This is a genomic window from Aquaspirillum serpens DSM 68, from assembly GCF_000420525.1.
GTDB lineage: Bacteria > Pseudomonadota > Gammaproteobacteria > Burkholderiales > Aquaspirillaceae > Aquaspirillum > Aquaspirillum serpens.
This window is the reverse complement of record NZ_ATVC01000009.1, coordinates 1-50676: the sequence shown is the minus strand read 5'-3', so window position 1 is coordinate 50676 and position 50676 is coordinate 1. Positions and strand designations below refer to the sequence as shown.

Genomic DNA, 50676 nt, shown 5'->3' with positions numbered 1-50676 from the left:
TGTTTACCGCTGAATATGATCCAAACGTGCTCAACGTTACCGCCAATCGCCAATTTACCGGCAGCGAAGGTGATGAAATGGGCTATTTGCCGATGGGTTTGGCGTTGAATGTCGATGGTGGCAAAGGGCATGACGTGCTCAAACTGACGACCACACGGGCAGACTATGCACTGGAGCGTAATGGTAATGCCTTGGAAATCACCCGTCTTAACGATGGGGCGATGTTGAGCTTACAAAACGCGGAATCCATTGCCTTCGATAACGGCGACATCCTTCACCTGACTCATAACGGCGTAGAAGCCACACTAGCACGGTTGTTCCAAACCTTCCTCAACCGTGATGCGTCGGTCAGTGAATGGCAACTCGGCAAACAAGCTGCCACCGACTATCAAGCCGGTCGCCTGTCAGCAGATGTGGTTTTTGCGTGGTTCCAAGCCCATAACAGCAGCTTGGCGAAGATGGACAACACCACCTATGTCCAGACCTTGTACCAAAATACCTACGGTCGCCAAGCCAATACCACCGAACTCAACGGCCATTTAGCGGAGTTGCAAAACAACACCCTCGATCGTAACGGCCTCGCTGTCAAACTCGCCGCCAGCAGCGAAGCCATTACCGCGATTGGTACGGTGATGCAGTTTGATGGCTGGGTGTAAATAATTGGCATCCTCCTCGTCCTAAACAGCGAGGAGGATATCAAAGTTGAATCACCAAACACCGAAAGCCCAATCCACGCTAACTTTTGGCGATACCTGCCGCAACTAAACATGAACAAATAACCAATTGATATTTCTCTATTGCAGTGAAAGCTGACACTCTTATGCCTTAGAGAAATTTGTGTAGGGGAGTGTGACGTGGCAAAGGTGTTTTTAGTTGGGGCGGGGCCGGGGGATGTGGAGTTATTGACCATCAAGGCGATGCGCTGCTTACAACAGGCGGAAGTGGTGTTGGTCGATGACTTGGTCAATCCAGATATCCTGCAATTCGCGCCAGCAAACTGCAAAATCATTCCCGTCGGCAAACGCGGTGGCTGTCGTTCAACACCACAAGACTTTATCCAACGACTGATGCTGCGTTATGCCCGCCAAAGGAAAACCGTCGTCCGCCTAAAAGGGGGCGATCCGATGTTGTTTGGACGCGGTGGGGAAGAAGTCGCGTTTTTAGCTCAACATGGTATTGGCTGTGAGGTGGTGAATGGCCTCACGGCGGGTTTGGTCGCAGCGACACAGGCTGATATTCCCCTCACTCATCGCGACCATACCCAAGGCGTGACTTTTATTACCGGCCATCGCCGTGATGGTTCCCAACCCAACTGGCCGGCGCTGGTGGCTGGTGGTACCACCTTGGTGGTGTATATGGGAATGCAAAATATCGGTTTGCTATGTCAAGCATGGCGACAGGCCGGTATGCCAGACAGCATGCCAGCCGCCGTCATTCAACACGCATCGACCCCACAACAACGCATCTTAATCAGCGAACTCTCTCGCTTGGCCGCTGAGGTTGAGGCCGGTGGTTATGGCAGTCCAGCGATTATTGTGTTGGGTGAGGTAGTGAAAGAAAAAACATGGCGTGATACTCTGCCACACCTTGTTTCAGCGGCATGACAGCCTAGGCTCCGCTAACGAAATAAGGGGATGCTATCGACCTTGTTTGGAGACTTGCCTTGACTGCCGCCAACCTACGCTTGTTATTAGTTGAAGATGAACGTGTTCTCGCTGCGGGTTTAGCCACAGCTTTGGAATTGGCTGGCTATGAAGTCAGCCGCAGCCCGACATTAGCCGATGCCCGTCAACGCATTGAGCAAAATCGGGCCCCATACGCCCTAGCGATTATTGATTTAGCATTACCAGATGGAAATGGTTTTGAGCTGGTGCAATTTTTAGCACACTACCCAGACACACCTTGTTTGGTGTTGGGTGATCACGATTCACAGCCACTCAGTTGCCAACACAAAAATATCTTGGCGTATCTGGTGAAGCCGGTAGAAGCACAAGATTTAGTGACAGCAGTGGCCGGTACTTATCAACGTTTACCCCTCGCGACAGCCAGTGCCACAGCCACGACTTTGGCAGGGCAAGCCGGTGGCAATAAACAACATTTAATTGCTGTAGCAGTCGGGATTTTGATGGAACGCCATCATATAACACGGCAACAAGCAGCAGAATGGTTACAACAACAAGCACAACAAAGTCACCTGACTTTGCTACAACAGGCGACTGAAATTGTGGCGGCATGTGAGCGTTTGAACTTACACCCCCATGCCTAACCCCTAAACTACTTAGGCGAAGTGGCAGACATAATGCAACGTTTCTGTCACTTCAATTTGGAAGCTGCTATTAGCTGGCACCGAGAAAGATTCACCGCCCTGATAGCTGCGGGCTTCGCTTTCACCAGCCAAGGTCACACGGCATTGCCCCTGCAACAGCTCCATCACTTCGGCAGCAGCAGTGTTAAATGTTAAGTTTGCCGGCAAAATCACACCGACTGATTTTTTTGTACCATCCGCCAACGTCAGGCTGTGGCTGACACATTTGCCATCAAAATAGACATTCGCCAGTTTATTAACGCTGACGTTTTCAAAGACTTGACTCATCTCTTATTTCCTTTGTGAATAGGCTGTTTTTTAAGCAACTGCAGGTTGTTTCATCAACAATGTCACCAAATCGGCCAAGCGCTGTTTCATTTGCCGGCGGTCAACAATCATATCAATCGCCCCTTTTTGCAACAGAAACTCAGCGCGTTGGAAACCCTCTGGCAATGTTTCGCGTACGGTTTGTTCAATCACTCGTGGGCCAGCAAAACCAATTAACGCCCCCGGCTCAGCCAATACCACATCACCTAAGAAAGCAAACGAGGCCGATACACCACCCATTGTCGGGTCGGTCAGAATCGAAATAAATGGCAGTTGTTTTTCTGATAACAGGTGCAAAGCAGCACTGGTTTTTGCCATTTGCATCAATGAATTTAACCCTTCTTGCATCCGCGCACCACCAGAGGCAGACACACAAACAAAAGGTGCATTGGCTTCAACGGCAGCTTGGACACCGCGCACAAAACGCTCTCCCACCACCGAACCCATCGAACCACCGATAAAACGAAATTCAAATGCAGCAATCACAATCGGATGGGTCAGAATACTGCCTTGCATCACCACCAAAGCATCTTCTTCGCCGGTGTCTTCTTTGGCTGCGACTAAGCGGTCAGGATATTTTTTGCTGTCTTTAAACTTCAAAATATCCATTGGCACCACTTCAGCACCGATTTCACGCCGGCCTTCTTCATCCAATAACACTTCTAAACGTGCGCGTGCCGATAATGGATTGTGATGGTTGCACTTGGGGCAAACATGTTGATTGTTTTCCAAATCGGTGTGATACAACACCGCTTCACAGGCAGAACATTTACTCCACAACCCTTCCGGCACACCGGACTTGTTGGTTTTACTGTCTTTCTTGATTTTCGGTGGCAATAGCTTGTTTAACCAGCTCATGGAGCCTCCACAACACAACCGCCCGCGAGAAGGCGGGCGGGAGCGTTTGTTAAGTAAGTTTTTTTACGAATTAGGCATCCAATGCTGCACGGATACCAGATAAAAATTCGGTGAGATTGTGTGCAGCCTGCGCCCCAGAGCGTTCGATTTCTTCGACCAAACGGCTACCGATGACCACAGCGTCGGCTGCCTCACCAATCGCGCGCGCACTGGCGGCGTCGCGGATGCCAAATCCCACCCCAATCGGGAGTGGAATTAAGGTTTTCAATTCATTAACACGCTGAGCCACCGCTTGTGGATCGAGCGTTGCTGCGCCGGTGACCCCTTTTAACGACACATAATAGACATAACCTTGTGCATGTTTTGCCAAGGCCTGTACGCGTGCCAGTGGGGTCGTTGGTGCCACTAAAAACACCGGTGCCAAGCCTTGTGCCTGTAATGCAGGCGCCAGCTCATCGGCTTCTTCCGGTGGACAATCCACGGTCAACACCCCGTCCACCCCCGCTGCCTGTGCCGCTGCGGCAAATTCAGCATAGCCCATCGCCTCTAATGGGTTGAGATAACCCATCAATACCACAGGCGTGTGTTGGTTATGTTGACGAAACTCAGCCACCAACGCCAATACCTTATTCAAGGTCATGCCACGCTGTAAGGCGCGTTCGCTGGCCCGTTGAATGGTTGGACCATCGGCCATCGGATCGGAAAACGGAATCCCCAATTCAATGATGTCAGCACCTCCGGCCACTAAAGCCTGCATCAGCGGCACCGTTTGTGTCGCATCAGGGTCACCAGCAGTGATGAAGGGGATCAGGGCCTTCCGCCCTTGTAATCCAGCAAAACAACGATCAATACGATTGTCCATTACAGTTCCAACCCCCGCATCCGTGCCACAGTATTGATGTCTTTATCACCACGTCCCGACAGATTGACCAGAATAACCTGATCGGCCGGCAAGGTTGGGGCCAGTTTTTTGGCATAGGCCAAAGCGTGGCTAGACTCTAAGGCGGGGATAATCCCTTCGAATCGACATAAATCATCGAAGGCAGCCAAGGCTTCGCTATCGGTCACTGCCACATATTCAGCGCGGCCAATGTCTTTCAAATAGCTATGCTCAGGGCCAACACCCGGATAATCGAGGCCAGCCGATACCGAATGGGTCTCGGCAATCTGACCATTTTCATCCTGCATCAGATACATCCGTGCACCATGTAAGACACCTGGTCGGCCTGCATTTAATGGGGCGGCATGGCGGCCCGTTTCAACGCCATCACCACCGGCTTCCACCCCAATCAGGCGAACATCCGGATGAGGAATGTAAGGATAGAAAATGCCGATGGCGTTGGAACCACCACCCACACAAGCGACCACGGCATCCGGTTGTCGTCCCAACATGGCAGGCATTTGGGTCAAGCATTCTTCGCCAATCACCGACACAAAATCACGCACGATCATCGGGTAAGGATGTGGGCCAGCCGCCGTCCCTAAGATATAGAATGTCGAATCCACATTGGTCACCCAATCGCGCATGGCTTCGTTCAGCGCGTCTTTTAAAGTGCGCGAGCCCGATTCCACCGGTACCACTGTGGCACCAAGCAGTTTCATGCGGAAGACGTTGGGCGCTTGGCGCTGCACATCTTCTGCCCCCATATACACGATACATTCCATGCCATAACGGGCGGCCACGGTAGCCGTTGCCACGCCGTGTTGACCGGCGCCAGTCTCAGCAATCACCCGTTTTTTACCCATCCGGCGCGCCAACAGTGCCTGACCAATGGCATTGTTAATTTTATGGGCACCAGTGTGATTTAAGTCTTCACGCTTGAGGTAGATTTGTGCACCACCCAAGGCAGCAGACCAGCGCTGGGCATGATAAATCGGGCTAGGACGACCGACATAATGCGCCAGCTCATGGTGAAATTCGGCCATAAAAGCGGGGTCGGCTTTTGCTTTGGCGTATTCGGTTTTTAACTCTTCTAATGCCGTCATCAAGGTTTCGGCAACAAACACGCCGCCGTAACGGCCAAAATGGCCACGTTCATCCGGCAAATCATAAGGGTGCATAACATGCTCCTGCGATAAAAGCCGCCACTTTGGCAGCATCCTTAATGCCCTTGGCTGCTTCCACACCACTGGAGACATCCACAGCAGCAGGTTTCACCTGCGCCACTGCTAAGGCGATATTGTCTGGATCGAGGCCACCGGACAGAATCAACGGCAACGGCAACGATTCAGGAAGTAAAGACCAATCAAAGCGATGTCCCGTTCCCCCCGGCACACCAGGTTGGTAGGCATCGGTTAATAAAGCACGGGCATCGGGGTATAAGGAGGCGTAGTGTAGCAGATTCAGCCCCGCCTGAACGCGTACTGCCTTGAGGTAGGGGCGATGGAATTGACGACAAAAGGCAGCGGATTCATCACCATGAAACTGTAGAACATCAATCGGCACGGCCTCTAGGACGTGATTGACCTCTTCGACAGTGGGATCGACAAACAGCGCCACCACCGTCACAAACGGCGGCAATGCCGCCACCACTGCCTGCGCCTGTGCCACCGTCACCGCACGCGGGCTAGGCGGATAAAATACCAAGCCAATGGCGTCAGCACCCAGTGCGGCACAGGCTTGACCATCTTCAGGACGGGTGATGCCACAGACTTTAACACGTGGACGAAGGGGGGTAAGCGACATCATCATTCCTCAGAGAAACAGGGCGCTGGCAAGGCAAATTCTGCTGGATAGCCAACTGCAGTTAATACCAAACCATCAGGCATAAAAGTTGGCGGGGCAAAGCGGCGGTCTTTGGCGGCTAAGAGCTGCTGCATCCATGACGGCGGATGCGCACCTTTGCCAACATACACCAACGCCCCCACCATATTGCGTACCATGTGATGGAGAAAAGCATTGGCTTGAAATTCAAAGATAATTTTATTGTCTTGCTGCCACAAGGCCGCACGAGTGAGGTGTTTAATCGGCGATTTCGCCTGACATTCTGCCGCGCGAAAGCAAGAGAAATCATGCTCACCCTGCAAATACACTGCCGCCTGTTGCATTGCAGTGAGGTCTAACGGCGCATGAAACCACCCCAGTTGCCCTTGCCCTAAGGCGGGTCGCGTAGGTCGATTGAGCAACACATAACGATAACGCCGAGCAAAAGCCGAGAAACGAGCATGAAAATGGTCGGCGACAGGATGTGCCCATTGCACAGCAATATCCGGTGGCAAAAAGCGATTCACCCCACGCACCCATGCTGACAAAGGGCGCACCACCTCGGTATCAAAATGCACCACCTGCCCACTGGCATGGACACCCGTATCGGTACGTCCCGCAGCAATCACCGCAATCGCTTCGCCGGCAATTTGACTTAAGGCTGTTTGCAAATGATCTTGCACCGTATTGCCGTCTGGTTGGCTTTGCCAGCCATGATACAGACTACCGGCATACTCCACGCCTAGCGCAATTCGCGCCATGCTCACCTTCTTTCTCTATCCAATTTGATACCCACCAAACACCACCAGCCCAAACACCAAAAAAACCAGTCCATCGCGCAGGGCAAAACGCCGCGATTGTAACGTGATTGCAGGGAGATGCGGCAGCGGTTGCTGCCAATTTCGCAAAGCCTCTTGTACCTCTTGCCAGCGCAAGGGTTGACGGCTGAGAAATTCATCCACTTGGTATAAGGTCAACGCCACTTGCAAGGCCAAACGATCGACCTCAATGCGACAACCACGCAGTGGCCATAATAGGGTTCGCAAACCTAATAACACTTCATCCCGCGACAGATACCACAACACACAGCGCGCCACGGCACTCATTAACAGCAGCTGGCCGCTATGACGACTGGCGACAAGCAGACCTTGCCAAGAAGGGGCGTATTGACTTGGCCACGCAGCATCCCCCGGCACTGTCCAGCCAAATGCCACATACGCCACGACCACCAAGGGCAGCAAACGCCGCAGGCCAATCCGCATCGCCGGCCAACTACACCAACACGCTAATAACAACCAGCCTGCGCTCATCAGCAACAACCAAGACAACGCTAACGCTTGCACCCACAGCAACACACCCGCCCACAACAGAAAATAGCTGGCGGGGTGTAGCCATGCTGGTTTAGATATCGGCTTCGACTTCATGGCCGCGTTGTTCCATCCATGACCGGCGGCTGGCCGCTTCGCCTTTGGCCATCAACAAGGTAAACATCTCATTGGTTTGAGCCACCGCCTCCGGCATCACTTGCACCGGCAGTAAACGACGGGTATCAGGGTGCATGGTGGTATCACGCAATTGTTCGGGGTTCATTTCGCCCAAACCCTTAAAGCGGCTAATCGACCAACTGTCTTCTTTAATTTTTTCGCCGCGTAAACGATCGAGAATATGTTTTAGCTCGGCCTCATCAAGGGCATACAGTTTACGGGCAGGGCGCGTTTTCCCTTGCGCGGGTACATCAACGCGGAACAGCGGTGGTTGCGCCACATAAATATGACCTTGGGCAATCAGGCGCGGGAAATGGCGATAGAACAAGGACAATAACAACACTTGAATATGAGAGCCATCGACATCGGCATCGGACAAAATAGCAATTTTTCCGTAACGCAGACCGCTTAAATCCACTGCATCGTGTGGGCCATGTGGGTCAACGCCAATCGCCACCGCAATATCATGCACTTCTTGATTGCGGAACAGTTCTTCGCGCTCCATTTCCCATGTGTTAATCACCTTACCGCGCAACGGCAAGATAGCCTGATATTCTTTATCACGTGCTAATTTGGCTGATCCTCCGGCCGAATCACCTTCCACCAAAAATAATTCATTGCGGCTGATGTCTTCGCTTTCGCAGTCGGTCAATTTCCCCGGTAACACCGCAATGCCCGAGCCTTTTTTCTTTTCGACTTTTTTAACTGCGCGCAAGCGCGCTTGTGCTTGTCGAATCGCCAATTCAGCGATTTTTTTCCCTTCTTCTACCGCCTGATTCAGCCACACTTCAAACGGATCGCGCACCATATTGGCGACTAATTTCACTGCATCACGGTTGTTGAGCTTCTCTTTGGTTTGCCCTTGGAACTGTGGATCAAGCAGACGTGCGGACAAAACAAAACGCACCCGTCCCCACACGTCTTCCGCCTGTAGCTTCACCCCACGCGGCAATAGATTGTGGTGATCAATAAAACTACGCAGGGCATCGAAAATCCCACTGCGTAATCCCGACTCATGGGTACCGCCGGAGGCGGTGGGAATCAGATTGACATAGCTTTCGCCACCGGCGCCTTCTTCAAACCATGCCACCGCCCATGCCGCCCCTTCCCCTTGGGCAAATTGCTCGTCACCCGCCGTCACATAGTTTTCGCCGACAAAAGGGGTCGCAATCGGTTCGTTTTCTCCACACAGCTCTTGCAAATAGCTACTGAGCCCTTTGGGATAACGCCAAGTGGTACGGTCGATGCTGCCATCAGCCTTTTCTTGTGCCAGCGTCACTTCGACACCGGGCAGCAATACCGCTTTGGCTCGTAACAGTCGTTCTAACTCGGTAAGGGCATAGCGTCCCGATTCAAAATAACGGGCATCTGGCCACACGCGCACTTTGGTACCACTGGTTTTTGCCGAACAGTCGCCAATCCGTTGCAGCGGTTCAATCACCTCTCCGCCGGCAAACACCAAGCGATAGACACCGCCTTCGCGCTTGACCTCCACTTCTAAGCGAGTGGATAGGGCATTGGTGACCGAAACCCCCACACCATGCAAGCCCCCAGAGAAGGCATACGCGCCACCATCTTTTTTATTAAATTTGCCGCCAGCGTGCAGGCGAGTAAACACCAACTCCACCACCGGAATCTGTTCTTCTGGATGTAAACCAACGGGGATACCGCGCCCGTCGTCCTCGACGGATAATGAGCCATCGAGGTGCAACATCACGGTCATTCGTTTAGCAAAACCACCCAGCGCTTCATCCGCCGCGTTATCAATCACTTCTTGACAGATATGGGTTGGATCTGTGGTGCGGGTATACATGCCGGGGCGTTCTTTGACCGGTTCTAGTCCTTTTAACACCCGTACCGAAGATTCATCATATTGTGCAGCTGCCATAAACCTACTTTCTTGCCAGAAAATGCAAAAGGCCAGTCTATCCAGACTGACCTATCACGAGGGGGTTCACTTGCCTTGTTCACATCCTCAACAGCGGCAGGTCTTTTTCATTGTTCAGGATGAGGGAGATCGCCAACGATTGACGAAGCATAGCGCGGTTCAAGACCTTTTAAGAGCCGTGACAGTTCGGTCAACGCCATTTCATACACCCCGCGCTTAAACTCAATCACCGAATCGAGAGGCGCCCAATATTGGTTCCAACGCCACGCATCAAATTCGGGGTGGTGTGTTGCGCGCAAACAGACATCCGAATCGCGCCCAACCAGACGCAATAAAAACCAAATTTGTTTTTGACCGCGATAACTGCCGCGCCACTCACGGCGCACCCAATGTGTCGGCACATCGTAGCGTAACCAATCTCGTGTCCGGCCCAAAATCTTGACATGGTGTGGACTTAAACCCACTTCTTCCATCAATTCGCGATACATCGCCGCCTCGGGGCTTTCTCCTGGCTTAATGCCTCCTTGAGGAAATTGCCAAGAATGTTCGCGCACGCGTTTGCCCCAAAAAACCTGATTTTTGGCGTTACATAAGATGATACCGACGTTGGGGCGGTAGCCGTCCCTATCCAGCATGTGTGAACCTTGCAAGCGAAAATATTTGCGGCCGATTGTTTCATACTTCGGCACATGGTGCAAAAGCCGTGGCACAATGGAGGACTTATTGCGCTATCGTCATGATGACATATTGCTTTTATTCTCAAAGAATGATCAGTTGATTGCTTATGACAAAGAAACCCTTAATCGCGTTTGCCTTGGCACTGTGTAGCACTTACAGCTGGGCCGAGATCACGCTTGAACTCACCACCAGCCCACAAGGGGCTCACATCATCGCTCATAACAGCGGTGCCGGTTTTGCTCGGGTACAACTCGAACCCGTCACGGGCGGCCCAGCACAGCCGATTGTTGAAGTGGTACCACCACAGGGCAAAACCGAGCTGGTGTTGATTAAAAACGCGGCGCTATCGGCCTCGATGTTGAAATGGCACGAGGCCATCGGTGATTTTACCGCCCAACATCATCCCGAAGCGCGCTATCTGCGCCCACTCGACCGCGATCCGGTGTGGAATAGCGCGGCAGGGTATGAGTTTGCAACGTTAAAAGACATTCCAGCGCGGGTTGCCCGTGATGGCCGTGTGGTTGAAGTCAAAGCCACGCCATTTGGTGAGTGGATTATCACCTTAGAACATGATGATCGCACCCTCGGCCGCTATCAACCACTGAATATGGACGAACCACCCGAAGCAGGCCATGCCTTTAAAGCAGGGACGGTATTAGGCCGCACCGCACGGACACAATTTACCTTCGCTGCACTACAAGCCACTCGTGATCTCAGCAGTGAAAACAGTGCCTTTAAAGCCTTACAAGTGCAATGGCGAGCGCCGCTGGCTGCCGAGGGTGGCCCAGCCAGTCAAGAAGCCGCCACCGAATTGGCGGAAAAAGCTGCTGTTGCCACCGGCGAAGTCAGCACCGTAGGCAACCAAGCCACCACGCCGCCGCCACCAGCCGATGCCGTCGCCAGCAGCAATAGCAGCAGCCGTCCCGAAGTCCGTAGCAATGCCAGTGCCAGCCGCTGGAAAGAGCTATTGGCTTTAGTCGGTGGTCTAGTCTTTATTATCAGCTTGTTGGGAGGTTGGACATGGTGGAGTGGTCGAAAAAACGCCCGAGCACCGATTGCCGGCGGTCATTTTGAACCCGGCGAATTAGGCCGCCGTCCCCCACCTACCCCGCCTCACGGTCATGGCAATAATGCTGGCGGTGACCCATATAAACAGATTGTGCGTCATTTCAAGGGCGATGAAGCAAAAGTAGAAAGCCTGATTGAAAAAGAAATGCAACACGGTTTAAGCCGACCACAAGCCGTGCAAAAAGTCTTTGAACGCATTAAGCACTAATCGCGCAAGGTAAGGAATTGACATGCCACAGTTACAGTTTGGCGCCATGATTATTGGCGATGAAATTTTGTCGGGAAAAAGACAAGATAAACACCTAACGGCCTTGATTCGGATGTTAGCGGCACGCGGTCTTAAATTGGCATGGGCGGAATATATTGGCGATAACCCCGAGGCGATTACCGCCGCTATTGCCCGCCATCGCCACCCCGATACCGTGTTATTCAGCTTTGGCGGCATTGGCTCCACCCCAGACGACCATACGCGGCAATGTGCGGCAGCAGCCCATCAACAACCGCTGGCAATTCATCCCGAGGGCAAAATCATTGTTGAGGGGCGATTTGGTGCCGAGGCCTATCCGCACCGGATTAACATGGTCAATATCCCCGCCCATGCCACGCTTATTCCTAATCCTGTCAATCAAATGCCGGGGTTTAGCGTAGGGCAACATCACTTTGTCCCGGGATTTCCCAGCATGGCATGGCCGATGATTGAATGGGTATTGGATACGCAATATGCCGCACATTTTCCGACAGAAAAAGAAGTGGAATTTTTATTCCGTGTTTTACACAGTCGCGAAGGCGATATGATTGATGTGATGCAAGATTTTGTTGCATGTTATCCGACACTTGGCTTTTCTAGCTTGCCGAGTTTTGGCGATGCCGACACCCCACCGCATGTCGAATTTGGTATCAGCGGCCCACCGCAACTGGCAGCGCTGGCGGCCAATGAACTGGCCAATACTTTCAAAGCTCAACAGCGACAGGTCGAAGCCATCCGACAACGCTAAAAAAAAACGCCACAGCAAGCTGTGGCGCTTTTTTGATGGCTAGACTGAATTAAGCTTCAGCTACCACGGTCACGCTGATTTCGACGATCACGTCGTGATGCAACGCGATTTCAACGTTGTATTCACCGATAGCCTTGAATGGGCCGTTTGGCAAACGCACGTCAGATTTCTTCACTTCCACGCCAGAAGCCGCAATAGCTTCAGCGATGTCAGCGTTGGTCACAGCACCGAACAGACGGCCATCAACACCGGCTTTCTGAGCGATGGTCACCACTGCGCCATTCAGCTTCTCAGCACGTGCTTGTGCGTCAGCCAAAATAGCAGCTTGTTTGGCTTCCAATTCAGCACGACGTGCTTCGAAAGCTTCTAAGTTAGCGGTGGTAGCGCGTTTTGCTTTACCTTGTGGAATCAAGAAGTTACGAGCGTAACCATCTTTCACTTTAACCACATCGCCCAATTGACCCAAGTTGGCCACTTTTTCCAGCAGAATGATTTGCATAATTCTTCGCTCCTAATCTTAGTGCTGATCGGTGTAAGGCATCAGAGCCAAGAAACGAGCGCGCTTGATAGCGGTAGACAGCTGACGCTGATAGCGAGCTTTGGTGCCGGTGATACGGGCAGGAATAATCTTGCCGTTTTCAGCGATAAAATCTTTCAGCAGGTCAACTGCTTTATAGTCGACCTGTTTGATACCTTCAGCGGTAAAGCGGCAAAATTTGCGACGCTTGAACAATTGGCGAGCCATTGTTTTCACCTTCTAAAATTCAATTCGTTGTATCGAGTTCGATGTGCTGTACATGCAGCACCAGACGCGGATTACGGCGATTTTTTGCTGCTAAGAAGCCGTGGACAGTACAAGCAACCGGCACCGCGCAACGGACTAATTTTTCTGCGATGTCACCTGCAGCAATCATGTCGATTTGGCAGTTAACTTGTCGCGAAAAGCCCGCTTCAGATTGCACTGATTCGTGCAGCAAAACACATTCGACTAAGGGAATTCCTGCGGGGGTGTAACGCAACGCAGGCATTTCCACTAATTGGCCGTAAATCCGAACCTGATTGTCAGAGATCAAGCCTGTGGTGCTTCTTCGGCAGCGGCAGCAGGTGCGCTAGCGTCGAGCAGGTTTTTCGCTTTTTCTTCTTTCATCATTGGGGTCATTGGGGAAGGCTCAGTAACAGCCTCGTCCATTTTGATGGTCAGATGACGCAGAACGGCATCGTTGAATTTGAAAGCGTGTTCGATCTCTTCCAATGTTTCTTTGTCGCACTCGATGTTCATCAGAACATAGTGAGCTTTGTGCAGCTTCTGGATTGGGTAAGCCAGTTGACGACGGCCCCAGTCTTCCAAGCGGTGAATTTTGCCACCTTCGCGACCCAATACCATGCCTTTGTAACGCTCAACCATTGCAGGTACTTGTTCGCTTTGGTCCGGATGGACGATGAAAACGATTTCGTAATGACGCATGAGATCTCCTTTTGGATAACAGCCTTCCGCCATGCGTTTGCGGGAAGGCAAGGGTTGCGTAAAGGCGCGGACTATACGCGAAAAGCCAACATCAAACAAGAAAAAACACAAGATAATAATTGACTTAAAGTTTTAGCGTTTATTTACCTACGTTGAACAAACACAAAGATTGCTAATACAGACTAAAGGTTGTTGTGTTTTCCTCGGTTAGCAGATAATGCGGCCATAATTCCCCTGCTCGGTACCCCATCGCACATGATTGTTGCCCCTCGCTCTCGCCTTTTCTCACTCGCTTGGCGCGTTTTACGCACCATCGCGGTGATGTGGTTGATGAGCGTATTGCTATTGGTGGCGGTCTGGCAAGGCTATGTCTTACCACAACTGCCAAACTGGAAAACCACCCTCACGGCACGACTGAGCCAAGAAACCGGCTATCAGGTACAACTTGGCGAACTCAATGCGCGTTGGCTGGGTTTGCATCCACAAATCGAACTCAGCCGCGTGGTCATCACCCCACCGGATGACCATACCGCACCACTGTTATTCAACCGGCTAACCTTAGTGCCGGCGTGGTCGAGCCTGTGGCAATGGCGGCCCAACTTCGCCAAAATCGTGTTACACCAACCGAGGGTCGATATTCGCCGCGATCGACAGGGACACTTGAGCATCAACGGCATCACCCTTCAACCCAATACCGAAAGCGACGGTCAATTAGGGCGTTGGCTGTTACAGCAAGACCGATTGGAAGTACGCGAAGCGTGGTTGCATTTTCGTGATGAACGAGTTGGTTTAACCCCGATTACCCTCAGTCACGGCAATATCACCCTGCAACGCGGTTGGTTCGGCCATGAATTCACTCTCACCGCCACCCCGCCCCGCGCTTGGTTACATACTTTTCGTGCCCGTTTGCAATGGCAAGGCGAAGACCCACAACAATGGCAGCAATGGCAAGGGGAAATGGAAGTTGAGCTGGCAGGAGCGCGTTTTGCACCGTGGGCGGCCTATCTGAAAGACATTTTGCATCGACAAGAAGGGGAAGCGGCTGTGCAAATGAAATTGCAATTTGCCGAGGGTCGAATCACCGAGTTAGATGCTAAAACCAGCATTAGCAATGGCTTATTGCAATTTGCCCAACCCAGCAGCGAAACCCTGAGCGTACCCAATTTATCTGGTCATATTCGCTACCAACATCACACCCTCGGCACCATGCGCCTACAGGCCAATGACCTTAGCGCCAGCACCTCCGCCGGTAAACTATTTGAACGCGGCAAGATTGAAGGGGAATGGCAAACCGGCCCCCGTGGTCGCGGCAAACTGGCGATGACCGGCCTGACGTTATCCGCCTTAAAACCGATTATTCGCCAGCTGCCGCTCGACGATAACCTTGCATGGCGCAGCCTCGACCCTAGCGGTTTTATTCAACAAGCGAAAATCGAATGGCAAGGCGATATCTACCAGCCACAACGCTACCGCTTTCAAGGCACGTTTAATGACCTTGGGTGGCAAGGTCAAGCCTCGTTGCCCAGTGCCCAAGGGCTGAGTGGGCAGTTGGAGTTTTCCGAACGTGGCGGACGCATCCGCCTCCGAGGACAGCAAAACACCCAGCTGCATTTACCCGAGGTGTTTGCTCAGGCGTGGTCATTGCAACAGCTAGAAGGCGATCTGTCTTGGCAACGGCAACCTGAACAGCAGATTGCGGTTGAAATCCATCACCTGCGGCTGGCCAATAGCGATTTAGCTGGCGAAGTTCAAGGCCGCTATCACTATCAAGCCGGACGGGCAGGCGATATTCATTTAACTGGTCAACTGCACCGGCTACAGGCCTCACAAGTCGCACGTTATCTGCCGTTGGTGTTGGACAGCGAAGTTCGCCAATGGTTAGCACAAGCCCTGCCGAAGGGCGAAGCCAAAGCCGCCCAATTCCGTCTCATCGGTGATTTAGACCGATTTCCCTTTGCCGAGGGGGGCGGTGAATTTAGCGTTGAAGGACAAGCCGAAGGGGTGACGTTAGCCTTCGATCCGGCATGGCCGGCAATTGAAAATATCCAAGGTACGCTGTCTTTCCACAACGAGAAGCTGACCATCACCGCAAAACAGGCTTCAGTGAAGGGAGTGCGGGTGCATGAAGTCAGTGCAGAAATCCCCGATTTGGCCGCGGTAAGGGGTCACTTATTTTTGAGTGGTCGCGCCCAAGGCGAGACACAAAACTTCTTCCGCTTTCTGGCTGACAGCCCACTGAATGCCATTTTGGCCTCGCTGCCCAGCCGCAGCCGCGCCGAGGGACGGGGTGAATTGCGCTTGGCTTTGGATATCCCATTTGCCGATGTCGAAAAGACGCAAGTCAAAGGCAGCTACCACTTCCAAAACAACCGCCTACAACTGCTGGCGGATGTGCCTCCCCTCGATCAAGTCAATGGCACGCTGTGGTTTGACCAACAGGGGTTGCGAATTGAAGGCATCACATTACACGCCCTCGGTGGGCAAAGTGTGTTGACCGCACAACGGCGCAGCGATGGCAAATTGGCCTTCGATGTGCAAGGCGATGTCAATATCCGCCACGTTGGGCAACGCTACTTACCCACATGGTTACAACCTTTGTTACATGGCAAAACCCGCCATCACACTCGCTTTGTCATTCATGATGGCTTAGAGAGTCTGAGTGTGAGCAGCGATTTACGCGGTATCGAAAGCCAACTACCCGCACCACTGACTAAACCGTCCCTCGGCGTTTTACCGTTTAGTCTCGATTGGCAGCAGTTGGCAACACCATCATCCGAGGTCGCCCTCCAAGTCAAAATCGCTGAGCATTTCGCTGGTCAGTGGGCATTACAGGGCCAACAGATTCGCGCCAGTACGTTGCATGTCGGCCACAGTGAGCGCCCCGTCTTACCGCAACAGGGCAGTGTGATTGATGTCAAAAGCGATGAAGCCAGCCTCGACAGTTGGTTGGCGTTACTCGCTCCGTTGGGACAACAGGATGACCACAGCAGTTTGAGTTATCCGGTGGTGTTAAATTTGGCAAGCCAGCGCCTCAACTGGACCGATTACCAACTGAAACAGGTTTATGTGCAAGCCAGCAGCCAAAATGGAAAAACATGGGATGGCAAATTTCAGGCAACCGGCCTGCAAGGTGGGTTTGTCTGGTGGCAAGGACACCCCAACCGCTTAGAGCTGCGCTTACCCGAGTTAAAACTGCCGTTGGAAAAATACCGCACCACCAGCGGTAATACCGCCGCTACCCTCGATCAACGCCCACTGCAACAATGGCCGCGCCTAGAGCTCTCGGTCGGTAAATTACAATATCGCGGACGGCAGTTAGGACAGATACAGCTACACGGCCAGCCCAGTGAACGCGGGTGGGAGATTCAGACACTGAGTTTGCTCAACCAAGATGGCCGCCTTGCTGCCACCGGCTATCTGCAACAAGAACCAGCGCTGACATCGTTGGATGTCGAAACCGATAGCAAACAGCTTGGCGGATTTATTCAACGACTTTCTGGCAGCCAAGCCCTGCGGCAAGGCCAAGGCCATTTGCAGGGTCGTGTACAATGGCAAGGAAAACTTGCTGATTTTCAGACTGCAGCTTTGCATGGCAACTTAGCATTTCGCGCTGAAAATGGACATTTTGCTAAATTGGATCCAGGGCCGGCGAAATTATTGGGTGTACTGAGTTTACAATCGCTATCGCGCCGCCTACGGTTAGATTTCCGTGATTTGGTTGGCGAGGGTTTTGCTTTTGATAGCGTCACCGGCAATATCAAAATTGAGAATGGTATTTTTCATAGCCAAAATGTGTTGATTCAAGCGCCAGCCGCCGAAGTGAGGTTGCAGGGCAATGTCGATTTAGTACAAGAACAACAAACCTTGCGGGTACAAGTTGAACCACGCATTGCAGAAAGTTTGGCGATTGCCACGGGCGCAGTTTTACTTAACCCCGCCATTGGCATCGCTGCATTAGCGGCACAAAAAGTGCTACAAGATCCCGTCAGTAAGTTAATGACTTTGGAGTATCAGGTCACAGGGTCGTTACAAGAACCCACTATTCAAGCCATCACACCACGAGACAAACTACAACCATGACAAAAAACTGGACTGCTGCCGTGATACAGATGGTATCTGGCACCGACATCCCCACCAACTTAGCCCGTGCGCGCCATTGGGTTGCCGAAGCTGCTGCGCAAGGGGCACAGTTAGTGGTACTACCCGAATACTTTGCCATCATGGGGCACAGTGATAAAGACAAGGTTGCCCAACGCGAAACTTTCGGCGAGGGCCCCATTCAAGCGGCCTTGCAACAGATGGCACAGCAACATCAGATTTGGCTGATCGGTGGCACGTTACCGTTAGATGCAGGCAATGACGAAAAAGTGTGGAATACCACCTTGGTGTTCAACCCAGCAGGAGAATGCTGTTCCCGTTATGACAAAGTGCATTTATTTGGCTTTAGTGGTTTAGGTGAGCGTTATGCCGAGGCCGACACTATCGAGCCAGGCACAGCGCGGGTGGTTGCAGATACACCTTTTGGCCGCTTAGGTCTATCGGTGTGCTACGACTTACGTTTTCCAGAGTTATTCCGAGGCATGGGTGAGGTGGATGCGATTATTTTACCTGCTGCTTTTACTGCCACCACCGGACAAGCGCATTGGGAGCCCTTATTGCGCGCCCGTGCGATTGAAAACCAATGTTATGTCTTGGCCTCAGCCCAAGGGGGAGAACATGAAAATGGCCGCAAAACGCATGGTCATAGCATGATTATCGACCCGTGGGGACGGATTCTCGGTGAATTGCCACAAGGGGAAGGCGTGGTAGTAGCAGAAATTAACCCCAGCCTCACCGAATCGGTGCGGACACGCCTACCCGCCCTCCGTCACCGTATTTTTTAATTTAGGATATCCACACCATGACTCACCTCTTTGCTGAAGCCGAACAACGCTTACTTGTCCCTGCCGGCCTGAATGAACAAGCTTTACAACAGGTGTTTGCGCGTTTACACAGCCATGCCATTGACGATGCCGATTTATATTTCCAATTTACCCGCAGCGAAGGCTGGAGCTTGGAAGAAGGCATTGTCAAATCGGGCAGCCATAGCATTGACCAAGGCGTGGGCGTACGGGCGATTTGTGGGGAAAAAACCGCTTTTGCCTATTCGGATGATATTAGCCTGCCGGCCTTATTTGCCGCCGCCGATACCACCCGCGCCATTGCCCAAGTCGGTCAATCGCAACAAATCGGTTTAAGCCAACGCGCCCAAGGCCATCAACTCTATTCCAGTATCGACCCCATCCCTAGCCTTGATTCTGCCGCCAAAATTGCCCTGCTAGAAAAAGTCGAGCAGTTAGCCCGTGCCCAAGACCCCCGCGTCAAACAGGTGATGGCCGGTTTAGCGGCGGAATATGATGTGGTGTATTTGGCGCGTCTCGATGGCACGCGTGCTGCTGATGTGCGCCCCTTGGTGCGGCTGTCGGTGATGGTGATTGTGGAACAAGATGGCCGCCGTGAGCAGGGCAGTGCCGGCGGTGGTGGCCGTTTTGATTTCGCTCATTTCACCGAAGCGCGTTTGCTCGATTATGTGCAAAAAGCGGTTCAACAAGCCTTGATTAACCTCGAAGCCCGCCCTGCGCCTGCGGGTGCGATGACGGTGGTACTGGGACATGGTTGGCCGGGGATTTTATTGCATGAAGCGATTGGTCATGGCTTAGAAGGTGATTTCAACCGCAAGGGCAGTTCGGCGTTCTCCGGCAAAATTGGCGAGCGCGTTGCTGCCCCTGGGGTGACAGTGATTGATGATGGCACGTTGGCCGATCGGCGCGGTTCGCTAAATATCGACGATGAAGGCACACCGACACAGCGCACGGTGTTGATTGAGGATGGAATTCTCAAAGGCTATATGCAAGATCGGATGAACGCACGCTTAATGGGCATGGCCCCTACTGGCAATGGTCGCCGCGAATCGTATGCCCATTTACCGATGCCACGCATGACCAACACCTATATGCTTAATGGGCAACACGATGCACAAGAGATTATTGCCTCGGTCAAAGATGGTTTATATGCGGTCAATTTTGGTGGTGGGCAGGTGGACATTACCAGCGGCAAATTTGTATTTTCTGCCAGCGAAGCATGGCGAATTGAAAATGGCAAACTGACCTATCCGGTCAAAGGCGCCAGCTTGATTGGTAATGGCCCTGAGGTGTTGAACTATGTGTCGATGGTGGGCAATGACATGGCGCTCGATCCGGGCGTGGGCACCTGTGGTAAAGAAGGGCAGAGTGTGCCAGTCGGTGTGGGACAACCGACGTTGCGCATTGACGGCGGCTTAACGGTTGGTGGTACGCATACTTAAACAAAACAATCGTTTTAATTTTGTCGGCGCTGTGTTAAAAGCGTCTTTTGCCATTGATGGTCTTGTTAAGAAGCCGTTGATTCATGACTGACTCTAGCTATTCTTTTTACGCCTCGGATGCCGCACTGGAACCTGTGCGGCAAGACACTGCGACTCGCATTTTAGATGTGGCAGAGCGCTTGTTTGTTGAACACGGCTTTGAGGCCACCAGCCTGCGGATGATTACGCAACAGGCCGAGGTCAACTTGGCGGCGGTGAATTACCACTTCGGTTCTAAAGATGCCCTGTTACAACAGGCAGTCATCCGCCGCCTTGCACCGTGGAGCCAAGCCTGTGTCACCGAGTTGGACGCGCTTGAAGCGTTGGAAGAGGCGTTGACCGTAGAACGCTTGGTGATGGCTTTTATCTTGCCATCGCTGGCGATGTCACGCGATCCCAGTCGGGGTGGAGCGATTTTTGTACGTTTGTTATCGCGGACTTTTATCGAAAACCACAAGCTACTGCGCGAAGCAATTTCGGTGCAACACAGCGAATTTGTCAGCCGTTATAGCCGCGCTTTTGCCAAAGTGTTGCCACATTTATCGGCAGATGAATTGGCATGGCGCTTACATTTCAGTTTTAGTTTGATGTTTAACGCCTTTGCCGGCAACGATGTGTTAAAGATTTTCCTCAAACGGCAAGGTGCAGTGACGGCGCGAGAACCAGAATTGGTGGCGAAACACTTGGTACCCTATGTGGTCGCAGGTCTATTAGCCCCCCCTTCTGACATCACGTTTACGTCACAGAGCCTAAGCTAATCTACAAACTGCCTTTTCTCTGTCTGTGAGGTCAATATGAGTGATACCCCACTTCCCTCTTTATTAGACTGGTCTGGCCCGCATGGTGTGTTGGCATTGCGCCTTGAAGCCGATAGCCACAGTGTCAATGCCCACGGACGTGTGCAAGCAGGGTGGTTGATTGCACGGATGGAACAGGCGGCGGTGTTGATTGCTGAACGGCTGACCCTCGGCGGGGTCACCACAGTCGCCATCAATACCTGTCAATTCAATACACCGCTATTTCGTGGTGATGTGTTGAGTTTATATGTGGAACGGCTGCGCGTTGGACAGCACTCGCTCACGCTGAAAGTGAGTGCTAATGTCCATCGGTTACATGAGGTGTTGCCGGTGACGGAATTGGTGTTGACGCTGGTGGCGATTGATGAACACGGCCACAGCCGCCTCATCCCCCCGCCACAGGCCTAGACACTCCAATGAAAAACCCCGAGGGCTACTATCTCGGGGTCTCAGGTACATTTCGTCAGTCTGCAAACGCCTAATGTGTTTGGATTACCTTAAACATTTTTTGTAAATAGTCCTTGTCCTCCATAAATAGCACATGGCGCTCCTCCAGTTCGGCCTTTTTGATTGAATTACCTACATTGAGTAAATCGGAGAACCTCGTTGGTGAAAGAACAAAGGCATTTAAAACCAGTGGTGCTTCACCTGCCTTGGACTGCCCTGCCAGCGTCGACTCCAAAGCCTTCACTTCTTTATGCAACCCTAGCTTGGGATGCGACAAGTCGAGATTGCGTAGACCCTTCGGATCAATAAAGGTTAGCCATTGCTTGCTAGTCGTAGCATCGACTAGCCAAAGCAGGAAATCTGGATAGAAATTACCTGCCAGCGCAAATCCCAACCCTTTCTCCTGACGATCCGCGTTACGCAACAAGTAGAGACTACGCAAGCCAATCACATCCTTGCCTTCGCTGGAGTTGTAGAACGCTTGGAGGTCACGGACAAAAGTCACTTCGCTCGGCGCGTCAAAGGCCAAAGGTCGCAGTTTCAGCGGCACTGCATCTTTGTCCTCCAACGCCAACAGCGGGTAATACAAGTGGCGGTCGAAGCTGATGGCCACCATATGTGGCGCATTCCATTTGCTGGCTTCGCCGATCTTGCCGTCCGCCACCAGCTTCTTCAGCACTTCCAGCTTTGCCTGATACGCCAGACCGTCGTCGCTGTTCTCGATCTCGAACTGGTACAGCTTGAGCATCGACCCGTGGTTTTCATCGATGTGAGTGATGTCGTAGAACTGGCCTTCGTAGCCCGTCTTCAGGGCCTTATAGAAGCGATCGGTGTAGTCCGTCAGCAGTCGCAGCAGGATGTCTTCCTGTTTGCGAACGTCAGCGAAGGTCAACACTTTTAGTTCGGTCACCGGAATGAACAGCGTGTACCAGTCTTGGGGACTGTTGCAAAAGTCGATCAGCTTCTGCCGTTCCAGCCGCAGGTTGCTCCAGCTGCGCTGCAGCTTGTATTCCTGCAAGGCCAGGTAGATGCGATCCCAGTCGAAGGCCGCGAACAGGGCCTGGTTCAGCTTGCCTTTGTGACGGGCTTCCGTTGTCGGGGCTGAGCCCTTGTCCTTGCTGGACAGCGCCTCGACACGCGGGTACAGGTCGAGCACCACATGGGGCAGCTTGATCTTGCCTTGGAACTGCGCAGGAATTTCGTACAGCCACGGGAATTGCGTACGCTTGAACCCGAGTTTCTGGTTGTCCTTGTAGCCATCTTTCAGCGTCAAGGTCTTGAGCTTGCCTGCGGGCAGGCTGGCGCGGGTCGGGAAATCCAGCGTCAGCACTTCATCACTGGGCGTGATACCTTCTTCGCGCAGGTAATCTTTAAACGCAGCCATATAGCTGGCACGCACGCCGAAGATGTTCAGTGTTTCCAGCTTCTCCAGATGGGTGCCCTTGGGTCTTTCATGCGCTAAGGAGCGCTTGAGCGAGAAGCCCTTGCCCTTGAGGCGCACCCCGCGTCCGAACAACTGGATGATCTGCGAGCCTTCACCCTGGCCCATGTTCAGCAGACCCATCGTGGACACGCGCCAGCTGCTCCAGCCTTCGGTGAATTTGCGCGAGCCGATCAGCACGTTGAGGTGGCTATCCTTGTGGTTCAGCGTGCCGAACAGCGCGCCGCTGAAGTCGTCGCGTTCGCTGTCGAAGGCCTCGACGTCCTCCACCATCCCGAAGAAGCCCGCGTCGTCCCCGATGTTGATCAAGCCGAATGGGTCGGCATCGCCCACACGAAGCGCCAGCTCGCCTTTACTACTTTTGATGTTGACCAGTTTCAGGCGCTGGCGGGCCGAGGCATTGAACACACGCAGCAGAATGTCGGCGTACAGTTTGTCCACCTTGTCCGAAAAGTCCATCAGGGGTGTGAAACGCCCGCTGAAGATGTTGCTGCCCTTGGCATCCAAAATCTGCGCCTTATCCGCAACTAGGTCGGTCAGCCAGATCTTGATTTGCGCGTCGTTGTTCAGGAACCAGGCAAAGAAGTTCACCACTTCCAGAATGTCCGATTCCTCGCCAGACACCGTATTGCCCACGAACACCCATAGCGGCTTCTCGATGTTGAAGTCGGCGATCTTGTCGCGGTGCGTGTTCCACAGCCACAGCTGCTGGTAGTAGGCCAGCAGACAGGCGGTGAAATACTTGCGCGCGTTATCCGCCTCCTCATAGGCCTCGCCGTTCATGTTGAGGATCAGCGACTCCTTGCCATAGCCGTCCTCATAGAAGAACTTGTACGAGTAGTCGAACAGGATGCACTTGGCGTAAATCTCACGGGTCGCGGTGATGCGCGCGCGGCGCTTGTCCTCGGCGGAAAGCAGCAGCTGCGCCTTCTGCCCGTCATCCAGACTGCGCAGGCTGGTGGTGTTGAACAGCATCTTGGCGCGCTTTTTCTGGATGTCTTCTTCCGCCGCCACCACGGTCATGCCCTTGGCTACCGCCTGTCCGAAGGTGGCCGAGTATTCGAAAGCAAAACCGCCGCGCACCAGCGCATCGCGCCGCGCCATCCATGCGCCAGCCGCCGTACCAGTGCCCCGGTGCCCTTCGTCCACCAGCACCAAGTTGTTACCCTCGAAGGCCTCAACCGCAACGGTCTTGTCGCCCATCTCATCGCCCAGCTTGTTGATGTCGATGATTTGGACCAATCCTGTGCTCTTATATTTGTCAAACAGATTGGCCTCTTTAAAGCCCGACAGGTGAAGTTCCTCCAGATGCTGACGGCTCAAGCCTTCATTGGGCGTGAGCAGGATGATCTTGTCGGGAAAGTGATCGCTACGCCCCGCCTGGAAGTAGTGCAGGTATTGGCGGATATTGACGTGCAGCAGCAGGGTCTTGCCGCTGCCGGAGGCATTCCAGAAGGCGATCTTGTTCAGATCATGAGCCTCGAAATCGCGGAACGGCTCCGCGCCCGTCTCGGCGCGGTAGCGCGTCATTTCCTCGTTCAGGCCATTCAGCAGCTCCTGGCGATGGTTGAAGTACCAATCCAGATACAGCTCAGTGAACAACAGCGAAAGGTACTGGAAGTACTTCATCTGCAGTTCGTGGCCTTCCAGCTTGTTGCGCTGGGCGGTGATGGCCTGCCAGTGGGCGACGACGTTCAAGTCGTAGCGCCGCAGGTCGGCCTCGGGCACCTTGTTGGGATCGAACAAGCCTCGGATCAGTTCGTGGAAGAACTTGGTCTGGCCGTCCTCGTCGATGCCCTCGAAGCGGTCATCGCCCAAGCGCATCTTGAGCGCCGAAAGCTGGCCGCCCTGAAAAAAGCCCAGCACCCAGCGATTGAGTACCAGCTCCTGATGGAAGCTGCGCTTCTTGCCTATGCTCTTCCTGGTGGATTTATTCTTCGTTGCCACGGCTGGCCTCCTGTTCGCCCAACTCCATTGCCAGGCGGATCGCTTCAGCCTCCCGCGCCAGTTCGGTGCGCAGCTCTTCCTCGCTGGGCAATATCAGTTTGTAGCGGCTGGCAAAAAGCTGCTCGCTGCCGTTGAGCACCGAGTAGCGCACCACAGAATGGTCTTTGTCCTCGCACAGCAAAATGCCCACCGTGGGGTTGTCGCCCTCGCCGCGCTTCAAGTCGTCGTACATGCGCACATACATGTCCATCTGGCCAATGTCCTGGTGCGTCAGCTCGGTGGTTTTCAGGTCAATCAGCACGAAACACTTGAGCAGGTAGTTGTAGAACACCAGATCGATGTAAAAGTCCTTGCTTTCGGTGCTGATGCGCTGCTGCCGGGCCACAAAGGCAAAGCCCTTGCCCAGCTCCAGCAAAAAGGCCTGCAGTTTGTCCATCAAACCCTGTTCCAGCCCCGCCTCCAACAGCTTGCCGCTACCGGGCAAGCCCAAAAACTCCAGCATCACCGGGTCGCGCACAAAGGCACGGGGTGACTGCTCCAGACGAGCCAGGTTGTGCCCTGCTTCAGCGGCAACCGCCGCCTTGTCCTGGCTGAGCAGCAGGCGCTCATAAAACAGCGTGCCGATCTGCCGCTCCAGCGCGCGGGTGCTCCAGTTCTGGGTGGCCGCTTCCGTCATGTACCACTGGCGAGCCTCGGCACTATCCACGCGGGTGAGCAGGCGGTAATGCGTCCAGCTCAATTCGGAACGCACCGCGTCCCAAATTGGAAAGGCCTGAAAAAACGCCCGCATGTGGCGCAAGTTGCGCTCATCAAAGCCCTTGCCGAACTCGGCGGTGAGCTGCCCGGCCAGCATGGGCAGTAGGCGCTTGCCATAAGCCGCACGCGCTGCGCCGCCCTGTTCGAATTCCACAATATGCCGCCCCACCTGCCAGCAGGTTTGCACCTGTATCACGTCCACCGCACGTAAAACGCGCTGGCGCGCATCGGCAATGAGTGCGCGCAACTGGCCCACCAAGGGCATCAATGGGTCACTGACCTCGTGACCAGTCGTTGCAGGTGGCTGATTGGGTTTTTGCGCCATCACACATCCTCCACGCTGAACATACGCTCCAGGAACTCCGGCTCGATCTGGCGCAGCTTGAGCACGCGGGTGGCGCCGCCTTCCTCGGCCGTCTGTGTCAGCACGGTGGGAATGTTGTGGTCGCCGTTGATGTAGACCACGTCAAACTCATTGTCCGCCGGGTTGATGGCTAGCTTGTCGCAGAGCTTGCTGATGCCTTCGTAGTCCAGCACATCGCAATCGCGCCACAGCACGAGGCAGGTCTCATTGCTGGGCAGGGTTCCAGTGACGGTGACGAAGCCGCGCTGCGGCTGGGCGTCGATGTGCTTCACGCGCAGGCCGATCAGGTAATTGAAGGTTTCGACCAGATCGATTTTTCGGGCCTCATATGCGCCTGCCGAATCCACGGCGATATTGAGCTGGTAATCAAAAGGCTTTCTGAAGTCTTCCACCGACAGCAGCGAGCCACGGCTTTCCACATCCAGCAGGTAGTTGAGCAGGTAGTCATCCTTGGCCTGCTGCGGCAGGGTGTTTAGCAGATCGCCCTGCGCGGATGTGCGGCGCAGTTGGAGGTTGTTCAGGGTGTCTTCGTAGCTCTCTAGATAAAGCACCTTGAAGGCATGCGATATACCTTCGATATTTGTGGACGGCCGACCATCTTTCCATGTTGGACAGTAGACGACCTTCTGAATACGGGGCTTGATCACGCTATCAAAATAGTCGCCTTGTTCAACAAGTAGATACTTTCTTGATCCAGAATCTTTCCGGTTCAAATTGATCAGGGCATGACCGGTTGTTCCTGAGCCCGCAAAGTAATCGACCACAAAGGAATCTTTTTTGGATGCACAGTTGATGTGCAATGCATCCTCAACTGCATTAATGCTCTTCGGAAACGAAAACCCTGCGCCTTCGCCGAAAAGAGCCTTAAGCAGTTTTGTTCCATGCGAAGATGCGTCGTACTTTGGGTTGACCCAAACGCTTTTAGGTCTTGTCCCATCTTTTATACGGTCAATAAGTTGAACTTTCCATTCGCCCTTTCGATTGGTTGAGAAATTTATCTCCCCCTTCCTCAAGTGCTCCAGAAAAGAGGGGGGGGTTTTTCTCCAAACCCGGTGATTGCCCTCGCTGTCGATTGGGAGAATTTTTGTGGCACCCTCGAATTCCTCGAGCGCAGCCTGTTTGGTCTCAGGGTTGAAGAAGATTGGGTAGTAGGAGTTTGGTCTCTCTTGAGGTGTTGAGTACCCGCCTGTTCTCAGAAAGTCTCTCCATTTAAAACTACCATCGCCATCTCCAAGGCTGTACTGGGCTGTCTGCTCGTCGGACAAGGGGAAAAAGTCAATATCTGCCTCGACAGCATTCTTCGCGTAGAACAACAAATATTCATGGCTTGTTGCCAGATATTTGTCGTTTGTTCGACCCGATGGTTTGATTTCCACCACGAGATTGCCCAGCCTATTTTCCGGCTGAAAAACGGCATCAAGCAGACCTTCAAGGTATGGGAGCTCATAATCATCAATTGCACAGCTCATGACCCCCGATTCCTTCAAAACACTAAGGGCGGGAGAGACGCGACTCTGAATCATCGAAAGCCACGATGATTCCTTGTATTGATTCTTGTAAACAAAACTATTTTCAGAGGTGTTGTAAGGTGGATCTAGATAGATGTAGTCCACCGCATTCTTGAATCTCTGCGAAATGAGTTGGACCGCCTGAAAGTTGTCGCCCTTGATTAATGTCCCATCGATGGACGCATCTAGATCATCAACTGATGCAAGAAGTTGGGCCAGGAAATCCTTGTCAAACAACGAGGTATCGACCGCCAAATACGGATTCGCCTTGAGGAATGCAATGGTTCCAGGTAGCACATGTGACGCAACATCCTTGTTTGCGTCCTTGAGTAGTCTTAGGCTTGCCCACTGATTCCACTGCTTTTGATTGGCGACAATCATCGGGTAGAGAGAATCCGGCACCCGATCCAACGTGATGCAGTAGTGACTGGAGACAACGAACTTCTTTTTCAGCCACAGCTTCTTTTGGAAGTCTTCCAACTGGGCCAAGAAAGTGATCAGCTCCAGCGCGATTGAGCGCAGGCACTGGATCATGCGCAGGTTCTTTTCGATGTCGGCAAACGCGCCCGCGTTCTGCACATCGTCCAGATGCATGACTTCGTTCTTGATGTAGAAATCCAGTTCGCACCGGAGGAAACCACCTAGATCCTTATGGATGAAGTAATCCGCCGTGTTCTTGGTGGTGTAGTTGGTCAGGTGCTTTTCCAGCAGGGTGCGCTGCGGGTTCTTCTCGGTGGGGGCACGATCGCCCAAGGCCAGCCAGCGGGCCTTGACGGCGGCGTCCGCCAGCACGGCCTCTACGGCCTTGGTGTTCAGTGCCTCCTGCTTGGTGCCTTTGGGCTGGGCGGCGTACTCGAAGCGGATGATCAGCTCCTGGTTGCCGTCACTGCCAGATGCTTCCTCCACTGGCACCAGTTCCTCTTCGTACTCGTCGCCGTTTTCATCCACACGGGTGATAGTCTTCGCCGCCACCAGGGCAAATCGACGTTCCTTGTCGTTGTCCTTGCGGTTGTCCTTGGCGGTGTCGGCGGCCACCAGGCGGAAATGCACCGTGCGGCCGTCTTCGAGCTTGAAGCTGTAGTTGCTGAAGTTCTCGCCACTCTTGGTGTAGTACTGATCCTTATTGGCCCAGTGCAGCATCACCTCTTCGCCGGCGTAGGGAATGGCGTAGGTGTCGCCCTTGTAGCGGCGCTGGCTGATGAAATCGCCGTTCTGGTAGTAGCGCGAGAAGAAGGTGAGCAGGTGGGAGAACACGGCGTTTTCGTGTTCGCTGCTGCCTGCTGCTGCTTCCTTCAGCTTGGCGCGCAGTTCTTGCACCTTGGGCACGGCATCGGGGTTCACGCCCAGGGCTTGGGCATTCTTTTCGGCCTCTTGCAGTTCGGCTTGCCATTGCTGCACGGACGCGGCGCTGCCAGCGGTAAGGGCGGCCTGCACCTTCTCAAACAGACGGTTTTCCAGGTAGTCGTTGATCTCGCCCGCACGGGCGTTGAGGATGCGGTAGATGCCGAAGTCCAGCTCCGGACGGTCGATCTGGAAGATCTCGCGCAGCTTGGCAACAAGCTCCTGATATTTTTTATTATTTTTGTGATTCATAAATTTTTACTTTAAAAGGCGTAGGTTTAAAACAATACAAAGGCGGGGGAGATTACCACGATTGGCCCAGACCTCAGGCCAAAATCGCTGTAGTGGATTGGTGATAACGGCGAATGGGATTAGATATAAGGTCGCTGGCGAAGCCATTTGGTGGCGATGTATTTCACGCCAGCCCGTACCGGCGCGCCAGCATGCAGCGCGCGCCGGTCGGAACGCCCTTGCTCATCGACATTACTAAAATACAAAGCACGTCCAGTACGAGGGCGCACCGATAAACCTAGCTCGGGAAACTCGGTGGCGCCGCCTTCGTCCACTTCATTGAGATATAACACCAAGGTAGCAACACGTTGCCCGCCATGCCCTAAACGCGCAGCAATCGCGGGGTTATTAACATCAAACCAATCATAATGCGCCTTGTATTCCCCCCCCGGGGTATAGCGCAATACTTGAATCCCCTCGCCATGTTCCACCGGCCAATCGACCAATGCCGCCAAGCGCTGTTCAATTGTCGCCAACAATGGGCTTTCTCCCCGCTGAAAACCAGCACCATCGCTGCGGCGTTCTGGATGTAAGATCGGTTGACCATCATCTCCCACCACGGTAGCACGGGTTAATTTACGCTCACCCGCACTAATCAACTCACGGCATTCGTCTGCCGTCAACACATTGTCGAAGACAATCACTTCGGGACTTTTTAGATGTAGGGCAATTTGAATTTCATGCCCTGCAATCGATACGCTATTGCCATTCACCACCGGCTTCGGTGCAATCAAAGTATTGATATCACTGCTGGCAGCGTGGAGGGGCGCTTCGGCGGCGGCGAATAACTTGACGATAATGGCGTGATCGAGCCCTCCTTTTTCTTTCATATCACGCCATAGATCGGCTGCAAGGCAACCCCGTTGCAAATTATGGCGCAGCCAGTCTAGCCATTGTTGGTACGGTAATAATTCATTCATGTGAACTGTCACTTTCAGCGGGCCCGCGCCGCATTATCCATTCTGACATCGTATCTTTTAACTGAACAACTGCACCAGCCAATCGAAAAAGGGACGACATTGATGCCCACCACACACCACCCACACGGCAGTAAAGCCCATCAACATCCCCACCACCACCTTCTCACCGACACCCCCCGTTACCACGGTGACTGGCGAGCGAAAGCGTTGCCGCCAAGGCCATAACAGGGGGATGCCGGAAGGGGTCACAAAATCGGCAGCCAAGTGCGATAAATAGCCCAAAGCCAACCCTGTTGCCCAGCCCGGCGGCGTGTTGAGGTAATACAATAAGAACCACAGCCCAACAATGATAATAAGCAAGGAATGCGTAAAACCACGATGGCCAAACAGCTTGGAGATAGGCACGGAAAGAATCTTCACCCGCCGCCCCAAAGTGGAGTGCGGGTGATCGATATCCGGCAACATACACCCGATCAGCACCGCCAAAATATCCAGCGACTCCAAACCAATCCATCCTGCTTTCACACTGACAATCGCAGTCAGTGCACCCACAGTTAAATGCGAAGAAAACTGCATCGTTAAGCAACCAATTCACGCAATAATTCTTTTAATCTCACCACCCGCATAGCGACATCAGGCAGCGCCACTTCCACTTTTAACTTGTCCTGTCCCAACAATTTGTAATGCCGTTTACTTTGTATAAGCTGGATAATCTTGATCGGCTCAACCGTGGTGGTTTTATCAAAAATCAATGTCATCCCTTCTGCCGTTGCCACACATTTTTTAATCCCGATCGCGTGGGCAAGCAAGCGCAAGCGATGACTGTCGAGCAAGGTTTTCACCGGCGAGGGTAACAAACCAAAACGGTCGATCAATTCTTCTTGTAGCTGATCAATCTCTTGTTCAGCATCGGCACACGCCATCCGCTTATACAACACCAAGCGTTCGTGGACATCAGGACAATAATCCTCTGGCAATAAGGCCGGTGCAGCCAAGTGAATTTCAGTGTGAATACCCAAAGGTTGGTCAAGATCGGGTTCTTTACCTTGTTGTAAAGCACGCACTGCTTGTTTCAGCATATCGGTATATAAGCTAAAACCCACCTCTTGCATTTCGCCCGACTGTCCCTCGCCTAACACCTCGCCTGCACCACGAATTTCTAAATCGTGCATCGCCAACGCAAAGCCCGCCCCCAAGTCCTCCATCGCCTGAATCGCCTCCAAACGCTTTTGGGCATCGCGGGTTAGGTGATCGGGGGTGAGCAAATAGGCGTAGGCCTGATGGTGAGAACGGCCAACACGCCCGCGTAATTGATGCAGCTGAGCCAAGCCAAATTTATCAGCGCGGTGAATAAGAATCGTATTGGCATTCGGAATATCAATCCCTGTTTCAATGATGGTTGAACACAACAGCACATTAAAACGCTGCTGGGTAAAATCGCGCATCACCTGTTCCAACTCGCGCTCACGCATTTGACCGTGGGCAATTTCTATCCGCGCCTCGGGAAGTAGCTCAACCAAACGCTGCCGCATATTGTCGATGCTATCGACCTCGTTGTAGAGGAAAAACACCTGACCGCCGCGTTTTAACTCACGCAACACCGCCTCCCGAATCACCCCAGGTGCGGTTGGACTGACAAAGGTTTTCACTGCCAACCGGCGGTTGGGCGCGGTGGCAATCACGGAAAAGTCGCGCAACCCTTCTAAGCTCATGGCCAAGGTGCGCGGAATAGGCGTGGCCGTTAGCGTCAGAACATCAACGTCAGTCCGTAGGCGTTTCAGTTGTTCTTTATGGCGAACCCCAAAACGGTGTTCCTCATCAATAATCACCAATCCCAAACGAGCAAAGTCAACATCAGGCTGTAACAAGCGGTGGGTACCAATCACAATATCCACCGTTCCTTCTTTGATGCCAGCCAGCGCCGTTTTCAGTTCTTTGGCACTGCGAAAACGCGATAATTCGGCAATTTTGACCGGCCAATCGGCGAAGCGGTCGCTGAAATTTTGATAATGCTGTTCTGCCAATAACGTGGTGGGGACCAATACGGCCACCTGCTTACCCCCCATCACCGCGACAAAAGCCGCCCGCAAAGCCACTTCGGTTTTACCAAAACCCACATCACCGCACACCAAACGATCCATCGGTTTACCCGAGGTCATATCGCTTAACACGGCTTGAATAGCGGCGGCTTGATCGGCGGTTTCTTCAAAACCAAAACTCTCGGCAAACGCGTCATAGTCATGGCTATCCAACGCAAAGGCATGGCCGCGCCGCGCTGCGCGTTGGGCATATAAGTTGAGCAATTCAGCCGCAGTATCCCGAACTTTTTCGGCAGCACGCTTACGCGCTTTTTCCCATTGTGTTGAACCCAAGCGAGTCAAAGCGATTTTGTCGCTGGCCATGCCGGCATAACGGGAAATGCAATTTAAGTGCGACACAGGGACATAGAGCTTGGCACCATCGGCATATTCCAACACCATCAACTCGCTTGGCCCATCGCCTAAATCCATGCTGACCAGTCCTTGGTATAAACCAATGCCGTGTTCTTCATGTACCACCGGATCACCAGCGCGAATTTCGGCTAAATCGCGCAACACCGTATCAGGATTATGGCTTTTGCGACGCCGGCGACTGAGGCTGCTGCGTTGGTGTTGATAGAGTTCAAATTCGGTGACAAAGGCAATATGGTTTTCATGGTCAATAAAACCGCTGGTCAGTTGTCCTGCCACCAAGATCAAACCGGCGGCGTGCGTCATCGCGGCAGCGACATCATCGACCCATGCCGCTTGCCAGCCATAATCACGCAAAAACTGATTTAAGGTTTCACGGCGACCGACGCTCTCGGCCACTAAACACACCCGACCAGTAAACTGTTGGGTAAATTGTTCGAGCAGCGCAAAGGGGGTGTCGCTGCGGCGTTGGATATGCAAGGGCGGCAAAGGGGCAAGGGTGGGTTGCCATTCACCTTCTTGTGGCAAGCGCCAGCAAGGATAGGCTTTCAAGGCCGCCATCAAAGCATCCGGACGCAGATAGAGTGCATCAGGTGGCAATCCGGGGCGAGCAGGGTCGCTACCAATCATGTTGTAGCGCGATACGATGTCTTGCCATGCCTGTTCTGCGGCAGGCAGGGTGTGATGGTGTAGGACACACGCGGCTTGTGGACTGAGATAATCGAAAATTGTGGCGGTTTGTTCAAAGAATAATGGTAACCAGTATTCAATCCCTGCCGGCAATATCCCATTAGAGACATCTTTATACAAACGACAACGCGAGGGATCCCCCTCAAATTGTTCACGCCAACGACTGCGAAAAGCCGTAATTGCCGCCTCATCAGACGGAAACTCACGCGCGGGCAACAGTTGAATCTGGGTGACCTGATCGAGGGTACGCTGGCTATCGACATCAAATGTCCGCAAGCCATCGATTTCATCGTCCATCAAATCAATCCGATACGGCAAACTGGCCCCCATCGGAAACAGGTCGATAAGCCCACCACGAATCGAAAACTCGCCGGGAGCATATACCTGTGTCACATGCTGATACCCCGCCAACACCAAATCAGCCCGCAAGCGCTCGGTATCCAGTCGTTGTTTTTCCGACAGCATAAAACTGCGCCCAGCCAGATAGTCCAACGGCGCTAAGCGTTGCATAGCGGTGGCTACCGGCAACAGCAACACATCAACCTGTCCTTGGCGCAACCGCCACAAGGTCGCCAACCGTTCACTGACCAAATCGGCATGGGGTGAAAAATGATCGTAGGGCAACGTTTCCCAATCAGGGAAAACTGCCACACGTAAATCTGGGGCAAAAAAGCTGATTTCCTCTGCCAGCCGCGTACTATCACGCGCCTGCTCAGTTAACACCAATAACGGCTGTTTTGCTAAAGCAGCCAACTGTGTCAGACAACGACTATCCGCACCAGCTGGGAAAAAAGGCAGGGTTTGTTTTTCGCCACGACGAGGGAGAGAGAGCAAGCGCAGAGCAGACATAAATCAGCAAATGTTAAAAATAAAGAAGGGATTATAACGGTCATCGCTTTATTGCTGCATTGCAACTAAAGCTAAAAATTAAATTTCTCTATTTCACAAATCAGGTTTTCGTTTTACATTGCAGACTTTCGTTATGCGACTTATTTTGTTTTGGATGTTTAATGCTAATCGGATGCAACAAAAACTGCGTCAAACTGACGCATCAGTGTTGCGATCGGGTGTTAGAGTACTATCCATCACTGACTATTTGTTGTTAGCCAAACCAGACGTTTGAGGGGAGACATGAATGGCGTGGCTTATGCCGTTCTTGCTGTTATTGAGCTTGGCGCTTAGCGCAGCGTGTATCTATTTGCTTCACCGCCTTCGGCAGTTGGAGCGCATACGCTATCGTTTTAACAGTGTATTGCAACACAGCCCCAATCCAGTTTTTGTCAAAGATATTGCTGGCCGTTACTTACATGTCAGCCATAGTTTTGCAGAATTGCTAAATAAAAAAGAAAATGAGTTAATTGGCAAAGAAGCTTTAGATTGTCTACCAGAAAATCAAGGTTTTGAAGAATTACAAAAACTTGATGACATCATTTTTCGTACTGGACAGCCCTGCCATATCGAGACACAGTTGAATCATGGTGTAGATCAACGTTTTATTCTTGCCACAAAATTTCCGCTCTACTCTGCTGATGGCATTCTCAATGCCATCGGTTGTATTGCGACAGATATCACCGCTCAGCGTGAGAATGAATTACGCCTTAACGAAGCCGAGGAACAATATCGCGCCCTCGCTGAACAAAAATTGGTTGGTGTGTTTATCCAGCAAGACAACGAAATTGTCTATATCAATCAACGACTCGCTGATTTGATGGACTACAGTATCGACGAGCTGTTAGGGAAGTCGCTTGATGAATGTCTGATCGACAGTGAAATCGAACGAATTCGTCAACAAGCAGCATACCGCATCGAAAATCAAGTCGAACACCACCGTTTTATCACCACATTGCGCTGCCGTGATAACCGCCCGTTGCCGGTCGAAATTCACAGCCGATTGTTTGACTATCATGGGCAATCTGCCTTTATCAGTGTGGTTCTCGACATCTCCGAGCGGCTGGCGACTGAGACCAAGCTAAAACTGGCTTCTACTGTGTTTGATAATTCGTCGGAAGGGATTTTGCTCACCGACCACGAGGCCAGAATTATTGCCGTCAATGCCGCTTTTTCGCGCATCACAGGCTATAGCGAAGCTGAAGCCGTCGGCAGGCGCTCACGAATGTTCCGTGTTGACCACATGGGTCATGCAGTGAATGCTCAGATGATGCGGGCGTTGGATGAATGTGGTTTATGGCAAGGCGAATTTCTCGACCGGCGTAAAGATGGCGACCTATATCCGGTGTGGCTGTCGATTAGCGCAGTCAGCGATGACACTGGTGCAGTTCAGCATTATGTCTGTGTATTTTCTGACATCACTAAGCGCAAAGTCGCTGAAGACAGGCTACAGTTCCTCGCCAGCCACGACCCGCTGACTCGACTACCCAATCGGGTCAACTTTATCGAAAGACTCACTAAAGCTGTCGATCATGCACGCGAGAATAACAGCCAGCTGGCCGTGATGTTTATCGACCTCGACCGTTTTAAGCTGATCAATGATTCCTTTGGTCATCCGGCAGGGGACGATTTACTGCGCGTGATTTCCGCACGACTGAAATATGCGGTGGGGAATGAGGCTTTTCTGGGACGTTTTGATGGTGATGAATTTACGGTGATTTTCGAGGGGGATTGCCACAAAGACGCCATCACCGCGATAGCGGATCGTTTACTGACCGAGTTAGCACAGCCATTAAAGTTAGAAGAACATGAGCTATTTGTAACCGGCTCTATCGGCATTGCCATCTTCCCAAGCGATGGGAATGATGCCATGTCGTTACTGAAAAATGCAGATACGGCCATGTATCGCGCAAAAGAAGCAGGCAAAAATACGTATGAGTTTTTTGCCGCTACCATGAATGAACAAGCTTTTGAACGCTTGCTCATGGAAAATGGTTTGCGTTTGGCATTAGAGCGGCAAGAGTTCCGTTTGGTGTATCAACCACAGGTGAATCCGTTTACCGATAAAGTTCAAGCAGTTGAGGCGTTGTTACGCTGGTATAACCCAGAAATTGGGATGGTATCACCCGCTCAATTTATCCCGATTGCCGAGGAATCTGGCCTCATCCGCCCAATTGGTGAATGGGTGATGGCAGAAGCCTGCCGACAGTTGGCACGTTGGGATGCCGAGGGAGTGGAGGTGCCTCGCGTGGCAGTTAACCTATCACCAAGGCAATTTATGGACAGCCGCTTGTTAGAGAAAGTGGTCACTGCATTTACAGCAGCAGGTATTTCACCACAGCGCTTAGAGTTGGAAGTGACAGAATCAACCTTGATGCAAGATCCTGCGGAGGCAATTCAGGTATTAAACCAGCTAAAATCGTTGGGGGTGATGCTGGCCATTGACGATTTTGGTACCGGTTATTCTTCTCTGTCGAACTTGAAGCGGTTTCCTTTGGATTGTCTGAAAATCGACCGTTCTTTTATCGAAGGGATCCCAGACGATGGCGATAATGTGGCAATTACTGAAGCAATTATGGCGATGGCGAAGAAACTGCGCTTGTTTGTCGTAGCCGAAGGTGTCGAAACCAGCGAACAAAGGCTGTTCTTGAAACGCTGTGGCTGTGAGTTAATTCAGGGCTATTTCTACAGCAAACCCCTGCCGCCGGAGCAACTGGCACACTTTATCGGTGAACGTGAACAAAATGTTGTGCTGAATATCGACTAATCATCCTAGAACTCGCGCCAACTTTTGGCGGTAATCTCGTGTCAGTTGGATTGGTAAAATTATCCCGAAAACATATCTATCCATACTTATTGATTTATTATTTAACATCGAGAATCCTTGTGGATAAAATCAATCAGTGAAATCAATCGCTTACATTATCAGTTTTCAAATGATTATTTTGAAACCGGTAAGATTGAAAAAATCAACCTCTCCAGAACTATCACACATGTCCCCACACCTCATATCTACCGCTACCGCCTCACCCTGCACGAGAGCATTAACGATTACCTGATGACAGAAAACATTGACATCAGATACTTTTACCGCATGAAAACCCGTGAAAGCATTGATGACAAGATCGAACGCTTTTCCAACCGCGAAGATCAATACCCTGTTAACAACTGGCTCAATGATATTTTTGGCGCACGTATCATCTTGACTATCGATGAAATCAATGCCGCGATGGCTTTACTGGATGATTGGCAGGATGAGTTAAATCTAAAAAACTGGTATTTGCGCAATAAAGCGGGGTATCGTGGTTTGCACGTATATTTCAAAAACAAAAACAACTTTTACTTTCCGTGGGAACTGCAAATCTGGGATACTGCGGATATGCAAAACAATATCGATAACCACCAAAAATTTAAAAGAAGTTTTTTGTAATCTTGCGCTGGAACCAAGCTAATAGGGCAGACCAACGGGTCTGCCCTAATGCTTTTTGCTGAATCGGGAAGAATTACAACGTATCCATCAATGCTCGGGCTTCTGCCTTACGAGCATCATCCCCTTCGGCAAGCACTTCTTCCAGAATTTCCCGCGCGCCTTCACTGTCTCCCATTTCGATATAGACGCGAGCTAGATCAAGTTTGGTACTAATTGGATCACCAATATCCAAATCATCTGGCTCTTGCTGCGCTTTATCTTCGGGTGTCGTTAAGCTGAGGCTGTCTTCATCCTTCACCGGTGGCGGTGGGGGAGGCGGTTCGGCCAAGATATCATCGATGGCAAAATCAAAATCGAGGATTGGGTTTTCCACCTCGGGCTTAGGCGACTCGGCCACCGGCTCAGGCGCAGGTTCCGGTTCAACCACCACATCATCCGGAATCACTGCCGGTTCAGGCTCAGGCTCGGGTGCAGGGGTTGGTACTGGCGTGCCCGATAAGTCTTCGGCAAACATCGCCATCATGGCATCAATTTCTGCGTCTTCAGCCGTTGGCGTCAGTGCTGGTGGTGGAACGGCCTCGGTTAATACCGCTGGTGTGGGCACCACTTCTTCTAAATCATTCAACAAGGCTTCCATTTCCAGCTCAGGAATCGCGTCAGCTGGACTAGGTGCGGGTGGAATTGCGGCACTGACAGGCGGAGGGACAGCTTGACCAGGGATGGCCAGCATATCGAAATCTTCTGTGAACTCTAACAACGCGCCAGGTGGCGGTGTTGGCGCAGCAGCAGGCGGTGCCTCTGGTTCAGGGACAATGGCTTCTAACAACGGCTCGACCACGATTTGAGACATTTCAGGTGGCTCGGGTTCAACTGCCACCGGCTCAGGTAAAGGTTCTGGTTCTGGCTCGATTACCGGCTCAGGTGGTAATGGTGGTGCTGTAGCAATCACTTCATCAACAGCCGCTAATTCTTCCGTTTTTTCCTCTTGCCGACGCCGCCAGTAGAACAATCCACCTAACACGGCGGCTAAACCCGCTGCACCACCTGCCGCCCACGGCCAAATGGGTTCTTCTTCAGCTTCTGGAGCCGCCGCTTTTTCAGTAGAGGCGGGTTTGCTGGCTGCCGGCACCGGTTTATCTGCGGCAGGAGCTTGAGCTGGATCGGGTTTACCTTCACTGCGATTTTGCTGTTCAGCTAGCGCCTTATTTTTCAGCTCTAACAAGGCTTTCATATCGCTGACGTTTTTTTCCAGCTCTTTGATACGATCATTCGCCTCGTCTATCGCCTTATCTCGCGCAACCAATTCTTCTTCTAAAACTTGTACTTTTTTCTGTGCATTGGCTAAGGCTTTCTCATCGGCACGAGATAAGCGCAACACATCACGCCCCGCTTCAGCACTCGGCGCCGCCGTTTCAGGCGTTTGCGCCACAATACGGCCTTTAGTGGTATCTGGTGCGCGCTGTTGTCCGGTTTGTTGCGATGCCATATCCGCCACACGACCACGATAAGCGCGCCAGTTAGCGACCTGCGCTTGCACTTCACGATGTGCTTCAGCAGGCGGCGTTTTAGCCAATTCATTTTTCGGTGGCACTTTTAAGGTTTTGCCAGCAATAACAATATTCATATTGCCAGCAAAAGCGCGCGGGTTGGTTTCGTATAACCCGACCATCACCTGTTCCAAACTCACGCCACTTGGCTTAACTTTACTGGCAATACCAGACAGGGTATCGCCAGTGCGCACGGGGTAGGTTTTACCATTAGCCAACGGGCCGACGGTATCATCTTTAGCGGTGGCTTTTTCGGGAGGGGTGGCAGGGCCACCGATAAGGCCAGTGAGCGCTTGTGAACGGGTTTTCCCTGCGGTTTCAATATCGAGCAACACCGACACATAAGCACTGCGAGCAGGCGTCGGCGAGGCCAAACGCACCACCGCTTTACCATCGGTTTTTTTCTCTACGGAAATCACTGCATCACGGAGAAATTCGGGATAGGGCAGGCGGTTACGTTTAAATTGATCAGCCGAGGCAATACGAATTTTTAAGTCGTTGGCTGCAACATCGCTCACTTCTAATTCAGCCCGAAATGGCTGACCCAAGCCAGAAGTAATCCGCAAGGCACCCAGCTCGGCAGCCATAGCCGGTGCGGCAGACAGCAATAAAGAAGTCGCCAGCACATTTCGTCGGAAAGTCGGGGAAAAGTTCACAGCCCACCTTTTTCTTATTGCGTAGAATGTTTTAGGGTCTTGAGTAGCCACGCTACCCAAGCCGTAAACTGACACAGGCTATTCAAGTGTGTCGTGATTTTACGGGCGTCGCAATATTTTACTGTCCTGTCGCCAGCAGTTCTAGCACAGGTTTTGCAACCGCAACCCGCACATTATCGGCACATAACCAGAAATTCAACAGCGATTTTTGCGTTTCTGCGCGATTGACACGAGCAATAGTCAACCTATCTTGGCCTGTTACCGACATGGGGTTCGCATCAACCAAGGCCTCATCTGCCAACACCACACAGCCAGCAGCCCGCCACCATTCGCATACGGTTTCGATATCCAACGGCATGTCTGTTTCTATTTCCACGTTTAAGGTATGGCCAAAAAACACCGGCACCCGATGACGGCGCACCGTTACGCTGTCTTCAGTCAACAGCAACAGTTGTGCCAACTGCTGTTGTGCTTGGTCTTGCTCTGTTTGTGACAGCGGCAGAATATTAAACGCCATTCGTTGCGGAAAAATATCGTTAATCAATGGTTGTTGATTAAACAAAGCGGTGGTTTGCGAGGCCAGCTCTTCAATGCCCGCCTGACCATAATCTGACACCGCCTCCATACTGACTGCTGCGACACGACGCAGGCGGGTATGTTGTTGAATCGGCAACAACGCTTGTGCCAACACACTCACCACCGGCAAAGGCAATGCCACAGCAGTGCTTGCTGTGGTTTTGTGTAAGGCACGCACCGCCTGAGGCCAGCAATTCGCCACGTCATCGACTGCCAACACTACCAATAGCCCCAGCTGCTGTAATTCACGTGCCAAGTCGCTGTCGTGAGCCACTGCCGCATGGCAGATCACCACCGCTTGCACTTGCGTAAAATCGAAATCGTGATAATCACCAACCGTCAATTCGTGGTGGCCGAAATAGACCGATTCACCGGCCAAATCAGCCAAATCTAACGCATGGACATTTGCCAGCGGCCAACTGGCGCTAGCGAGTAAATCACAAATCGCACTACCCACTACCGTGGTAGCACCAATGATTGCAACTGCAGAAGAAACCGTATGAGACATAGCAAGTCCTAAACAATACATAAAACAACGTGAAAATTTGTTGCAAAAACAACACTCTTTAGACGAATAAAGGCGAATTTAATTGCAAAACAGTAAGTCAAACATCAGCCAACACATTCACTAAAAAGGGCATCGCAGATGATGCCCTTACCGATGCAGTATGGGAGCATTTATCGCCCCCATACGGCGTCAGATTACTTTTCTAACACAATGCGCAACATGCGACGCAGTGGTTCAGCCGCGCCCCACAACAGTTGATCACCGCAGGTAAAGGCGCTGATATATTCACCACCCATACCGAGTTTGCGGATACGACCCACCGGCACAGTCAAAGTCCCAGTCACTGCCGCAGGCGTCAATTCTTTCATCGACACTTCGCGTTGGTTTGGCACCACTTTCACCCAATCGTTGGCTTTGGCTAACAAAGCTTCGATTTCAGCAACTGGCAAGTCTTGTTTCAACTTGATGGTTAACGCTTGGCTGTGGCAACGCATCGCGCCAATCCGCACGCACAGGCCATCAATCACGATAGGATTGGCTGCACGACCCAAGATTTTATTGGTCTCAACGCCGCCTTTCCATTCTTCCTTCGATTGACCATTGCCCAAATCTTTGTCAATCCAAGGAATCAAGCTACCTGCCAACGGCACACCGAAGTATTCAGTTGGATTGGCATCAGAGCGAATAAACTCGGCCACTTTGCGATCGATGTCGAGAATCGCGCTGTTTTTGTCGGCCAATTCCGCAGCGACAGCGGCATTCACTGCGCCCATGCCTTTCAGCAATTCGCGCATATTGTTAGCGCCAGCGCCCGAAGCTGCTTGGTAGGTCATCGATGTTGCCCACTCAACCAGATCGTTCTGGAACAGACCACCCAGCGCCATCAACATCAGGCTAACGGTGCAGTTACCGCCCACAAAGGTCTTGCCGCCTTTAGCGAGAGAATCTTTGATCACATTCATATTGACTGGATCTAAGATAATGACGGCTTCGTCTTCCATCCGTAACGCGCTGGCGGCATCAATCCAATAGCCATCCCAACCAGTGGCACGCAGCGGGGCATACACTTCGTTGGTGTAATCGCCACCTTGGCAGGTGATAATCACATCACATGCTTTGAGCTCATCAAGGTTTTTCGCATCTTTCAGCGCGGGTGCAGTTTTGCCGCCAAAGCTCGGCGCAGCGCCACCAGGGTTAGAAGTGGTGAAATAAATGGGCTCGATATGAGCGAAATCGTTTTCTTCTACCATGCGCTGCATCAGCACCGAACCCACCATCCCGCGCCAGCCAACTAAACCGACTTTTAACATCATTTATCCTTTATTTATCTATTCAAAAATTGACTTTGAACCAGCCACACGGCTTACAGTGCTGCCAATACCGCATCGCCCATTTCACGGGTACCGACGCGCTTGGTGCCCGGCTCGTAAATATCACCGGTACGCAGACCTTGTGCTAACACTGCCTTGACGGCGTTTTCAACACGCTGTGCCGCTTGTTCCTGATTAAAGGTGTAACGCAGCATCATCGCAGCAGAGAGAATCGTTGCTAGTGGATTTGCCACCCCTTTGCCAGCGATGTCGGGTGCCGAACCGTGAGAAGGCTCATACAAGCCTTTGTTATTGGCGTCGAGCGATGCCGAAGGCAACATCCCAATCGAACCGGTTAACATCGAGGCTTCATCTGACAAAATATCGCCGAACATATTGCCAGTAACCATGACGTCGAACTGTTTTGGTGCTTTCACCAACTGCATAGCGGCGTTATCCACCAACATATGAGTCAATTCGACTTCCGGATATTCCGGAGCCAATTCGGTCATCACATCGCGCCATAATTGGGTGGTTTCCAACACATTCATTTTGTCCACCGAGCACACCCGCTTGTTGCGCTTCATCGCCGCTTCAAATGCCACTCGGCCAATACGGCGGATTTCGCTTTCGGTGTAGTGCATGGTATTGAAACCAAAGCGTTCACCGTCGCGCACTTCCACGCCACGCGGTTGGCCGAAATAAATATCACCGGTCAATTCACGCACGATTAAAATATCCAAACCGGCAACAACTTCAGGCTTGAGGGTGGAAGCATTCGCCAGTTCAGGATACAAAATCGCAGGGCGCAAATTCGCAAACAGGTTCAAGTCTTTACGAATCGCCAACAAACCACGTTCTGGACGGAGCGGACGATCGAGGGTGTCGTATTGAGGCCCACCAACCGCCCCCAATAAAATGGCATCCGCTTCACGGGCCAATTTTTGCGTCACTTCGGGATAAGGCTGACCATATTGGTCATACGCTGCCCCACCCAAAGGCGCTTCTTCCATTTCAATCGGCAAACCGTCACTACGCAGGGCGTCTAACACCCGCTTGGCTTGTTCAATAATTTCTGGGCCAATCCCATCACCCGGTAAAACAGCAATTTTCATGAGCAGTATGCTTTCGTTGAATCAGCCAGTTAGGCGAATAACCAAGGTTGTTGCTGACGTCGCACTTCTTCATAGCGACGAATTTCTTCAGCATGGGCCAAAGTCAAACCAATTTCATCTAAACCATTTAATAAGCAATGTTTGCGATGTTCGGTGATGTCGAACGCGAACGAGGTACCGCCGGGAGTGGTGACGGTTTGTTGCGCCAAATCGACGGTGAGGGTATAGCCGTCTTGGGCTTCACATTCACGGAATAGCTGATCGACTGCTTCGGCTGCTAAGACAATCGGCAACAAACCGTTTTTGTAACAGTTGTTAAAGAAAATATCGGCAAAGCTTGGCGCAATCACCACGCGGAAACCGTAGTCTTCTAATGCCCAAGGCGCATGTTCACGGCTCGAACCACAACCAAAGTTTTCGCGGGCTAACAAGACTTGCGCGCCCTGATAGCGTGGGAAATTCAACACAAAGTCAGGATTGCGTGGTCGTTGGCTGCAATCTTGGCCGGGTTCACCGTGGTCGAGATAACGCCATTCATCAAACAAATTCGGGCCAAAGCCAGAGCGTTTGATCGATTTCAAAAACTGTTTTGGGATAATGGCATCGGTATCGACGTTAGCGCGGTCGAGTGGGCAGACAAGGCCATTGAGTTGCGTAAACGCTTTCATAGTGTTTTCTCTCAGAACTGGCGGATATCAACAAAGTGGCCACTGATGGCGGCGGCGGCAGCCATCGCAGGGCTAACCAAGTGGGTACGTCCACCTTGACCTTGACGGCCTTCGAAGTTGCGGTTGGAGGTCGAAGCACAGCGTTCACCCGGTTCGAGACGGTCGGCGTTCATCGCCAAACACATCGAACACCCTGGCTCCCGCCACTCAAAACCCGCAGCCAAGAACAGATGATGCAAACCTTCTTGTTCTGCTTGGGCTTTGACATTGCCCGACCCCGGCACCACCAACACCTGTTTCACCGAAGGCGATTTTTGTCGGCCTTGAATCACCGCCGCTGCGGCACGCAAGTCTTCAATCCGAGAATTGGTACAGGATCCAATAAACACCTTATCGACAGCAATCTCGGTAATCGGGGTATTGGCCTGCAAACCCATATAGTTCAAAGCGCGCTCGATACTGCCCTTTTTCACCGGATCGGCTTCTAAAGCCGGATCAGGCACACGGCCATCGACCCCAATCACCATTTCAGGCGAGGTGCCCCAAGTGACCTGAGGCACAATCTCGGCAGCAGGCAGTTCCACTACGGTGTCGAATTGTGCGCCTTCATCAGAATGCAAGGTATTCCAGTAGGCAACAGCAGCATCCCATACCTCTGCTTTCGGGGCAAAGGGGCGGCCTTTGACGTATTCGATGGTTTTCTCATCCACTGCCACCATGCCAGCACGCGCACCGGCTTCGATCGCCATATTACACAGCGTCATCCGGCCTTCCATCGACAAACTACGAATGGCCGAACCAGCAAATTCAATTGCATACCCCGTACCACCGGCGGTACCGATTTTACCGATGATGGCCAAGGCGACATCTTTCGCCGTCACGCCAGCGCCTAAATCACCCTCGACACTGACTAACATCGATTTCGATTTTTTCGCTACTAGCGTTTGTGTCGCTAACACATGCTCGACTTCCGAGGTACCGATACCATGTGCTAAGCAGGCAAAGGCGCCGTGAGTTGAAGTATGGCTATCACCACACACCACGGTCATTCCCGGCAGGGTTGCGCCTTGTTCAGGCCCGACCACATGCACGATCCCTTGGTTGATATTCTTGAAAGGGAAATACGCTAACGCGCCCACTTCGCGAATGTTAGCATCCAAGGTTTCCACTTGTTGCCGTGAAATGGGATCATCAATCGCTGCCGTACCTTCCGCTTTGTCCCAATCTGTGGTTGGGGTGTTGTGGTCGGCAGTGGCGACGATGGAAGAAATTCGCCACGGTTGGCGGCCAGCCAATTTCAAACCTTCAAAGGCTTGTGGGCTGGTCACTTCGTGTACCAAGTGACGATCGATATATAACAGCACAGTGCCATCGGCTTCTTCGCGGATGACATGACTGTTCCAAAGCTTGTCGTAAAGGGTGTAGGCCATGATAGGGGATGCTTCTGTCAATATTCTCCGAATCGCAGATTATTGCATGAGCCAGTGCGCTGCACCAGACTGCACCCCTATCGAGCATTGACCATTGCAGGCGGACGGCGTACATTGCTTGGCAGATTTTCACTCACCCAACACCCGCTTATCTTTGCTGAAGCGGGTTTTTTTGTTACGGCTTATGGTTGCTGATTTATTTCAACGTTCGGCAAGTTTGCGTGAAATGCGGGCCTTGCTGGCCTTAGCATTACCGATGATGGTGGCGCAAATTGCCCAAGTCGCCACCGGTTTTGTCGATACCGTCATGGCTGGGCGCGTCGGCACGGCTGATTTGGCAGCGGTGTCGCTCGGTTCAAGCATTTTAATCACCGTCACCATCACCTTTGCCGGTTTATTGATGGCCTTAAATCCTATTATCGCCCACCACTTCGGCGCCCAAGAACACCAACGCATTGGTAGCAGCTTTCGGCAAGGTCTGTGGATGGGTTTGGCACTTGGCATGATCGGTTTATTGTTGACCTTGGGGTTAGCCTATACCGTCCCTGATATGCTGGGGGTTGAAAGCCAAGTCGCAGAACAAACCAAAATCTATCTGATTGGTGCGGCACTCGGTGTGCCGGGATTTCTATTATTTCGGGTGTTCCATGCCACTTCCTCCAGCCTCAACCACACCAAACCGATTATGGTGGTCAGTGTTTTAGCGTTGATTTTGAATGTACCTCTGAATTATTTCTTTATTCACGGCTGGTTTGGCCTACCAGCCCTCGGCGGCGCCGGTTGTGGCTGGGCCACGGGACTGGTGTTTTGGTTTTCTGCGTTGGTTCTCGGTGGGTATGTAGCGTGGGCAGCACCTTATCGCGGTTTTAAGCTGTTTCAGCACATTGAATGGCCCGATCTTGCCCAACAGCGCAATATCGTTCACCTTGGGGCGCCAATTGCGTTGTCGTTCTTTCTCGAAGTCAGTGCCTTTAGCTTTGTCGCGCTATTTGTGGCACAACTCGGTACCGTCGTCGTTGCCAGCCACCAAGTGGTGATCAATGTCTCTAGTCTGTTGTATATGATCCCGCAAAGCCTTGGCACCGCGTTGAGTGTTCGTGTCGGGCAGGCGATTGGTGCCGGCGACTATCAAGCCGCCCGCTTTAAAAGTCGGGTGGGGGTGTTAGCGGGGCTGTTATTGGCCTTGTTCACCGCCTTGCTGATTTTGTTGGGACGTGAAGGTATTGCTCGTGGTTATAGCCCCGATCCACAGGTGATTAAATTAGCCAGTGCCTTGCTTTTGTTTGCCGCTTTATTTCAAATTGTCGATGCCACACAAACCATTGCCTCCGGCGCCCTGCGTGGTTATAAGATCACCACCATTCCGATGGTGATTCATGCCGTGTCATTTTGGGGCGTGGGACTGGGCATGGGGGTGTGGTTTGGCTTATATCTGCCCCCGATGGCTTCACTCGGCCTCGACGGGCCATTGGGCGCGCATGGTTTTTGGTTAGCCCTAACCATTAGCCTCACCCTCGCCGCCATTTTATTAGTGTCTTACTTAAACCATATCAGTCGCCAGCGTTTACACCGCCAGCGCTCCACCACTGCCCATCAATGACCATGTTAACGCCGATTTTTGATGCTGATTTACAGCCTTACAACAGCTTTGGTTTTGCCTCACGCGCAGCGCGTTTGCTCACCCTAACGCAAGCGGAACAACTTCCTGCCTTGCTTGCCGATCATGACTTTCGTCACGGCCCACGTTGGATTTTAGGCGAGGGCAGTAATGTGTTACTTCCCCCTTATTTGGCCGGTACCGTTGTGTTGATGTCTCTCAAAGGCATTGAACTGCTCAGTGAGGACGATCAGCAGGTGAAGATTCGCGTCGCAGCGGGGGAAAATTGGCATGAGTTTGTGCAATATTGTCTAGCTCAAGGGTGGTATGGTCTTGAGAACCTGAGTCTCATCCCTGGTACTGTCGGTGCCGCACCGATACAGAACATCGGTGCCTATGGTGTGGAAGTCGGGCAATGGATTGAGACAGTCGAATTTATCGACTTAGACAACGCACAAACCCATCGTCTATCGGCTGCGGCGTGTGAGTTTGCCTACCGCGACAGCGTATTTAAACGGCAATGGCGACACCGTGCCTTGATTACTGCTGTGGAATTTCAGCTGCCTAAACACCCACAACCGCGCTATGACTACGGCGACCTTAAGCAAGTTCTACAGGAATTAGGAACAATCACACCGCAGGCCGTCGCGCAGGCGGTGATAACAGTGCGCCAAAGTAAGCTACCCGACCCAAAACAGTTGGGCAATGCTGGCAGTTTCTTTAAAAATCCGCTGGTGGATGATGCCACCTTACAGCGTTTAATCACCGCACATCCCACCCTCGCCCACCACGGTAATAAATTAGCCGCAGGTTGGTTAATTGATCACGCTGGTTTAAAAGGCTATCGGCAAGGGCCAGTCGGGGTGCATGAAAAACAAGCGTTGGTGTTGGTCAACTACGGCGGCGGCAGTGCGGCAGATATCATGGCGCTGGCCGAGCATGTGCAGCACACCGTCGCCACATACTATGGCGTGCTGCTAGAACGTGAACCCGATGTGATGGGCAATGTGGTTTAAGGCAAAACTTTGCTACGGAAGCTGTCGTGACAGGATTTACAGCTTTGTGCCACTTCGCCATAGCGTGCCCGCAAGGTTGCTAAATCGGCTTGTGTGGTGCTCGCTTGGTGCAACGCTTTCACTCGCGAAGAAAACAGCTGTTGTTCTGCCTGAAAATCAGCCGCCCGAGTCCAAATCTCGGCTTTTGCACGCGTTTTACCGCGATCTGAGCCGGGGGGAAAATATTGCCACGGGGTGTTGTGGCTATTGAGCAGCGCCAGCGCCTGTTGTTGGAAAGGCTGTGCTTGATAGGGCTTTGCCCCACGAATCATCATCCCCATCGGTTCAAACGCCCGCAGGATTTTTTTAAATTCAGCTTGCCGCGTCGCCACCGGATCGTTGGCCCAAGTTAAAGGGGCCAATAAGGTACTCGTCAGCAACACCACTACCGTTTTTTTCCACATGACAAACTATCCTGAATAAACAACAACGGCCCTTAAACAAGTTAAGAGCCGTCGTAAGACATTGAATGGCCATTGTTTAAGGCAATGGCAACATTCGATTATACCGTGTCGCGGAAGTTCCGGCGTTGACCGCCACCACCAAAGCTACGTGGTGCGCGGCTATCATGGCCTTGACGTTGACCACCGCCGCTGCTGGAGAAACGACCGCCTTCACTACGATGGCTGCTGCCTTCGTTGCGATGACCGTGAGCTTCACGATGACCAGAGAAACCGCTGCGGTTGCCACCGTTACCAAAACCGCCATGATGTTGACCATCGAAACCACCACGGCCTTGACCGTATTCACGACGGCCACTGTTGTTGCCGTCTTCGGTACGACGAGCACCGCCGCCAAAACTACGTTCTTGACCAAAGCTGCGTTCGGTTGTGTTGCGTTCACCACTATAGCTACGGCCTTCGCCGCGTGGAGCACGCGCTACATCACCCGCAAAGCCTTGGCTGTCGCGTGAGCGTTTCCAGTCGCCATCACCACCGCGTGGGGCACGATCTTGGCTGCCAGAAAAGCCACGGCTTTGACCTTTGCTAAAGCCGCTGCCTTGACGCTTACCAAAACCACCACCGCCACCACCTGGTTTACCACCGCGACCAGCGGCAGCAGGGGCAGGACGGAAACGGGCTTCTAAGCCGTTGACTTGCAATTCTTCTAAGCGTTGGCCGATGAAACGCTCGATGCGTTTTAATGGACCGACGTCGATACGACCGACTAAGGAAATCGCCACCCCTTTCGCACCAGCACGACCGGTACGACCAATACGGTGAACGTAATCTTCAGCAAATTTTGGCAAGTCGAAGTTAAAGACATGGCTGATACCAGCAATATCCAAACCACGTGCAGCGACATCAGTTGCAACTAAGATGTCGCAGTGGCCACGTTTTAAGCTATCAACGGTACGTTGACGGTCGCGTTGGCGCATATCGCCATGCAATGCCGCCGCACGGATACCGCTAGCATCTAATTCATTTGCCAGTTGGTCACAATCGCGTTTTGTCGCGGTGAAAACAATCGCTTGACGCACTTCATCGCTTTGCAAGAAATGGTCTAACAATTTGCGTTTGTGTTCTAAACCGTCGGTGTAGCACAGTTTTTGTTCAATATTTTCGTGGCGTTCAGTACGCGCAGCAATTTCAATCGTGGCAGGATCACGCAGCAAATGAGCAGCGAAATCGTTCACGGTGTTGTTCATGGTAGCGGTAAAGAACACGGTTTGACGTTCTTTTGGCAGTTGTTCTGCAATCGCCAATACGTCATCGGAGAAGCCCATGTCTAACATGCGGTCGGCTTCGTCGAGAACGAAAGTATCTAAGCGGCGGAAATCAACCACACGCGCTTCGATCAGGTCTAACAAACGACCTGGGGTTGCCACTAACACTTCGACTGGACGCGATAAGGCTTCACGTTGAGCGCGGAAAGGCATACCACCGGTCACACACAGGGTGAAGACACGGTTCATTTCACGCGAGAACATGCGGGAAGCGTCAGAGACTTGCTGTGCCAATTCACGAGTTGGGGTCAACACCAAGATACGGGGACCACGACCTTGGCCACGCACATTTTCGCTTAAGCGATGCAGTGCAGGCAACATAAAGGCAGCAGTTTTACCGGTACCGGTTTGAGCAGAGGCGATCAAATCTTTACCTTGCAACAGGTGAGGAATCGCTTGAACTTGAATTGGCGTTGGGGTTGTCAGGTTGTTTTTGGTCAGTGCAGCAACGATACGTGCTTCAAGACCCAATTCGGCAAAGGAAGGTACAGCGGAATCAGCTTGGGAGGAGGCAATAGTTTCTACTTCGGTCGAAAAATCGGACACAAGATTTCCTTAAAAGGGCAATAAGTCAAGTGGGCGCCCAGCGCCAAGCACGGCGTCATGCTGAACTTAGACAATACGGTCAGCGCACTCGAACATAACGTGGAGTGACAGCTAATCAACCGGAGGGTCGTCTACAGGTTCCAAAAGACGGTCGGCAAATACATCGATGCCAACCAAAATGCCGAATCAAGAGAAAATCGACGGGGGGCCAGATATCGATGAAGCGTTGCAATAACGCAAGCTGAGCAAAACGAACACGCATTATTACCGACTTTCGGACAAAAGGCAAATAGAAAATATCATTAGGACAAATATTTATTTTTGTTTTGCAATTTTTTTACCAATTTCTAGGGGAAAAAACCACTGCCATTTTTTAAGCACAGCCCAATTGACATCCTCCCCGCCCTAAAGAGCGGGGATTCCTACGGCGCTTTGGTCTAGACACAGGCCAAAGTCGCTTCGGTGGGTTCCTGCTGCTGGCGGCATTACGGCACCACTCACTTCACAGGCGAACTGGG

The 50676-nt window shown here is 52.2% G+C and carries 41 protein-coding genes; 14 read left to right on the top strand and 27 right to left on the bottom strand.

Going from position 1 to position 50676, the window contains the following annotated elements; all coding sequences use genetic code 11:
• From G465_RS0103400 to G465_RS0103390, 3 genes are all read left to right on the top strand, one after another.
• Nucleotides 1–656: DUF4214 domain-containing protein (locus G465_RS0103400; protein WP_022653083.1), on the top strand; the 656-nt coding region annotated here is incomplete at its 5' end.
• 198 nt (nt 657–854) lie between these two features.
• On the top strand, nt 855–1604 hold the full coding sequence (gene cobA / locus G465_RS0103395; protein ID WP_022653082.1) for a uroporphyrinogen-III C-methyltransferase: 750 nt from the start codon (nt 855–857) through the stop codon (nt 1602–1604).
• 59 nt (nt 1605–1663) lie between these two features.
• On the top strand, nt 1664–2266 hold the full coding sequence (locus G465_RS0103390; protein WP_022653081.1) for an ANTAR domain-containing response regulator: 603 nt from the start codon (nt 1664–1666) through the stop codon (nt 2264–2266).
• 12 nt (nt 2267–2278) lie between these two features.
• Here G465_RS0103390 and ppnP read toward each other — a convergent pair whose 3' ends face one another.
• The 9 genes from ppnP to G465_RS13280 form a co-directional block, all read right to left on the bottom strand.
• Nucleotides 2279–2593, bottom strand: a complete 315-nt coding sequence (ppnP, locus tag G465_RS0103385) for a pyrimidine/purine nucleoside phosphorylase (RefSeq protein ID WP_022653080.1) — start codon at nt 2591–2593, stop codon at nt 2279–2281.
• Between the two features lie 30 nt (nt 2594–2623).
• The gene (accD, locus tag G465_RS0103380) at nt 2624–3490 is read right to left on the bottom strand and encodes an acetyl-CoA carboxylase, carboxyltransferase subunit beta (protein ID WP_022653079.1); all 867 of its coding nucleotides are present in this window, start codon (nt 3488–3490) and stop codon (nt 2624–2626) included.
• A 70-nt stretch (nt 3491–3560) separates the two neighbouring features.
• Nucleotides 3561–4352 carry a tryptophan synthase subunit alpha gene (trpA, locus tag G465_RS0103375; protein ID WP_022653078.1) on the bottom strand — a complete coding sequence of 264 codons (792 nt, stop codon included), beginning with the start codon at nt 4350–4352 and terminating at the stop codon, nt 3561–3563.
• On the bottom strand, nt 4352–5551 hold the full coding sequence (gene trpB, locus G465_RS0103370) for a tryptophan synthase subunit beta (protein WP_022653077.1): 1200 nt from the start codon (nt 5549–5551) through the stop codon (nt 4352–4354). The genes trpA and trpB overlap by 1 nt, the downstream gene beginning before the upstream one ends.
• Entirely contained in the window at nt 5538–6176 is a 639-nt protein-coding gene (locus G465_RS0103365; protein WP_027405129.1) for a phosphoribosylanthranilate isomerase, read from the bottom strand. The genes trpB and G465_RS0103365 overlap by 14 nt, the downstream gene beginning before the upstream one ends.
• Before the next feature lie 2 nt (nt 6177–6178).
• Nucleotides 6179–6955, bottom strand: coding sequence for a tRNA pseudouridine(38-40) synthase TruA (gene truA / locus G465_RS0103360; RefSeq protein ID WP_022653075.1), 777 nt, complete (start codon nt 6953–6955; stop codon nt 6179–6181).
• Nucleotides 6956–6970: 15 nt separating this feature from the next.
• A complete protein-coding gene (locus G465_RS0103355; RefSeq protein ID WP_022653074.1) occupies nt 6971–7618 on the bottom strand; it encodes a hypothetical protein in 648 nt (215 codons plus the stop codon).
• Entirely contained in the window at nt 7596–9566 is a 1971-nt protein-coding gene (gene parE, locus G465_RS0103350; RefSeq protein ID WP_022653073.1) for a DNA topoisomerase IV subunit B, read from the bottom strand. Before parE ends, G465_RS0103355 begins: the two co-directional genes overlap by 23 nt.
• Nucleotides 9567–9673: 107 nt before the next feature.
• Entirely contained in the window at nt 9674–10201 is a 528-nt protein-coding gene (locus G465_RS13280; protein ID WP_022653072.1) for an RNA pyrophosphohydrolase, read from the bottom strand.
• Nucleotides 10202–10350: 149 nt separating this feature from the next.
• Here G465_RS13280 and G465_RS0103340 point away from each other — a divergent pair, with 149 nt between their 5' ends.
• Nucleotides 10351–11520 carry a hypothetical protein gene (locus G465_RS0103340; RefSeq protein WP_022653071.1) on the top strand — a complete coding sequence of 390 codons (1170 nt, stop codon included), beginning with the start codon at nt 10351–10353 and terminating at the stop codon, nt 11518–11520.
• 22 nt (nt 11521–11542) lie between these two features.
• On the top strand, nt 11543–12307 hold the full coding sequence (locus G465_RS13275) for a competence/damage-inducible protein A (RefSeq protein WP_022653070.1): 765 nt from the start codon (nt 11543–11545) through the stop codon (nt 12305–12307).
• Between the two features lie 49 nt (nt 12308–12356).
• On the opposite strand, the gene rplI is transcribed toward G465_RS13275, so the two are convergent.
• The 4 genes from rplI to rpsF are packed head-to-tail and all read right to left on the bottom strand — an operon-like array spanning nt 12357 to nt 13772.
• Nucleotides 12357–12806, bottom strand: a complete 450-nt coding sequence (gene rplI, locus G465_RS0103330; protein WP_022653069.1) for a 50S ribosomal protein L9 — start codon at nt 12804–12806, stop codon at nt 12357–12359.
• Between the two features lie 18 nt (nt 12807–12824).
• Entirely contained in the window at nt 12825–13052 is a 228-nt protein-coding gene (rpsR, locus tag G465_RS0103325) for a 30S ribosomal protein S18 (protein ID WP_022653068.1), read from the bottom strand.
• A 19-nt stretch (nt 13053–13071) separates the two neighbouring features.
• Nucleotides 13072–13380, bottom strand: coding sequence for a primosomal replication protein N (gene priB / locus G465_RS0103320; RefSeq protein WP_022653067.1), 309 nt, complete (start codon nt 13378–13380; stop codon nt 13072–13074).
• Entirely contained in the window at nt 13377–13772 is a 396-nt protein-coding gene (rpsF, locus tag G465_RS0103315) for a 30S ribosomal protein S6 (RefSeq protein ID WP_022653066.1), read from the bottom strand. Before rpsF ends, priB begins: the two co-directional genes overlap by 4 nt.
• A 255-nt stretch (nt 13773–14027) precedes the next feature.
• Between rpsF and G465_RS0103305 the strand changes: the two genes are divergently transcribed.
• The 5 genes from G465_RS0103305 to G465_RS0103285 all read left to right on the top strand — a co-directional run bounded on the left by G465_RS0103305 (nt 14028) and on the right by G465_RS0103285 (nt 21359).
• The gene (locus tag G465_RS0103305; protein WP_022653064.1) at nt 14028–17852 is read left to right on the top strand and encodes a YhdP family protein; all 3825 of its coding nucleotides are present in this window, start codon (nt 14028–14030) and stop codon (nt 17850–17852) included.
• A complete protein-coding gene (locus tag G465_RS0103300; RefSeq protein ID WP_022653063.1) occupies nt 17849–18655 on the top strand; it encodes a carbon-nitrogen hydrolase family protein in 807 nt (268 codons plus the stop codon). Before G465_RS0103305 ends, G465_RS0103300 begins: the two co-directional genes overlap by 4 nt.
• Before the next feature lie 17 nt (nt 18656–18672).
• Nucleotides 18673–20115 (top strand): metalloprotease TldD, encoded by a 1443-nt coding sequence (gene tldD, locus G465_RS0103295; RefSeq protein WP_022653062.1) that lies wholly within the window; start codon nt 18673–18675, stop codon nt 20113–20115.
• 83 nt (nt 20116–20198) lie between these two features.
• The gene (locus G465_RS13270) at nt 20199–20912 is read left to right on the top strand and encodes a TetR/AcrR family transcriptional regulator (protein WP_022653061.1); all 714 of its coding nucleotides are present in this window, start codon (nt 20199–20201) and stop codon (nt 20910–20912) included.
• 36 nt (nt 20913–20948) lie between these two features.
• Nucleotides 20949–21359: an acyl-CoA thioesterase gene (locus tag G465_RS0103285; protein ID WP_022653060.1), complete on the top strand. Its 411-nt coding sequence runs from the start codon at nt 20949–20951 to the stop codon at nt 21357–21359.
• A 70-nt stretch (nt 21360–21429) separates the two neighbouring features.
• Here G465_RS0103285 and G465_RS0103280 read toward each other — a convergent pair whose 3' ends face one another.
• From G465_RS0103280 to mfd, 6 genes are all read right to left on the bottom strand, one after another.
• Entirely contained in the window at nt 21430–24786 is a 3357-nt protein-coding gene (locus tag G465_RS0103280) for a DEAD/DEAH box helicase family protein (protein WP_022653059.1), read from the bottom strand.
• The gene (locus G465_RS13265; protein ID WP_022653058.1) at nt 24770–25867 is read right to left on the bottom strand and encodes a PDDEXK nuclease domain-containing protein; all 1098 of its coding nucleotides are present in this window, start codon (nt 25865–25867) and stop codon (nt 24770–24772) included. The genes G465_RS0103280 and G465_RS13265 overlap by 17 nt, the downstream gene beginning before the upstream one ends.
• Nucleotides 25867–29007 carry a site-specific DNA-methyltransferase gene (locus tag G465_RS0103270; RefSeq protein WP_022653057.1) on the bottom strand — a complete coding sequence of 1047 codons (3141 nt, stop codon included), beginning with the start codon at nt 29005–29007 and terminating at the stop codon, nt 25867–25869. The genes G465_RS13265 and G465_RS0103270 overlap by 1 nt, the downstream gene beginning before the upstream one ends.
• Before the next feature lie 119 nt (nt 29008–29126).
• A complete protein-coding gene (locus G465_RS0103265; protein WP_022653056.1) occupies nt 29127–29966 on the bottom strand; it encodes a 2OG-Fe(II) oxygenase in 840 nt (279 codons plus the stop codon).
• A gap of 57 nt (nt 29967–30023) precedes the next feature.
• Entirely contained in the window at nt 30024–30542 is a 519-nt protein-coding gene (locus tag G465_RS13260; RefSeq protein WP_052165366.1) for a metal-dependent hydrolase, read from the bottom strand.
• 2 nt (nt 30543–30544) lie between these two features.
• Entirely contained in the window at nt 30545–33955 is a 3411-nt protein-coding gene (gene mfd, locus G465_RS0103255; RefSeq protein WP_022653055.1) for a transcription-repair coupling factor, read from the bottom strand.
• Between the two features lie 286 nt (nt 33956–34241).
• Between mfd and G465_RS13255 the strand changes: the two genes are divergently transcribed.
• Both G465_RS13255 and G465_RS0103245 read left to right on the top strand, forming a co-directional pair.
• Nucleotides 34242–36761 carry a sensor domain-containing protein gene (locus G465_RS13255; RefSeq protein ID WP_022653054.1) on the top strand — a complete coding sequence of 840 codons (2520 nt, stop codon included), beginning with the start codon at nt 34242–34244 and terminating at the stop codon, nt 36759–36761.
• Nucleotides 36762–36878: 117 nt separating this feature from the next.
• Entirely contained in the window at nt 36879–37424 is a 546-nt protein-coding gene (locus G465_RS0103245; RefSeq protein ID WP_022653053.1) for a RelA/SpoT-related domain-containing protein, read from the top strand.
• Nucleotides 37425–37497: 73 nt separating this feature from the next.
• Here the strand turns inward: G465_RS0103245 and G465_RS0103240 are convergent, their stop codons facing one another.
• From G465_RS0103240 to leuC, 6 genes are all read right to left on the bottom strand, one after another.
• Complete coding sequence (locus G465_RS0103240; RefSeq protein WP_155846480.1) at nt 37498–39627, bottom strand: motility hub landmark protein FimV; 2130 nt, start codon at nt 39625–39627, stop codon at nt 37498–37500.
• A 118-nt stretch (nt 39628–39745) separates the two neighbouring features.
• The gene (locus G465_RS0103235) at nt 39746–40711 is read right to left on the bottom strand and encodes an Asd/ArgC dimerization domain-containing protein (protein ID WP_022653051.1); all 966 of its coding nucleotides are present in this window, start codon (nt 40709–40711) and stop codon (nt 39746–39748) included.
• 194 nt (nt 40712–40905) lie between these two features.
• The gene (asd, locus tag G465_RS0103230) at nt 40906–42021 is read right to left on the bottom strand and encodes an aspartate-semialdehyde dehydrogenase (protein ID WP_022653050.1); all 1116 of its coding nucleotides are present in this window, start codon (nt 42019–42021) and stop codon (nt 40906–40908) included.
• Nucleotides 42022–42074: 53 nt separating this feature from the next.
• On the bottom strand, nt 42075–43136 hold the full coding sequence (leuB, locus tag G465_RS0103225; RefSeq protein WP_022653049.1) for a 3-isopropylmalate dehydrogenase: 1062 nt from the start codon (nt 43134–43136) through the stop codon (nt 42075–42077).
• 29 nt (nt 43137–43165) lie between these two features.
• Nucleotides 43166–43804, bottom strand: coding sequence for a 3-isopropylmalate dehydratase small subunit (gene leuD, locus G465_RS0103220; protein WP_022653048.1), 639 nt, complete (start codon nt 43802–43804; stop codon nt 43166–43168).
• Nucleotides 43805–43815: 11 nt separating this feature from the next.
• Nucleotides 43816–45237 (bottom strand): 3-isopropylmalate dehydratase large subunit, encoded by a 1422-nt coding sequence (gene leuC / locus G465_RS0103215; RefSeq protein WP_027405123.1) that lies wholly within the window; start codon nt 45235–45237, stop codon nt 43816–43818.
• Between the two features lie 169 nt (nt 45238–45406).
• On the opposite strand from leuC, the gene G465_RS0103210 reads away from it, so the two are divergent.
• Together G465_RS0103210 and murB are read left to right on the top strand one after the other, a co-directional pair.
• Nucleotides 45407–46834, top strand: a complete 1428-nt coding sequence (locus tag G465_RS0103210; protein ID WP_308417101.1) for an MATE family efflux transporter — start codon at nt 45407–45409, stop codon at nt 46832–46834.
• A gap of 2 nt (nt 46835–46836) precedes the next feature.
• On the top strand, nt 46837–47847 hold the full coding sequence (gene murB, locus G465_RS0103205) for a UDP-N-acetylmuramate dehydrogenase (protein WP_245556742.1): 1011 nt from the start codon (nt 46837–46839) through the stop codon (nt 47845–47847).
• Here the strand turns inward: murB and G465_RS0103200 are convergent.
• Nucleotides 47844–48290, bottom strand: coding sequence for a c-type cytochrome (locus G465_RS0103200; protein WP_027405120.1), 447 nt, complete (start codon nt 48288–48290; stop codon nt 47844–47846). The two genes, murB and G465_RS0103200, sit on opposite strands and share 4 nt — an antisense overlap.
• Nucleotides 48291–48388: 98 nt before the next feature.
• Nucleotides 48389–50158 (bottom strand): DEAD/DEAH box helicase, encoded by a 1770-nt coding sequence (locus G465_RS13250; protein WP_022653045.1) that lies wholly within the window; start codon nt 50156–50158, stop codon nt 48389–48391.
• Nucleotides 50159–50676: the final 518 nt, after the last annotated feature.

What these genes read in the sequence shown, in the direction of transcription:
- ppnP (WP_022653080.1), bottom strand. Translation starts at nt 2,593, where the DNA reads ATGAGTCAAGTCTTTGAAAACGTCAGCGTTAATAAACTGGCGAATGTC.
- accD (WP_022653079.1), bottom strand. Translation starts at nt 3,490, where the DNA reads ATGAGCTGGTTAAACAAGCTATTGCCACCGAAAATCAAGAAAGACAGT.
- trpA (WP_022653078.1), bottom strand. Translation starts at nt 4,352, where the DNA reads ATGGACAATCGTATTGATCGTTGTTTTGCTGGATTACAAGGGCGGAAG.
- trpB (WP_022653077.1), bottom strand. Translation starts at nt 5,551, where the DNA reads ATGCACCCTTATGATTTGCCGGATGAACGTGGCCATTTTGGCCGTTAC.
- G465_RS0103365 (WP_027405129.1), bottom strand. Translation starts at nt 6,176, where the DNA reads ATGTCGCTTACCCCCCTTCGTCCACGTGTTAAAGTCTGTGGCATCACC.
- truA (WP_022653075.1), bottom strand. Translation starts at nt 6,955, where the DNA reads ATGGCGCGAATTGCGCTAGGCGTGGAGTATGCCGGTAGTCTGTATCAT.
- G465_RS0103355 (WP_022653074.1), bottom strand. Translation starts at nt 7,618, where the DNA reads ATGAAGTCGAAGCCGATATCTAAACCAGCATGGCTACACCCCGCCAGC.
- parE (WP_022653073.1), bottom strand. Translation starts at nt 9,566, where the DNA reads ATGGCAGCTGCACAATATGATGAATCTTCGGTACGGGTGTTAAAAGGA.
- G465_RS13280 (WP_022653072.1), bottom strand. Translation starts at nt 10,201, where the DNA reads ATGCTGGATAGGGACGGCTACCGCCCCAACGTCGGTATCATCTTATGT.
- G465_RS0103340 (WP_022653071.1), top strand. Translation starts at nt 10,351, where the DNA reads ATGACAAAGAAACCCTTAATCGCGTTTGCCTTGGCACTGTGTAGCACT.
- G465_RS13275 (WP_022653070.1), top strand. Translation starts at nt 11,543, where the DNA reads ATGCCACAGTTACAGTTTGGCGCCATGATTATTGGCGATGAAATTTTG.
- rplI (WP_022653069.1), bottom strand. Translation starts at nt 12,806, where the DNA reads ATGCAAATCATTCTGCTGGAAAAAGTGGCCAACTTGGGTCAATTGGGC.
- rpsR (WP_022653068.1), bottom strand. Translation starts at nt 13,052, where the DNA reads ATGGCTCGCCAATTGTTCAAGCGTCGCAAATTTTGCCGCTTTACCGCT.
- rpsF (WP_022653066.1), bottom strand. Translation starts at nt 13,772, where the DNA reads ATGCGTCATTACGAAATCGTTTTCATCGTCCATCCGGACCAAAGCGAA.
- G465_RS0103305 (WP_022653064.1), top strand. Translation starts at nt 14,028, where the DNA reads ATGATTGTTGCCCCTCGCTCTCGCCTTTTCTCACTCGCTTGGCGCGTT.
- G465_RS0103300 (WP_022653063.1), top strand. Translation starts at nt 17,849, where the DNA reads ATGACAAAAAACTGGACTGCTGCCGTGATACAGATGGTATCTGGCACC.
- tldD (WP_022653062.1), top strand. Translation starts at nt 18,673, where the DNA reads ATGACTCACCTCTTTGCTGAAGCCGAACAACGCTTACTTGTCCCTGCC.
- G465_RS13270 (WP_022653061.1), top strand. Translation starts at nt 20,199, where the DNA reads ATGACTGACTCTAGCTATTCTTTTTACGCCTCGGATGCCGCACTGGAA.
- G465_RS0103285 (WP_022653060.1), top strand. Translation starts at nt 20,949, where the DNA reads ATGAGTGATACCCCACTTCCCTCTTTATTAGACTGGTCTGGCCCGCAT.
- G465_RS13265 (WP_022653058.1), bottom strand. Translation starts at nt 25,867, where the DNA reads ATGGCGCAAAAACCCAATCAGCCACCTGCAACGACTGGTCACGAGGTC.
- G465_RS0103270 (WP_022653057.1), bottom strand. Translation starts at nt 29,007, where the DNA reads ATGAATCACAAAAATAATAAAAAATATCAGGAGCTTGTTGCCAAGCTG.
- G465_RS0103265 (WP_022653056.1), bottom strand. Translation starts at nt 29,966, where the DNA reads ATGAATGAATTATTACCGTACCAACAATGGCTAGACTGGCTGCGCCAT.
- G465_RS13260 (WP_052165366.1), bottom strand. Translation starts at nt 30,542, where the DNA reads ATGCAGTTTTCTTCGCATTTAACTGTGGGTGCACTGACTGCGATTGTC.
- mfd (WP_022653055.1), bottom strand. Translation starts at nt 33,955, where the DNA reads ATGTCTGCTCTGCGCTTGCTCTCTCTCCCTCGTCGTGGCGAAAAACAA.
- G465_RS13255 (WP_022653054.1), top strand. Translation starts at nt 34,242, where the DNA reads ATGGCGTGGCTTATGCCGTTCTTGCTGTTATTGAGCTTGGCGCTTAGC.
- G465_RS0103235 (WP_022653051.1), bottom strand. Translation starts at nt 40,711, where the DNA reads ATGTCTCATACGGTTTCTTCTGCAGTTGCAATCATTGGTGCTACCACG.
- asd (WP_022653050.1), bottom strand. Translation starts at nt 42,021, where the DNA reads ATGTTAAAAGTCGGTTTAGTTGGCTGGCGCGGGATGGTGGGTTCGGTG.
- leuB (WP_022653049.1), bottom strand. Translation starts at nt 43,136, where the DNA reads ATGAAAATTGCTGTTTTACCGGGTGATGGGATTGGCCCAGAAATTATT.
- leuD (WP_022653048.1), bottom strand. Translation starts at nt 43,804, where the DNA reads ATGAAAGCGTTTACGCAACTCAATGGCCTTGTCTGCCCACTCGACCGC.
- murB (WP_245556742.1), top strand. Translation starts at nt 46,837, where the DNA reads ATGTTAACGCCGATTTTTGATGCTGATTTACAGCCTTACAACAGCTTT.
- G465_RS0103200 (WP_027405120.1), bottom strand. Translation starts at nt 48,290, where the DNA reads ATGTGGAAAAAAACGGTAGTGGTGTTGCTGACGAGTACCTTATTGGCC.